The organism is Sneathia sanguinegens (assembly GCF_001517935.1).
Lineage (GTDB): Bacteria > Fusobacteriota > Fusobacteriia > Fusobacteriales > Leptotrichiaceae > Sneathia > Sneathia sanguinegens.
The window spans coordinates 1-57,671 of sequence record NZ_LOQF01000003.1 but is presented as its reverse complement, the minus strand read 5'-3'; the positions used below and the strand labels follow the sequence as shown (position 1 = coordinate 57,671).

Genomic DNA, 57,671 nt, shown 5'->3' with positions numbered 1-57,671 from the left:
TAATCTTGTAGAAGAAGGTATTAAAGATACTTTAAAAGATAAGAATATAGCTATTGATGTTAAAATTGCTAATGGAGAACTTAGTACTGCAAATTTAATTGCAAACACATTCAAATCAGGAAATAAGTCTTTGGTAGTAGGAATAGGAACTATGTCAGCTCAAGCTTTAAAAAGTGTAAATACTAAAACTCCTTTAGTTTTTGCAGCAGTTTCAGATCCTAAGCAAGCTAAATTACTTGCTCCCAATGTTACAGGAACTTCAGATAATTTAACTTGTGTTGATAAACAACTTGATTTATTATTAAAATATTTTCCTAATACGAAAAATATTGCCATATTTTATTGTGGCTCTGAATTAAATTCTATCTCACAGGTTGAAACTATTGAAAATGAAGCAAGCAAAAGAGGACTACACATATTAAAAGGTAGTGCTACATCTTCATCTGAAATACCACAAGTTGTTAGTAATCTTATTAAAAAAGCAGATGCTATCTACATTCCTACAGATAATTTAATGGTTTCTAATATTTCATATTTAATTGATATTGCAAAGAAAGAAAAGAAACCTCTTATTACTTCTGAAAATTCTTCTGTAAAATTAGGTGCTTTATTTGCATACAGTGTAGATTATTATGAATTAGGTAAAAAAACAGGTCTTATGATACTTGAAATTAAAAATGGTAAAAATCCAAAAGATATTCCTATAGAAGAGGCTAACCCTCATTTATATGTAAATAAAGATACCGAAAAATACTTTGGAATTGAAATTAAGGAGGAACATCAATGAATGACTTATTGATTTTTATTAGTGTTATACCCGAATCAATAAAAATAGGTTTAATTTATTCTATTATGGCTATGGGGGTATATATTACTTATAAGATTTTAGATTTCCCAGACTTAACAGTAGACGGCTCTTTTCCCTTAGGTGGTTTTGTCTTTGCATACTTTTCATTAGCTAATGTATCACCTTTTTTAGGCTTAGTCTTTTCTTTAATTGCCGGAGCATTAGCTGGTTTATTAACAAGCATTTTTCATATAAAATGTAAAATTGACAAATTATTAGCTGGTATTTTAACCATGATTACACTTTATAGTATAAATGCTAGAATTGTTGATAAACCTAGTGTTTTTGTTGATGCTGATAAAACTATTTATGGTCTTGTTTCATATGACAAACATTTTATTTTATGTATAATAATTTCAATAGGTCTTTTAATTCTTAAACTTTTATATGATTATAATATCAAAAAAAATATTTATGTTATTAAAAGTTTTGTAATATATCTAATTATTTTCTTTGTTCTAACTTATTATACTTACTATACTGAAGATATTAGCATGTTTATAACTGCAATAATTGTATTTATTATAAAACTTATTATGGACTATATCTTAACATCTAAATTTGGCTTTATACTAAGAGCCTTAGGAGATAATGAAAATATTGTTACTAGCCTTGGTGTAAGTAGTAACAAATTAAAAATTATTGGACTTATGATATCTAATTCATTAGTTGCCTTATCAGGTGCACTATTTACTCAATATATTAGGGTTATAGATCTTTCTTCTTCAGTAGGTACTATGGTAATAGGTTTAGCTTCTATTATATTTGGCTTAGGTCTAATAAAAAAATCAAGAATAATAAATTACATCTCAATAGTTATTGTTGGTTCTATTGTTTATTATATAATAATTAACTTTGCTCTTACATCTGCTGGTCTTACAGAATCAATTTTAACTTTCTTCCATGTTAATGAGCAAATGATAGCTAATTTATCTATTAAACCAACTGATGTAAAAATAATCACTGCCTTATTATTAGCTATTATTCTAGGAATAGATAGTAAGAAAAAGAAGGTGAAATAATGTTAAATTTAAAAAATATAAAAAAGACCTTTATAACTGAATTAGGTACTGAAAAAAAAGTTTTTACTAATTTAAATCTTGAAGCTAAAGAAGGAGATTTTATAACTATTATAGGTAGTAATGGAGCAGGAAAATCGACTTTATTAAATATAATAAATGGTACTATTGCTGTTGATTCTGGAACTATTGAATTAAATGGTATTGATATAACAAATATTAAGTCATATAAAAGAGCAAAATGGATATCACAAGTTTATCAAGATCCAACCTTAGGGACTTCTCCTTCTATGGTAGTCTTGGAAAATTTATCTATGGCTATGAATAAAGGAAAACCTTTTAATCTATCCTTTGGTCTTGATATAAAAAATATACCTTATTTCAATGAACAATTAAAAGATTTGGGTCTAGGTCTTGAAAATCAACTTTATACAAGAGTTGGAGCCTTATCTGGTGGTCAAAGACAATGTCTATCTTTACTTATGGCAACCCTTAAAAAACCTGCAATACTTTTATTAGATGAACATACTGCAGCTCTTGATCCTCAAACTTCTAAAATAATATTAGAAAAAACAAAAAAAATTATAGAAAAAAACAAACTTATTGCTTTTATGATAACACATAATATGCAAGATGCTATAAAATATGGAAATAGATTACTAATGTTTCACAATGGGACTATAATATTTGACATAAAAGGAAAAGAGAAGGAAGCTTTGACAGTTGAAAAACTTTTAGAAATGTTTAAGCAAAAAGAAATTAAATTATCTGATCTATCAGATAAAGATCTTTTCTAAACAATTATATCAATTTGAAAAAGTAAATTTTTATTTTATAATTATTTACTTTTTTTTATATTTTTTTATTACCACCCTATTAATTTGACCTTTTTTTTATTTTGTTCTATAATTTGTTTATAAATAAGGAGGAAATTTAAAATGAAAAAATCATTATTGTTATCAACATTAATTTTATCACTATGTTCATTAGCGAATAAAACAAAGGGTTCAATAGAATTTTACAACAACAATGAACACAGTTTCGAAAAAACAGAAAATTTATTTAATATTAAAAATTTAGGTGTTAAAGCCAGCATTACAAAAAATGAATTTACAATTGGTGCTAATCTTAAATTTAAGGATTTATACCCTGCATACAGTAATAAATTAGATGTAATGTATAATTTTGCAAATAAATCAAAAATATATGCAAAATATGAAAAATCTTTTGGTGATACAACTCCTTCACTAAAAATTAGCTTTAATCCCGATGTACACCCAGACAAAAATGATAAACCAATATTAATTGGTGATATCAGAGTAAAGGGTAAGGTAGAACTTAAAAGAGATGATATAAATGTAGGAATTAGCTCTCAAACTACATTCCCATTTAAAAATTTTGACAAAATTAAAGACTTCCCTCAAGGACAATTAAGCTACAAAGATACTGTGTTATCAAAACATGATCTTTATTTAAATGGTAATACAAAACACATAAAAGATATTAAGGCAAAATTAGAATTATGCAATTCTTATTCAGAACCACCTTATTCTTTAAAGTATCTTTTTGCAACTTTATCTGCAAATTATTCACCTATAAATACTTTAAAATTAGACCTTGCTTCTAATTTCAAATATCAATTTAATGATGGTCTTGACTTTGAAAAGCAATATACTGGTACAAAAAGATTTATAAATAAAATAGATATTTTTTTAAAAAATATTAGTGGACAAGGTATCTATCAACAACAAGCTTCTTATTTTCAATCACACAATTTAGGAATAGAATATACGGGCTTAAATAAGTTTGATTTTAAAATTAATAACTATGTAAATCATTTAAAATACGAAAATGTATTTGTTATTAAAAACGCCCTATCTTATGGTAATGAATTCAACGCAACATATATGCCCATAGATAATTTAACACTTTCTGCTTATACTCATTTAGGTGGTATGTCATTATTATCTAATATTAATAAAATGCATTTTGGTTTATTTGAAATTAATTTAGGTACTAAATATGACTATAAACCTATTAAGCAACTTACTATAAGTCCTGAATTTAATGTTGCATCTTATTTTGGTATAACAAAAGCAAATCCAGTATTTAAGCATTTAATTTGTGCTCCAGCACTAGAACTTACACCTAAGTTAGCATTTAATTATAGTCCTTTAAATAAATTAAATATAAAGGCAAGTGTAGAAACACCAACAACATTTACAATGCTTAATACAAATAGCCCTAATTATTATAAGTTTGGTTTTAACAACACAATTATAAAAAGTGCCTTTAATGTCAAGTATGAATGGTAGAAAAAAAGCTTACAATTGTAAGCTTTTTTTAGTATTTTCACAATAATTTGACCTTTATTTAATTTTGTTCTATAATCCGTTTGTAAATAAGGAGGGAACACAAAATGAAAAGATCATTATTGTTATCAACATTACTTTTATCACTGTATTCATTAGCAAGTATAACAAATGGTTCAATAGAATTTTATAATGATAACGAACACAGTTTTTATTCAAAAAAAAATTCATTAAAAATAACTGATTTAGGACTTAGAACTAATATAACAAAAAATGGACTTACCATTGGTACTAATCTTAAATTTGATGATTTTTATCCTCAAACTAGCGATAAAGACGATACATTTTCTAATTTTATAAATAATTCAAAAATATATGCAAAATATGAAAAATCTTTCGGAGATACAACAACTTCTTTAAAGATAAGCTTTAATCCTAATATGACTAAAAATCAAGAAGATAAAAATGTCTTAATTGGTGACATAAAAGTCAAAGGAAAAGTTGAGCTTACTCACAATGACTTAACTGCCGGTTTCAGTTCTAAGACTGTCTTTCCTTTCAAAAATTGTGGTCAAGACACTTGCCCCAAATATGGTACTAATGTTTTCTCAAAACATGATCTTTATTTAAATGGTGACACAGAATATATTAAAGATATAGATACAAAATTAGAATTATATAATTCTTATTCAGATACTAGCGATTCTTTAAAATATCTTTGCGCAGCTTTTTCTGTCTCTTATTCACCAATAGATAATTTGAAATTAGATATTGCTTCTAATTTTAAATATCAATTTAATGACGACCTTGACTTTGAAGATATTTACACTGGTACAAAAAGATTTACCGACAAAATAGATGACTACTTAACAAATAACACAGATTTTTGTCTATATCAAAAAGATGCTTCTTATTTTCAATCACACAATTTAGGAATTGAATATACTGGCTTAGATAAGTTTAATTTTAAAATTAATAATTATGTAAATCATTTAAAATGCAAAAATGTATATGGCATTAAAAATGCCCTATCATATGGTGATGAATTCAACACAACATATACACCTATAGATAATTTAACACTTACCGCTTATACTCATTTAGGCGGAGTTTCTTTATTGGGTGAATTTCATAAACCCTTAAATATTGGCTTATTTGAAATTAATTTAGGTACTAAATATGACTATTATCCTATTGACGAAATTACTTTAAGTCCTAGTTTAAATGTAGCTACCTATTTTGGTGTTACAAAATCGACTTTTGATTTAGCAAAATTAGCAGCAGCTCCAACTCTAGAGCTTGATCCTAGACTAGAATTTGATTATACTCTTATAAATAAATTAAATATAACTGCTAGTGCAGAAACACCAATAACATTCACAATACTTAAAGATAATAAATTTGGTTTTCATGATGCAAATATAAAGACCTCTTTAGATATTAAATATGAATGGTAAAAAAAGCTTACTCCCGTAAGCTTTTTCAATCAATCAAACTATTTTTTTACCATGAAATTCATCACTATTTATTAATTTTGATAAATTTTCAACATTATCTTTAGTCACTTTTCCAGCAACTACTATTTTCATTTTATTCTTACAAGCTTGTATTAACTCATTCAAAATATCTTTACCTTCAAATGCAGTATTTTTTGTTCCAGATGTTAATATTCTATCGACACCAAGTTCATATAAGGTATCTACAATTTCCAAAGGATTTGACATTTCATCTATAGCCTTATGAAATACTATCTTAAGTGGTTTTGCACTTTCACATAAAAGCTTCATATTTTCAATATCAAGACTTTTATCTTTTTTTAAAACTCCAAATACAACTGCTTCTACTTTTAAGTCCTTACAAATTTTAATATCTTCTATCATAGCTTTTATTTCTTCTTTTGTATAATTAAAATCTCCACCCCGAGGTCTTATCATACAAGCTATTGGTATATCTAATACTTCTTTACAAATTTTAATTGTTCCATATGAAGGTGTTGTACCACCTTCTTCTAAATTATCACAAAGTTCTATTCTATTTGCACCTTTTTTCTTTGCTAAAATTGCTTCTTCTATAGACCCAACACAAGCCTCATATATCATCTTATTTCCCTACTTTCTCTATAAATTCTCTTATAGTTTTTTCATATAACTCAGGACGTTTTTCATCCATTTCAGAATGTTCTACATTTGGAAATAGAACATATTTTTTAATTTTTCCCTTATATGCATCATATATTTTTTTACTATATTTTGGATATACAAAAGTATCAGCTCCACCATGTAAAAATAGTATTGGAATATTTGTGTTATTTATTTTATCACTTACCTTTATACCTTTTATATCAATTTTTAAATGTGCAAAAGCAACCATTCTTGCTAAAGGTAGAATTGGAAAAGCTGGCAAATTAAATCTTTTCTTTAATTCAGTTTTGAAAACTGAATATATATCATCATAAGGTGAATCTACTATTAACATTTTAACATTCTTAGGAAAATCTTCTTCTACTGCAGCTTGTAAAACCGTTGCAGCTCCCATCGACATTCCATATAGGACAATATCCTTATCCTTATATTCTTTTAAAATATCAATTAAAACTCTTTTTTCTTTTTTTCCAAAAGTATAATATTTGCTTTGATTGTCTATCATTAAAATAGAATAATTCATTTTCATAAATAGATCTTTTTCATTTTCCATTCTTTTTGCATCAGATTTATATCCATGTAAAATAACAGCTAATTTTTTATCATCCCTTTTTATATACTCCACATTTATTCCTTTAGCAACCTTATTAACCATAGCATAATTAAAGAAATATTCACCTATTGCAGCTAATATTATTACTATAACTACTGTTGCTATTAAAATTTTCTTTTTCATATATCCCCTTTCAATTATTTTTTAATTTATTATATCAAAATTTTATTAAAATTGTAAATTATATTCACTTTACATTTATTTGAATATGTGCTATCATTATATGAATAATGAATGAAAGGAGTTTCCACAAATGAAAAAAGGTTTACACCCTGAATACAGATTAGTTGTATTTGAAGACACAAGTAATGGATATATGTTTTTAGGAAAATCTACTAAAAATACTAAAGAAACTATTATGTTCGAAGGTGCAGAATATCCAGTTATTAAGGTGGCTATAAGCTCAACTTCACATCCGTTCTACACAGGAAAATCAAAATTTGTTGATGAAACTGGAAGAGTTGATAAGTTTAAGAAAAAATACAATTTATAATTCTCGCAGAGTTGTTGCTCTGCTTTTTTTTGAAATTTTAGGAGGTATATATTATGGCTATTTTTGAATTTAACCACCCACTTATTGCACACAAATTAACTAATTTAAGAAACAAGGAAACTGACACAAAACTTTTCAGAGAAAGCTTATACGAAATTGCAGCACTTATGGTTTATGAAGCTACAAAGGATTTACCATTAAAAGAAATAGAAATTACTACACCAATTATGACTACAACTACAAAAGTATTAGCAAAACCAGTTACAATTGTTCCAATATTAAGAGCTGGTCTTGGCATGGTAGATGCTCTACTTGATTTAATCCCTAATGCAAAAGTTGGACATTTAGGTGTGTATAGAAATGAAGAAACTTTTAAACCTGTTTACTACTATGCAAAAATGCCTACAAATGTTGTGGAAAGTAAGGTTATTATAACAGACCCTATGCTTGCAACAGGTGGTTCTATAATCTACACAATAGATTATTTAAAATCACTTGGTGTTAAAGATATTACAGTAATGTGTATAATAGCTGCTCCAGAAGGACTAAAAGCTGTTACTGAAAAACATCCAGATGTAAATATTTATGTTTCAGCAATAGATAAAGGTTTGAATGAACATGCCTATATTTATCCTGGTTTAGGAGATGCTGGAGATAGAATTTTTGGAACAAAATAAAAAAAATTATGGTATAATACAATAGAGGATAATATGAAAATAGAAAATAAGAAACTTAATTTTGAACAAATAAATGAAATTATTACTCATATTGCTAAATTAATATCAAAAAATAAAGAAAAAAGTATTTGTATAGGTCTTGTAGGAGACTTAGGTACTGGTAAAACTACATTCGCCAAGAAACTGTTAAAGGATCTTGGCGTTTGCCAACCAGTGAAAAGTCCAACTTTTACTTTTTTAATTGAGTATTTCACAAAAGATATTGATATAGCACATTTTGATGTATATAGAATTAATAATGAAGAAAGCCTTTATGACATTGGGTATTTTGACTACATTGATGCTCCAGGTTTAATTTTGATAGAATGGGCAGATTTAATTAAAAATAGTCTACCTGATAATTGTCTTTTCTTTGAAATAAAACATGATAGTTTAAATACAAGATATATTTCTATATACACAATGAAAGATGGTGAAAAAAATTATGTTGACCTTTACAATTACAACTTCGACTAAACTTGCAAGTATGAGCTTATTTAAAGATGACCTTTTATTAGGAAATATAACTATAAATGTAAAAAGAACTCATTCTATAAATATTTTAAGTCAAGTTAAAAGTCTTTTTGATTGGGCAGATGAAAAAATATCTAATGTAACTCACGTAATAATATCAAAAGGTCCTGGTTCTTTTACTGGAATAAGAATTGCTATGGCTCTAATTAAGGGAATTTTTGCCCTAGATAAAGATGTTGAAATTTATAGTGTCTCTGAATTAGATGCAATATATTACAATGTGAAAAACTTGGGAGATATAATAGTTTCTGGTATTGATTCAAGAAAAGGAAAAATTTACTATAATATCCATACAGACCAGGTAAAAACAACTAATGATAGTATTGGAAATATATATGAACTAATTAAAAATTTTGAAAATTCAGGTAAATCACTTGTTTTTGCAGGAGATATAGCATATAACTATAGAGATGAAATAAATAAATTAAATCATTGTAAATTAAGTTATCATAAGCTTCTAGTAGATTCAAAAATTTTTTACGATATGTTCAAAGAAGGTTTGGCTACAAAAGAAGATATTTCTACCTTAGCTCCATACTATCTTGAAAAATCTCAAGCAGAAAAAGAATATAAAGGAGAATAAATATGTCCCTATTAAAACCAAAAAAAGGCTTTTTTTCTAAATTAAAGGAATTTTTCATGGGTCAGAGTATAAGCGATGATCTTTATGATAATTTAGAAGAACTATTAATTCAATCTGATATAGGTATTAAGACTACAACAAATATTATAGAAGAATTATCAAAGTATAAGTATAAAGAATCTAGTGAAATATATAATAAGCTAGAAGAAATACTTATAGAAAAGTTAAATATATTCAATAATAATAGCCTTAATATTGAAAGAAATAAAAAAAATATTCTTTTAATAGTAGGTGTTAATGGAGTTGGAAAGACTACATCTATAGGTAAAATTGCAAATATGTTAAAAAATAAAAATTATTCAGTAGTTATAGGTGCAGCTGATACTTTTCGTGCTGCTGCTATAGAACAACTAGAAGAGTGGGGAGAAAGAACTAATACTCGTGTTATTTCACAAAGAAAGGGAACTGATCCAGCAGCTGTTGTTTTTGATACGATTAACTATCTGAATGCCGAAAATATAGAAGTAGGAATAATTGATACTGCTGGTCGTTTACATAATAAAAAAGGCTTAATGGATGAACTAGCAAAAATTAAAAAAATTATAGAAACTAAAACTACTAATGCAAATATTGAAACTTTATTAGTAATTGATGCAACAACAGGACAAAATGGCTTGGAACAAGCAAGAATCTTTAATGAGATAACAGCAATATCTGGCATTATTCTAACTAAATATGATGGTACTGCTAAAGGAGGAATAATTTTCCCTATAATCGACGAAATTAAAAAACCAGTAAAATTCATCGGTGTAGGTGAAGGCATCAATGATCTTAAGATTTTTGATGCAAAAGAATTTGTAAAAGAAATTTTTAATAAATAAGGGGAGAATAAAATGTCTAAGAATTTAATTGAAGAAATTAAAGAACAAGTAAAATCAGACAAAAAAAATATTGTGTTGCCTGAATCTGAAGATGAAAGAGTTTTAAGAGCTGCCGCAAAAATTTATGAAGAAAATTTTGCCTCAGTTACATTACTTGGCTCTAAGGAGCAAATTGAAAAAGATGCAAAGAAATATAATTTAAATTTAGGAGATACTAAGATAATAGATCCTAAAAATTTTGAAAATATTGATGACTTTGCTACTGAATATGCTGCTTTAAGAGCTAAAAAAGGAATGACTTTCGAACAAGCTCGTGAAATTATGCTAAAAGATCCTAGATTTTTTGGTGCTATGTTAGTTAGAAAAGGTTATGCTGATGGTATGGTTGCTGGTTCAATATCTCCAACTGCATCAGTTTTAAGAGCCGCTATACAAGTAATAGGTACAAAAAAAGGTCTTAAGACTGTTTCAAGTGCTTTTGTTATGTTGTTGAATAATGACACTTATGGAGAAAATGGTACTTTGATATTCTCAGATTGTGCTGTTATTCCTGAACCAACAGCTGAACAAATAGCTGATATAGCTATTTCAGCCGTTGAAACTGCTACAACTGTAGGTAGATTAAAAGACCCTAAAGTTGCCTTATTAACATACTCAACAAAGGGTAGTGCTGAAGGTGAAACTGTTACAAAAATGAGAGATGCAAAGAAATTATTAGAACAAAGAAATGTTTCTTTTGCCTTTGATGGTGAATTACAATTTGATGCTGCCGTTGTTCCTAGTGTTGCAGAATTAAAAGCAAAAGGTTCTAATGTTGCTGGTCATGCAAATATTATGATTTTCCCTAACTTATCAGCTGGAAATATTGGTTATAAGTTAGTACAAAGACTTGCTGGTGCACAAGCTTTAGGTCCATTCATACAAGGTCTTGCAAAACCTGTACACGATTTATCAAGAGGTTGTAGTGTAGAAGATATAGTCAGTGTAGTAGCAGTTGCTGCTAGCCAATCAAAATAAGGGAGAAAACAAATGAAAATCTTAGTTATTAATAGTGGTAGCTCATCACTTAAATTTGAGTTAATTAATACAGATACACAAAAAACTTATGCAAAAGGTATTTGTGAAAGAATAGGTCTTAGCAATCAAATTTTTACTTATAAGAACTTAGTTACAGGTTATAAAGAAATTGAAAAACCAATATCTATGCCAACACATAAGGTTGCCATTGAAGTTGTAATAGAAAAATTACAAGATAAAGAAAATGGTGTTATTAAATCTATGGAAGAAGTTGATGCTATAGGTCATAGAGCTGTTCATGGTGGAGAATATTTCAAAGATTCTGCCCTTGTTACTGATGATGTAATAGAAAAAATAGAAAGCGTTTCAGATTTAGCACCTTTACATAATCCAGCAAATATTATGGGAATAAAAGTTTTAAAGGCTCTTTTACCTAACAAACCTCAAGTTGTAGTATTCGATACAGCATTCCATCAAACTATGCCTGATTATGCATATAGATATCCAGTACCTGCTGAAGACTATAAAGAATTAATGATAAGAAAATATGGTTTCCATGGTACTTCACATAAATTCGTTAGTCAAACAGTTGCTAAATTATTAAATAAAAAAGATTCAAAAATCATTGTTTGTCATTTAGGAAATGGAGCTTCTATTTCTGCCGTTAAAAATGGTAAAGTAATCGATACATCTATGGGTCTAACTCCATTAGCTGGTGTTATGATGGGTACTAGATGTGGTGATATTGATCCAGCTGTTCCTTTGTACTTAATGCAAAAAAGACATATGACAGCTGAAGAAGTTGATAAAAGATTAAATAAACAATCTGGTTTCTTAGGTATTTTTGGAAAGAGTTCAGACTTTAGAGATATACAAGATGCAATGGCTAAAGGTGACGAAGATGCTAGACTTGCCTATGATATGTTCTGCTATAGAGTAAGAAATTATATAGGTGCCTATATTGTAGCTCTTGGTGGTGTAGATGCTATTGCCTTTACTGGTGGTATAGGAGAAAATGCTGCAAAGGCTCGTGAAGGTATTTGTAAGAATTTGGAATTTTTAGGTATAGAACTAGACTATGAAAAGAATAAAGAAAGAATTCCAGGATCTGTAGATTATTCAAAACCTACTTCAAAAGTTAAGATTTATAAGATAGAAACTGCTGAAGAATTAATGATAGCTCAAGATACTGCTAGATTGGTTAAATAATGGGTATATTTAGTAAAGAATATATTTTGGCATTAGGTCTAAGCTTTATTATTACATGTTTTCTTTTATTAATGGGCTTTATAATTAAAAATAGAAAAAAATATTCTAATTTTTTAGCTTTCATTTTAATAATACAGAAAATTGTTGAGCTTACTTTGTTAGTATTAATGGAAAATAGAAATTTATTAACCAATTTTTCTTTAGTTACTTTATTTATATTTATTTGTAGTTTGCTTTATTTATTAACAAATAATAAATTGATTTATAATATTATTTATCATTTTATGTATATAATAATATTAATTTTACTATTCCATGTTGGTTATTATACAAAGCCTTTTTATCTATATGTGAAGACTTTGGGTTATTTCTTAATTTTACTAACAATTATTTCTGGAAATTTCTTTCAAAGACAAAGAATATACTTTAGTGGCTATGTAGCTAGTATTTTATCCTTCTTTGTTCTTGTAATTTTATCTGGAATTTTAAATAAAAGCTTTGGTCTAAATAACCTTTATTTGGTAAGTTATTTATTGCAAGCATTTACAATATTTAATTATCATATTTATGTAATAATATTAATGATATTGAATTTAATAGGAATTACATTCCTATATTTACTAAAAAAATAAATAATACAAAAATACCCCTATTTACTAAATAAGGGTATTTTTTTGTGATTTAAATTTAAGATAGGCATTAATAAATTCATCTATATCTCCATCTAAAACTTTATCTACATTTCCTTCTTCATATTTTGTTCTATGATCTTTTACTAATTTATATGGTTGCATAACATAAGATCTAATTTGGCTTCCCCATTCAATCTTATTTTCTTCTCCTTTTATTTCTTTCATTTCTTGTCTTTTTCTTTCTTGTTCTACTTCAAATAATCTAGCTTTCAATACTTTCATAGCTGATTCTTTATTTTTAATTTGTGATCTTTCATTTTGACAAGTTACAACTATACCTGTAGGTTTATGAGTGATACGAACAGCAGAATCTGTTGTATTTACATGTTGCCCACCTGCACCTGATGATCTATAAGTATCTATTACTAAATCTGCCATATTTAAATTTACATCTAGGTCATTTTCAATTTCAGGAATTACATTTACAGCTGTAAAAGATGTGTGTCTTCGTGCGTTTGAATCAAAAGGTGAAATTCTTACTAATCTATGTACTCCTTTTTCGCAGGCAAGTAAACCATAAGCATAAGCTCCTTTAACATTAAAAGTTATAGATTTTATACCTGCTTCTTCTCCAGCTAACATATCAAGAACTATACATTTGAACCCCTTCTTATTTGCCCATCTTTCATACATTCTAAAGACCATATTTGTCCAATCACAAGCCTCTGTTCCACCTGCTCCTGAGTTAATAGTTACAATTGCATTATATGTATCATATTTATCACTTAATAAAATCTTATTTGAAAATTCAGTAGTTATTTCAACAAATTCTTCGTAAGTTTTTTCTAATTCTTTTTTTGAATTTTCATCACCACTTTCTATAAAATCTATTAAAATTTCTATATTACTATAAACCTCATTAATTTTTTCTATTTGTTCTAAAGTTAATTTTAATATATTTATTTCCTGCAATACTTCTTGATTGTCTTTTCTATCCCAAAAGTCTTCTTGCATCATTTGACTTTCTAATTCTTGTATTTTCTTTTTCTTTTTTTCAACTTCAAAAGTTCCTTTTATATTATCATATATATTGATACTTTCTTTTTTTATTTCAAAAACTTCCATTCAAAATCTCCTTTAATACTATTATTGTTGCAAGAGATAAAAAGGCTGTAAGACCCATACTCTTTTTTTTATATGCTAAAAATGTTACTACACCCATTGCTATTAATACTAAAAATACATCCTGTGTTTTATTTCCAATAGATGTGAATATTTCAGGAAAAGTTAAAACACTTAAAATGGTAATAGGCATAAGTTCAAATACTCTATTTATTCTTTTATTATTAGGTAATTTAATTAAAATAGGCAAAGATTTAAAGAATAAGGTTATCAAAAATACTGCTATAATTATTATATATATTTTATTATTCATTAAATTTCTCCTCCACAAGCATTATAATTAGGGGTGCTATTATAATTGTTAATAACATTGTTATAGACTGACTAAGACCTATAAGGCTCAAAACTATTTTTATAACTATACTTAATATTACAATTGAAATATATGAAAAATTTTGAAATAAACTAATAAGCAATAAATATAGAAAAATTGCATATAGAATAAAATTAAGTGAATTTGTATACTTCAATGGTATTAATGAGCCAAAAATAGAACCTAGCATTGTTGAAATACAAAAGAAAGCATAAGCACAAAAACCAAAACCTATAGTTTCATAGATATTATATAATTTATTTATACTATAATATGAAACACATTCATCTGTTAGAAAAAAAGCATTCAATACTTTTAAAAAATTATTTTCTTTTTTTTGCTTATTTAAAATAGTTATATTAATCAGTGCATACCTTATATTTATTATTGCACTTGCTAAAATTATTTGTAAAGTGCTTGCATTGGCTTGTAATAATTTTATAATTAAAACTTGACTACTTCCTGCATAAATAATTACACTCATAAGTGTAGTGGTTAATAATTGTAATCCTGCTTTACTTGCAATAAAGCCAAAAGTGAAAGCAAAGGGGAAAAAAGCTACACCCATAGTAATACCTTTTTTTGCTCCTATTAATATTTTCTTTCCTTTTATTTTAAATCCCCCCATTTATCAGCTATATTATAGTTTACTTTAAGTTTTACCTTTTTAAATTTTATCGTATTTTCCATTATATTTTTTATTTCTTTTGCTTTTTCATCTGCTTCATCTTCTTTTAATTCAAATATTAATTCATCATGTACTTGTACCAACATTTTGTAGTTTTTCTTTTGTAATTCTAACATAACTAATTTTATAATATTAGCTGCTGTACCTTGTATAACTGTATTTATAGCCATTCTTTTTGCTTGTTCATGTAATAATGAATTTTTAGAATTAATTTCTGGTATATATCTTCTTGTACCAAATAAAGTTTCAACATATAGTTTTTGACTACAATCGGAAACAATTTCCTCTAAGAATCGTGTAACACCAAGATAAGTTTCAAAATATGTATCTATATATTTTTTTGCATCTTTAACTGATATTTTTAACTCTTTTGATAAACCATAAGAAGTTTTACCATAAAGAACACTGAAATTAATAGTTTTACCTATATTTCTTTGTACCTTATCTATTTTTTCTGCAAAAGGAAATAACTTTCTTGCTGTATGTTCGTGAAGATCTATATCTTTTTCATAAGCTTGTAATAAATGACTATCTCCTGATAATTCTGCTAATACTCTTAATTCTATTTGTGAATAATCAAAAGATACTAATTTCATCCCTTTTTCTGCTATAAAACAATTTCTTATCATATTTCCTTCTTTGGTTCTAGTTGGTATATTTTGTAAATTAGGATTTTGTGAAGATAATCTACCTGTAACTGTCCCTGTACCATTGAAGCTAGAGTGTATTCTATCATTTTTATCTGCATATAAAGGTAAGGGCTCAACATATGTAGATATTAGCTTTTTATAATATCTAAAATTCAATAAATGCTTAGCTATTTCTATACCCCTATTAGCTAAAATTTCTAATACCTCAGCATCTGTTGAAAAACCTCTTTTTGTTTTTTTTACTCCTTCAATTTTCATTTTATTAAATAGTACATCTGCTAATTGAGCAGGTGATTCTATATTAAAATCACAACCTGCAAGCTTAATTATTTCTTTTTTTTCTTTATTTACAATATCATCAAAAGTTTTAAATAATTTTTTAAATTGATTTTTATCTATTTTTATTCCATTTTCTTCCATTTGAAATAAAGTAAAAATTAAAGGCTTCTCTATCTTGTTATATGTATCTTTTTCATCAACTTCTTTTAATTTTTTCTTCATTAATTTTTCTATTTGAAATAGATAATAGCATATTTTTATTTGTCTATCTTTTAATTCTTCTAAAGTTATATTTTTCAATATTTTTTTATCTAATTTTATAATAGAAATATCTGCATATTTCAACAATATATTTTCTATTTCAAAATTATCTGCCGTATTAATTACATATGCTGCTATTAATATATCAAAAAAGTTAGAACTTTTAAGCCCCTTATGAAAATATTGCTTTGCATCATATAATATCATTTCAGCCTTTGTATTTATTTCTTCTAAATTTATCTTTTCAGAAAATAGTGTGTTTTCTTCTATATTTTCACAAATATATACTATATTCTCAACACAGCATGAAAAAAAGTTATCAGTATAATATATTGAAGCCTTAGTTGCATTTTTTAAAATACTTCTTATTTTTTGAAAATCACAGTTACTAACCTGTATCTTCACTTCTTTTTTTTCTTTATTCAATGACTTTAAAAAAGTATTAAGTTCTAGATTTGAAAATATTTCTTTCAATTTTTCTATATTTTTTTCTTTAATACCCAAATCTTCTATATCAATATCAAAGTCTATATCTCTTTTAACTTTTGCTAATTCTCTAGATAAAAAAGCCTTTTCTTTATCCATAATTAATTTTTCTTTTATTTTTCCCTTTATTTCTTCTATATTTTCATAGATATTTTCTAAAGTATCATATTTTTCAATTAATTTTGAACCTGTAACATCTCCTATACCTGTAACTCCTGGAATTCCATCAGATTTATCACCCTTTAGTCCAAAAAAATCTGGTATTTGATTTGGATAAACTCCTAATTTTTTCTTTACTCCTTCATAAGTAGAAATAACTTCCCCTTTACCTAGTAAATGTATAAATACATTGTTATTATCTGTTACTAATTGCTGTATATCCTTATCTCCTGTATATATATGCACTTCAAGTCCATTTTTCAAGCCAAAAGTTGTAAGTGTTGCAATAACATCATCTGCTTCATAGCCTTCTTTACAAAATGAATTAATTCCATAATCTTTTATTATTTCTTTAATAATATCAACTTGTTTAAGCAAATCATCAGGCATAGCTACTCTATTCGCCTTATATTCTTCATACATATTCTTTCTATTTAAGTCAGCTTTTTTTACATCATAGGCTGCAACTATATATTCAGGCTTTGTGTCTAAACATATTTCTAGTTGCTTTACAAAGCCAAAAATAGCTCCTGTTGGAAAGCCTTTACTATTCATTAAATTTTGCATTGCATAGTACGATCTATACATTATTGCACTTGTATCTAATATTACTAATTTTTTCATTTTACCCTCACTTTTTCTACTCTCATTATATCAAAAAACACCTTAAAAAAAAAGCAATATAATGCTATAATCAAAATGGTGATATTTATGGAAAAAATAAGAAAATTACAAAAATATATTAAAGAAAATAAACTTTCTGGTTTATTTATAACAAGTCCTAAAAATGTATTCTATTTAACTAAACTTGCCTGTGATCCTCACGAAAGATTACTGGCTCTAATTATTAAACAAGATGAAATTCATTTGTTAGTTCCTGCTATGGAATATGAAAATGCAAAAAGAAGTGTAGATAAAAGTATAAATATTGTAAAATATCTTGATACTGAAGATGGTTATGCCTTATTAGAAAAAAATACAGGTAAACTTTCTAACTTAGGCTTAGAAAAAAAGCATCTTACTATTGATAGATATGAAAGAATAGAAAAAATATTTAATATTCAAAATTTTACTTCAATTGATGAGCTTTTAATAAATTTAAGAAAATATAAAAGTAATGATGAATTGGAAAAAATTAAAAAAGCCTGTTCTTTAGCTGACTTAGCTATAGATATTGCTAAAAAAAATTTAAAAGAAGGTATTAGCGAATTAGAGTTAAAAGCTATAATCGAATTTGAAATGAAAAAATATGCAAAAGCTATGTCTTTTGAAACTATAGTTCTTTTTGGTAAAAATGCCGCTGATCCTCATGGAGAAAGTGGACATACAAAATTAAAAAATGGAGATTTAGCACTTTTTGACTTAGGAGTATATTTTGAAGGCTATGCTTCAGATGAAACAAGAACCATATATTTTGGAACACCTAATGCTGAAGCTCAAAAAATTTATGAAGTTGTTAAATGTGCAAATATGGAAGCAATAAAAGCTTGCAAACCTGGTGTTAGTTTTGCAAGTATAGACAAAATAGCAAGGGATATAATAAAAAAAGCAGGTTATGGTGAATATTTCACACATAGATTGGGGCATGGCTTAGGCTTAGATGTCCATGAATATCCTGATGTATCTGAAAAAACACAAGATTTATTAGAAGAAAATATGGTATTTACAATAGAACCTGGTATATATAAGCCAGGTATTGCAGGCGTTAGAATAGAAGATGATATTGTAATAACAAAAAATGGTTGTGAGGTGTTAACAAAATATGAGAAATAATAATTTTACTATAGAAGAATTCCTTGATTTACAAAAAAGTATAAAGACAAAATTACATTTAAGAGATGCTTGTGGAGGTAATGTTATTGAAATAGAAGATAAAAATGAAGTAAAAAATATACAAGAATATTTTGAAAAAAAAGGTATTAGTGTCAATTTCAGTCCAGATAAAAAATATGTATATAAACTTTTATAATTTTTTTATTCATAGTTAATCTTCAAAGATTTTTTGTCTATTGTAGCAACATAGGTTATAATATATTAAATAAGTTTTTGGAGGTTTTTTTATGAGAGTATATGATGTTTTAAATATTAGAAATATTGCAATATTAGGTCAAACGGGAGCTGGAAAAAGTAATTTTATTGAATCTTTAGAGTTTACTGCTGGTCTTACTAATAAGATTAGCAATCCTAATGATGAAATAAAGATTTCAAAAACAACTATGTTAAATACTATAGAATATCAAAACACAAAATATAATTTTTTAGATGTTCCAGGGTATATTGATTTTTCTGGAGAAATGAAATCTGCCTTAACTGCAGCTAACTGTGCAATAATTGTAGTCGATGCAACAAGTGATTTATCAATAGGTACAGAACTTGCCTTTGAGGCAACAGATGAAAAAAAACTTCCTAAATTTATATTCATCAACAAAATCGATAGCGAAAAAGCTGACTTTGATAAAATTATTCATCAATTAAAAGAAAAATTTGGAAAAAGAATAGCACCTTTTCACATTCCTTGGGGTAAAGGTGAAAGTTTCAAAGGACATATCAATATAGTTGATCTTTATGCAAGAGAATATAATGGTAAAACTTGTGATGATGCTAAATTACCTGAAGGTATTTATTATACCGAAATAAGAGATATGTTACTTGAAGCTGTAGCAGAAACTGATGAAAATTTAATGGATAAATATTTTGCAGGAGAAGAATTTTCAACAGAAGAAATACATAGAGGCTTAAGACAAGGTGTTATAGATGGAACTCTAGTTCCTGTTATTTGTGGTTCAAGTTACAAAAATATAGGTTTACATACAACTTTTGATATGATAAAAGAATATATGCCTTCACCTTTAGATGATGAAAATATAATAAATAATAAAGATTTCATAGCACAAATTTTCAAAACTGTAATTGATCCTTTCTTAGGTGTTCTTTCTTATGCTAAGGTACTTTCTGGAGAAATTAAACAAGAAACTGAAGTATATAATATAAATAAAAATAAAGAAGAAAAAATCGGTAAAATTTATACTTGGTCTCATGAAAATTTAATTGAATTACCTAAGGCAATAGTTGGAGATATAGTTGTATTTTCAAAATTAACACATACCAAAAATTCTGACACTTTAAGCACAAATCCAAAAATATTAGCTTTAGACGAAATTGCTTTCCCTAAAGAACAAATGTTAATTGCAATTGTCCCTGAAAATAAGGCTGACGAAGATAAAATATCTACTGCTTTACACAAATTAAGAGATGAAGATTCAACATTCTATTGGAGAAGAGATACTGAAACAAAACAAACTATTTTAGGTGTACAAGGAGAAATGCACGCTAATAAAATAATTGAAAAATTAAAGAAAAAATATGGCGTAAAAGTTATTGTAACAAAACTTAAAGTACCCTATAAAGAAACTATTTTAGGATCTTCTGATGTACAAGGGAAATATAAAAAACAATCAGGTGGACATGGTCAATATGGTGATGTAAAAATAAAATTTAGTCCTTGCAAAGAACATTTTGAATTTGAAGAAGAAATTGTTGGTGGTGTAGTACCAAAATCATATATCCCTGCTGTAGAAAAAGGATTAATAGAAGCTATGAAAGAAGGAGTTTTAGCTAATTATCCAGTTACTGGTATAAAAGCTGTGCTTTATGATGGTTCTTATCATGAAGTAGATTCATCAGAAATGGCATTCAAAGTTGCTGCTTCACTTGCTTTCAAAAAGGGAATGCTTGAAGCTAAACCTATATTATTAGAACCTATTATGGAATTAAAAATAACTATCCCTGAAGAATATGTTGGTGATATTATGGGTGACATTAGTAAAAAAAGAGGTAGAGTTCTAGGAATGGAAAGTTTGGAAAATAAAAAGCAAATGTTAATTGCCAAAGCTCCTATGTCTGAAACCTTTAAATATATAAATGATTTAAAGGCTATGACTCAAGGTCGTGGAAAATTTGAAATGACTTTCTCAAATTATGAAGAAGTTCCTCAAGAACTTGCAACTAAAATTATTGAAGATAGAAAGTAAAAGAATAGCAGTTGTTCTATTAGAGCAACTGCTATTCCCACATTTTTTTATACATCAAATGATCAAATAGTTTAAAAAAACTTTCTATTTCATCTTTATTTCTACTAGATTTTAATTTTAACATAGTTCCTTCCATTTGATTCAATAAGATTTTTGAATAAATTTCTGGGCATATATGCTTATATCTACTATTTGTATTTGAAATCATTTGTAAAAATACCATTAATCTTATTTCTATTTTACCATAAGAATCTTCTATTTTATTCCTTATTTCTTCATTAATATCTGACATTTCTATAGCTAAATTTCCTAATAAACTTCCACCATGACAGGCATTATTTTCTACACTACTAAAATATCTTGAAAAAAAACTTCGTAATTTTACCATAGATAAATCATCAACTATATCGTCAAAAACTTTTAATAATTCTTCTGTATGCAAATCTATTACTTCCTTTAATAGATCATCCTTATTTTTAAAATAATAATAAAATGAGCCCTTCGGTATTTTACATACAGATAAAATTTCATTTACACCAGTATTAACATAGCCTTGGTAATAAAAAAGTTGCATACTTTTTCTTATTACATCTTTTCTCTTTTTCAAAACATTTTTATCCATACTTATTCATTCACTTTCTTTTTAATAAACTAAAAAATAATAAAAATATTAATACTGGATAGAAGATTGATAAAATTGGTGCAGATAATGCTATAATACTATCTACTTCTAACTGTGAAATTATAAATGCTATCGCTGTAATAACTATAGCTAAAATTTTGTATGAAAATCTACCCGCTAAATAATTGCTAACTGATGAAATTAATCCTATTGCTGTTGTAATACACGCTAACAATACTATTATTGTTAATATATATATTCCATATATTCCTAATAATTTTTTTGTAATTTCTAAAATCAAGGTTGTTCTTGATAAATGTTTTCCACTTTCTACAACTATTCTATTTCCTAGATATATTAAACCTGAATAAACAAAAGCTAAGCATATTGCTGCAATCAAACTAGCCCTTATTGAAATTTTCATAGGATTTTCTTCATTTTTCACCGTATCATAAATCATTTTTGCAAAAATTACTGAAGCTATTGCATCCAAAGTATTATAACCTTCTATAAATGAAAAAATAAAAGGTCTTGCTACTATAACTGTCTCATTATCTCCTTTTACTGATATTATACCCACAAATATTAATATAACAAGGGTTAATATTAATAAGGGAGTTAAATATTCTCCTATTCTTTCAACCACTCTACTTTTATTAATACTCAATATTAAAGCTATTAAAAAAAATAGTGCCGTAACAACTAATCTATTTGCATTAGGAAAAATAGGTAAAATTCCCATTTCATAACTTGTAGAAGCTAATCTTGGCATGGCAAGTATAGGTCCTATTAACATAAATGAAATAAATAAAAATATATTAGCTATTTTTGAACCTAAAGGTGCAAATACTTTCATATATTCGCCCTTATTTTTAATAACTACTAATAAACCAAGTAATGGAAGACCTACTGCCGTTAAAAGAAATCCAATAATAGATATTAATAAATTATTTCCTACCTTAATTCCTATATAACTTGGTAAAAATACATTCCCAGCTCCAAAAAACATTGCAAAAAGAGCAAAACCTAGTATTACAGTTTTTTTTAAATCTTTCATATTACTCCTATTTTATATATGATATAAAGCCTGTTATTATTGCTACATTGAAAAAATCGATAAATAAGGCCCCTACTATAGGAACAGTAAAAAATGCTAATTTTGAATATTTATACTTATCACAAATTGTTTCCATATTTGTTATACCATTAGGTGTTGCACCCATTCCAAATCCACAATGCCCTGCAACAATTACTGCAGCATCATAGTTAGCTCCCATGACATAAAATGTTATATATCTTGTATATAGAGCAGTAATAATTGTTTGAACTATTAATAAAATAGCTATCGGTATCGCTAAATTGATTAATTCCCATAATCTTAAAGACATTAATGCCATAGACAAGAATATATTCAAAGATATATTTTCAACTATCTTTATTTCTTGCATCGGCGAGTTTACGAAAGAATCTACTGCATCTGTTATATTCCTAATAATAGATGCCACAAACATAGGTCCTAAATAATATGGCAGGTGTTTTAATCCACACATTTTGAAAAAATAATTTAAAATGGTCCCTACAGCCATAGCTAATAATATTGCAAAAAATGCTCTTACAAATTTTTCACCATTTAAACTAGTTGCTTTCTCTTGTTCAAAGAAACTTTCATCATGATCTATTTTTTCCTTATCATCTATAGAAATATATTTATCCAGTAAATTGTATTTTTCTATCAAATGTCTTGATATAGGTCCACCTATCATCGATCCTGCAATTAAACCAAAAGTAGCTGCTGCTATTGCTACAGAGGCTGCAATATTACTATTAATTGATTGTGATATTGCTGCTGCTGTTCCATGCCCTCCTGTTAAAGCTGTTGATCCTGCCATAAGAGCTACAGCTTTATTTAATCCTAAATTAGTAGCAAATACTATTGGAACTATATTTTGTACAAAAATAAGTCCTACAGAAACTATTAAAAAAATAAAAACTTGTATACCACCTTTTTTTAAAACTTTCAAGCTAGCATTGAACCCTACACTTGTAAAAAACATAGTCATAAAAAACTTTTGCAAAATATCATCAAACTTAAACTCTAAAATATTTAATTGTCTAAGTATCAGTGTTAAAATTGCAAATAATAATCCTCCAACTACTGGTGATGGAATACAATATTTTTCTAATATTTTAAATCTTTTTCTAAACTTACGACCAATTAAAAGTAAAAGTATCGCAAGTCCTATAGATTGGATCATATCCAAATTAAAAATTAGCATTAATCATCTCCTTCTATAATTGCTATAGCTATTGCATATTCTTTTTCATGAGATAAACTAACCTTTATATTAAAATCTTTATAGTTTATCTTAGGTTTACCTAAAATATCATTTTCTATTTCAATATCTTTAAATCTCAAATTTCTAAAACCAGTACCTAATGCCTTAGCTAATGCTTCTTTTGCTGCAAAACGTGCTGCATAACTTTCATATTTATTTTTTTTCTTTTCACAATATTCTATTTCTTTTAATGTAAATACTTTTTCTTTAAAATTTTCATTTTTTTCTATTGCTTCTTTTATTCTTGATACTTTTACCATATCTATACCTACTTGCATAAATATTTCTCCAAACCATAGGCCCTAATTGCATTTCCCGTTGTAATATCAACAACATCTTCATAAGACATATTTTTTATTCTAGCAATTTCTTGTGCTACATATGTAGTCATTGTAGGCTTGTTTCTTTTCCCTCTAAAAGGTGTAGGTGTTAAATATGGGCTATCTGTTTCTAAAATAATTTTTTCTATATCTAATTTTTCAACCAATTCCTTTGTTTTTCTATTATTTTTAAAGGTTAATGTCCCACCAACATTTACATAATATCTATCTAAAATTGGTAATACAGCTTCATAAGAACCTGGATAACAATGTAATAAACCACCAACATCTTTAAATGAACTTAATATTTCTATAGTATCATTAAGTGCTTCTCTTGTATGTATAACTATTGGTTTTTTTATTCTTCTTATCATTTCAATTTGTTCAATAAAGCCTTTTTTTTGAACTTCTTTTGGATCTTTCATCCAATAATAATCCAAACCTATTTCTCCTATACCTACGATTTTAGGATTTTCCTTGGCTAATTTTTCAATAATATCTAAATTTTCCTTATTCATTGTAGAAATATCTGTTGGATGAAAGCCTACTGTTGCATAAATATTTTCATTATTGTTTGCTAATTCAATAGCCTTCATTGAGCTATCAAAATCCCAACCAGAACAAACAACAAATTCCATTTCATTTTTCACTTCAGCTATTATTTGTTCCAAATCATCCTTATACATTTCATCATTCAAATGACAATGTGCATCCACTAATTTCATAATACCTCATCTTTCACGAGCAGCATGAACTCTAACTCCAAATTTAAAATATTGTTTCCAATATGAATTTTCAAGACTTGAAAGAATTACACCATTTGAAGAAGAAGCATTAATGAATAAAGAGTTCCCTACATAAACAGCTGTATGATTTACACTATTTCTAGGTCTGAAAAACAATATATCTCCTGGCTTTAAATTTTCCTTACTTACTATTTTTCCTCTTTTTATTTGATCAACACTAACTCTAGGTAATTCATAGCCATTAAAAACTGCTCTATAGATTCTTCTTGTAAGAGCTGAACAGTCTATGCCATCTTTTGAATCTCCACCCCATCTATATTTTGTGCCTTTCCAATGCCCAAAAGCATTCATAAGACTTTCAAATAAAATTATATTATCTATTTGTTCATAAGCATTACTCAATTTTTCTTTTAATTCCTTTGTTTTAAGTTGTATAAAAGCTTCGTCATGTACATATTCTTCGTCAAAATTTTCTGGTTCTTCACCCCTATTATGATTTGCTTTTTCAATTAATGCTTCTATATTTCTTTGTCTATTATTTCTTGCAGAATAACCAATTTTACTAAAAAAGCCAAAAATCATAATAAATAATACACATAATTTATGTTTTTTCATAATATTCTCCTAAAGGTCTAGTATTACATTAACTGGGCCATTTGATAACGAATTAATTAACATAGTCGTCCTAAATTCACCTGTAGTAACTTTAGTATATTTATCCCTTAAAATTTTTAAAAATTTATCATATATTTGTTTTGCTTCTTCTTTATTAGCACAATTATCAAAACTAAGAGTTGTTCCCTTTTCTGCTTTTGCATAAAGTGAAAAGTTAGAAATTAAAAGTATTTCTCCATCTACATCTTGAATATTTAATTTTAATTTCCCTTCTTCATTTTCAAAGAATCTAAGTTTTAATAATTTTGAAACTGCTTTTTCAAGTATTTTTTCATCTTCGCCTTTTTTTACTCCCAAATATACAAGTAAACCTTTACCAATTTTTCTTGTTTCATCATTATTAATATTTACAGTTGCATAATCAACTCTTTGTATTATTAATTTCATTTATATACGTTCTCACTTTTTTTATTAAATATCATTTCAATAGGACAACCCTCGAATCCAAAATATTCTCTTAATTTTTTTTCTATATATCTCTTATATGAAAAATGTACTAGTTCTGGATTATTTACAAAAAATACAAATTTTGGAGGAGCTGTAGATATTTGTGTCATATAATTTATCTTAACAGTTCTTCCCTTTCTAGTTGGAACTGGATTTTGTGCTATAATATCTGATAATACTTGATTTAATACTCCTGTTCCAATCTTTTTATTATATTCTTCATTCAAACTTTTAACTAATTTTAAAACTTCCACTGTTCTTTTACCTGTTAAAGCTGACATTGTAATAACTGGAACATAGTTAATAAAGGGCATTTGTATTTTTACCTTTTCAGTAAATTCTTTAACTGTATTATTATCTTTTTCAAGTAAATCCCATTTATTAATAGCTATTATCATAGGTTTTTTTGCTTCAAAAATTAAACCTGCTACTCTTTTATCTTGTTCTGTAATAAATTCTGTAGCATCTAATAATAGTACACAGACATCAGCTCTATCTATAGCTTTTATTGCACGAAGTACACTATAGTACTCTATACTATCCTCAAACTTAGATTTTTTTCTAATACCTGCTGTATCTATTATGGTATATTTCTCACCCATATAATTAAAATCTGTATCTATTGAATCTCTAGTTGTTCCAGCCATATCACTTACTATACTTCTTTCCTTATTAAGCAATTTATTAACAAAAGAAGATTTTCCTGCATTAGGTCTACCTAGCACAGCTAATTTAAGTCTTTTTTCATCTTCATTATTTTCAATTCTTTCAAATTTTTCAACAACTATATCTAATAAATCTCCTAAATTAGTTTTATGTTCTGCTGAAATTCCAACAATAGTTTCAAAGCCTAAAGAATAAAATTCTAATATATTTTCTGAATCTTTTTGATAATTATCTATCTTATTAACTACCACTATAACTTTTTTATCTTTTTTTCTTAATATATTTGCTATTTCTTCATCTAAAGCTGTAACTCCTACTTTACCATCTACTAGAAATAGGACTACATTAGCCTCATCTATTGCGACCCAAGCTTGTTCTTTTATTTTGCTCATAATAAAGTCATTATTACTAGGCTCTAATCCTCCTGTATCTACTAAAACAAATTCCTTGCCTAGCCATTCTATATTTCTATATAATCTATCTCTTGTAACTCCAGGCTCATTATTAACTATTGATACTCTATCTCCAACCAACTTGTTAAATAATGTTGATTTACCAACATTAGGCCTTCCAACTATAGCTACTATATTGCTCATATCTCTCCTTTCTATAAAATTATTTTCTCTACTTCATTTATATCAAAATTTTGTATCTTTGACTTTGCAACTAAAATTTTTGTATTTATTTTATCTAAATAACTTGTATATATATTTTTAGCAGCTGTCTTTTCTATTAAAGAATCTATCAAGGCCTTCCTTGAATAATCATAAATTAACATTAAATATACTTTTTCTTCATATTCTTTAATAGTACAAATATCAACTAATTCTTTTGCAACTCTTGCATAATTTCTTATCAAACCTCCAGCTCCTAATTTTATTCCACCAAAATATCTAACTGCTAAAAGAACAACATTATATATATCTTTTCTAATTATTATATCTGCCATTGGTTTAGCAGCTGTACCTTGAGGTTCGCCATCATCATTATATTTTAAATATTCTTGTTTATTTTCAATAAGTCTATATACTGGAACTATGTGAGTTGCATTAGGATGTAATTCTCTTATTTCTTTTATATATTTTTGTGCTTCTTCAACAGTATTTACATTTTTTATATAACCTATAAATTTTGATTTTCTTTCAATAAATTCTATAGTTTTATTTTCTTCTATTATATTCATATTATTAACCTTAATATAATATTATATAAATAAGTTACAAGCCCTGAATTAATAATTAATATTAAAAGTCCTATTGAAATCAAAGGGTTGTATTCTATTATATCCATATATCTTTGTAAGTTTCTTGGAAGTATTAATCTTAATACCCTACTTCCATCTAGAGGTGGTATAGGAATAATATTAAAAGCTGCCAAAGCAATATTAGTTATTGCACTAAAGATAAGAAATTTGCTTACTATTCCAAAATATTTTAATGGAATTAAGGAAATATATGCTAATAAAAGATTAGCAAATATTCCAGCTATACTTACAAAAAAGAGTGGTAACTTTCTATTTCTAAATTTATAGTAATCAACAGGTACAGGCTTAGCACTTCCTATTATTATTGGAGAATGAAATATAAGTAAAATAAAAGGCAACAATAGACCTTTTAAGTCTATATGTTTTAATGGATTTAAACTCAATCTGCCTGCTCTTTTAGCCGTATCATCGCCAAATAAATAAGCAACAAAACCATGAGAAATTTCATGGAATATCACAGCTATTGCAAAGGCTAATACCTTTAAAATAATTAAATATGCTTGTTCTCTTAAAATTAAACTTAAAAATATTAATAAAAGTATGACATATTTTAAATAAGGATATTTTAAATCGTAATATTCTATTCTATATTTCAAATCTTTAAAAATCATTTACTCTCCTAAACTTAATTTAATTATTAAATCCAACACTTCGCTATAATTCATTCCACAACTTGCAAGACTTTTAGGTAATAGACTATGCGAAGTTAGACCTGGCAAAGTATTTACTTCCATAAAATATGCCTTATCATCTTTTATTAAATAATCAATTCTTGCATAAACTTTACATTTTGTTCCATAATATAACTTTTCTGTAAATTCTTTAAGTTCTTTATCTAAATTTTCAGAAAATTTAGGAATTGTTAATTTTGACCCTCCATCTGCATATTTAGAAGTGAAATCGTAATATTTTCCTTTTAATGCTTCAATTTTAACAACTGGATATGCTTTACCATTTATGATAGGTACAGAAACTTCTTCTCCTTCTATAACTTCTTCCATAATAGCTTCTTCATCTATTTGAAAAATATCTTCCAAGGCCCTGTCTAATTCTTCTTGATTAGTTATAAAATGTACACCTATACTTGAGCCTCCACTATTTGGTTTTATAATTAATCTCTTATATTCTTCAGGATATATTGCTTTTTCATTCTTTCTAAAAGTCCACCATTTTGCAGTTCTTATTCCATAAGTTGTAGCTATTCTTTTTGCAATATCTTTATCCATACAGATTCCACTTGCTAATACTTTTGAACCTGTATATTTTATATCCATAGAATCTAAAATAGCTTGTATTCTTCCATCTTCACCGAATTTACCATGTAGTGCTAAAAAAGCTAAATCTACATTCATATCTTTAATTTTTAAAATATCTTCCTTTTTATCAATTTTCAATTCACAAATTTCATATTTATTCTTATCTAAATTAGCTATTACTTGTTTGGCAGTACTTATTGATATTTCTCTTTCTGTTGAAATACCAGCATAAACAACACAAATTTTCATTTATTCAATCCCTTCTTCATTAATTCTACAACATTTGAAAATATTTTCTTATTTTCCTCATTTAAATTCATTAATATTTCATGCAATTCTAATATATGTTTTTTTAATTCTTCATTACTTATTTTTGTAGCTTCCACTTCTTTTGCGTTTATTTGAATTGTCTTATCTATAATTAAAACGAATTTTAATATTCCTGTCTTTTCTAAATTATCTAAAACACTTTTTGTAGGTCTTACTATACTTAAAAATTCATTATTTTTTTTCTTAAATATCAAGCTATATTTGGCAATTAAACCTAAAAAAGTACTATCAATATAGCTAGTTTCACTTAAATCTAAAATAGGTGTTTTTTTACTTTCAATTAAAAGCTTTTCAACACTAGGACTAATTTGCATAACTGCCTTACCGACTATTTTTATAATATTAACTCCATTAACTTGAGCAACACTTATATTTTCCATTTTAACTCTCCTATATTTCTTCAATATTATCTATTCTATAGGCCGCATTACAAAATCCACACACTGTTTCAACATAGCCATCCTTTTTTATTATATCCCTTATTTCATCTAAGGTATATATTCTTTTTAATAAATTCAAACAGTAATTATATGAACAGTCACATTTGAAAACTAAATCTCTTATTTCTAAATTCTTATATTCTTCTATATTATCAAAAAGTAATTTTGCAATATCTTCCAAACTCATGTCATGAGCTAACAAATCTTGTATTCCATATATTTCTTTTAACTTTTTCTTAAATTTTTCAAAAATTTCCTTTTTACATTCAGGTAAAGCTTGTATAAAAATAGCTCCTGATCTTATTAAATCGCTATTTTTATCATATTTAATACCTGTTTTTATTATGGTATCTACTTGTTCTGATTTTAAATAATATTCTTGTATAGCTTGTTCTATATCTTTATCATCATTTACATCTATAGTTGTATAATATGGTTTTTTCAAACCTAAGTCTGTTTCTATAATTAATTGTCCTTTACCAATTTTATACATTTTTGCAAAATCAGAAAATTCTGTACAAGCATTAAGTTCTTTTAACTTATCAGTTTCTATTTCATTAGTTGCTATTATTCTTCCATCTTTTCTTGCACGAGCTTTTGCTTTCCCTAATATTCCATCTGCTTTTAATAAAAGAGTAATCTTTCCATTTTCACTTTTAATATTACCTGATAAAAGAGCTGCTATATTAAGTAAGGCTAATTCAGAAGTACAAAGTATCTTTGAATTCTTATTTACATTAATAGCTTCTATAGATAAATTCGTTGTATCTGCTATAGCATATCTTACATTAGCACTTGTTCCTATTAATATTCTTGACTTCATTTTTACCTTCCTATATTAGATATATTTGCTATTGATGAGTAATAGCCCCCAAATATATTATCAATATTTTTAGATGTTACTTGTATCTTATATTTTCCTCCACTTTTAACTAATACATATTGATCAACTATCTTATTTTTCTTTAAATTATTATCTGAAAGTATTGCAAGTATTTCCTTTTCAATATTAACATCTGTTTGTCCGTTAAAGGTTTTTTGTAAAGAATTTTGAAAAACTTTTAATAATAGATCCTGTACATCAATATTTTCTATTTCTACATTAACAATTATTGACTTATCTTGTTGCTTTGTAGAATTTAATACTTTGAAATTCAAATTACTATATAAGGCATTAAAAAATAGTCTTTGCATATTATTTTTGAAATCATGTTCTAAATTTTTAACAAAGTCTGGATTTGTAGTTAATTTCATTGCATCATCTACTTTTTTTTCTTTAACATCCGTAAGAAATGTTTCAACAACCTTTTCAGGTCTAACACCACAACTAAATGTAGTTATCAGCATAATTACTAGAAAAATAAATTTCTTCATTTTTTTCCCTATCTCCTTATATATAAGGACTAGCAATGCTAGTCCTTACTCTAAAATGTTTGACCAAAACCAAATGAAAATTTACCTTTTACTTTCTTTCCTTTTTCTCTTGTTGGTGATGGTATTCTATCATGTCCAAATAAAGCCCATGCATAATCAAGTCTTATTACCCCTAAAGGTGTAGTAAGTCTTGCTCCTAAACCTATATCTGCTTTTATATTATCTTTATTAAAGAAACCAGCATATTTTTTGATTCCATTATATTTACCTTTATAATATGAATCTGTTTCTGAATTATACATTCCAAATTCACCAAAAGCAACTAATTGAACATAATCATTAATATATGTTCTATTTTCAGCAGTAGCTGTTAGTAAGGTATTAGACTTCTTATTTTCAAATGCTCTCAATGTTGTACCATCTGAAGTATTAAATAGCATATTTTCTGGTGTTCCTTTACTTGCATACCCAAAAGTTAATCTATATGCCATACTATTTTTATCTTTATATACTTTTTGATATGCTCTTGCATCCAAGTTTAAGATATAGTATGCTCTTCTCTTTAATCTATTTGTTGGATCATTGCCAATTTCTTTTAATGAAGGTATGCTATTTTGAGTCTTGAAATATTCATCAACACTTTTTTTATAACTTGCACTTAAATTTTCATAGGCTTTTTTCTTTTCACTTTTTTGTTCTTTTGTTGCACTATTATATGCATCCTTAGCTCGTTCTACTTCTTCTTCTAATTGTTGTAGAGTCTTTTCTGAGCCATTACTTTGAACTTTATGTTGTTTCATGTTTTGATATGCTTCTTTCAATTTTCCTGTTCTAAATTTAGCTATAGCTTCTTGTGTTAAACTCTTTTCTCTGAAGATATATCCCAATTCTGTTGTTAAATTGATTAAAGAACCACTTTTTGGTATAGCTGCATCATCTCTTGTATCGTAAGTTAAACCTAATGTTGCTGAACCCAAAGTATAGTCAACAAAAACTTGTGGTGTTCCCTTGTCTTTTTTTGATTTAATACCTTCTGCATTAGTTGTCTTTATTCCATATACTCTTGGTTTAATTGTAACAAAGACATCACTATTTATTCCCTTACCAACTGTTAAACTTCCACCATAAACATAAGAACCTTCAGCCCTTACTGTATTGGCTAATTGATATGGTAAATCTACCTTATTACCTTTTGAAAGTTCAAAATTCTTATATGATTCTAATAAATCATTTCTCTTTGTTTTCTCTCTCTTAAAGAATAAGCTAGCTCCAAGTTGTAATCTCTTAGTTCCTTTAAGCCATGGATCAAAGAATGAAGTACTTATATCATAATTCCCCTTAGTACCAAAGTTTGCTGAAATTGATACATCTTGTTGTCTTCCTAAGAAATTCTTATCTGCTAAAGTTAACCCTCCTGTTAAACCTTCTTTGCTTTCATAAGCAACTTGTGCATTTATTGATGTTGTTGGTCTTTCAGTTACAACAAAAGTAACATCTCTTTTTGAAGCATCTTCTGCATTTTTTTCTATTTTTGGTTCTACTGAACTAAATAACCCAGTTCTATAGTATTCTTTAATTGTAGAAGTAATAGCATTTTCTGTAACAAAATCTCCTTCTTTTATATATGTCATTCTATCAAAGATATATGGTTTTGTTTTTAATTTTGCCTTACTTTCTGATAATCTTCCATTTTCTTCTATTTCAACCTTTTTCTTGTATTTTACACTAGCAGCCTTTCCTTCACTTATCACAATATGAACATTTCCATCATCTGTTATCATAGCTGATTCCATTTTTGAAGTTAAAAATCCTTTTTGATGATAAAGTTTCATAATTGGACTCATATCTGGATTTAGACTATATGAATTTAAAATATTTCCTGGTTCCAATTTTGAATATTTTATTAAGTCATTTTTATTAAATGCTGTTACACCATCTATTTGAACTGTTTTTATAATAGGATTTTCAGTAATTTTAAAAGTTATATCTACTGTCTTTGTTTTTGCATCTCTATTAACTACAGGGATTATTTCTTTAAAATATCCTGTATTTAATAAGGTTTGAACTGTGTTATTAACAGTTATAGGAACAAAATATTCTCCCAATTTAACTTCAATTAATTTTTCTATTTCACTAGTTGGTATATTTTTATTTCCTTCAATTTTTACACTATTAACTAATAAATCTGTTCTCTTTGAAGCTTCAAAAGCAGCTATTCTATCTTGTAATTTTTTCATAGCATTATCTACTTCATCAACTTCTACTACTAAGTCTACACCTTTTTCTGTTTTTGTTGGATAAATATTTACATTTGTAATTAAATCTGTTTTTAATAAACTTAAATATATATCATTTAAATCCTTATTTTTATATTCTTCTCCAACTTTAACAGGTAAATTATTTAATATATACTCTTTTGGTAATTCTTTACTATTTTTTATTTCTATACTATTTATTGTTATAGAATACCCTTTAACAGTTAATAAAACTGATGCAAGCATAAGACTTACTTTTAATTTATTATTCATAAATCCCCTTCCTATTTTTTATCTTGATTTAATTTTTCTCTTTTTTCAAATTTAGATTTAACATCATCAATAAAATAATGAAAATCTTGAAACTTTTCTGAATAATTAATACCAGTATAAAAATTAATATTATTTTCTTTGTTATTTTCTGACAAATCAAGCCTATTTATAGATTTAATACCAATAGTTGCCCCAAGACCTTTATCAAATTCATATGATAAATTAATATCATATTTGAATTTATCCTTGTTAGCACTAAAAGGTATAGATCCTTTTACATTCCAATATAACTTTTGTTTTTTTGAAACTTTACCTTGCAAATGGACTTGAACATATGTATTATTTATAAAATTATTAATACCTAATTTATTTTTTTCTTCTATATTAGCACCAACTTCAAATTTTGTTAAGCCAATTTTCTTACCTATCCTATTTGTAAATTTAGATACAAATTGATTAACAGCTGTTTCTGTAGCGTAATTTATAAAAGTACTTCCTACAGCATTAATAGAATTTGAATTAAATGTAATTCCTTTAAATGCTAATAATTTCAATATTTCATCCTTAGTCTTATTAGATTGAGATTTAAAATCAAATTTTAAATTCTTTAATTTTGAATTACTTAATATTTCTATATTTTCACCATTTATTGTAGTAATAGCTTTTAATCTTACATTAGGATTAAAATCTCCATTTACAACATCGTTCATATTAACATCTAATAATTCTACTGTAAATTCATTACCATTTATTATAAACTTACCATTTTCAACATTAAAGCCACCTTTTATTGATGGTATACCATTAGAGTAAGATAAAATTGCTCCTCCTTGTATTTCTCCATATATATCTTTTAAAATTAGATAACCTGGAACATCAATAGTTATTGGAGATTCTATTGTAGTATCTACATTAATAACATAACGCTTTAACATATTATTTAATATAGCTTTAATTTTTTTAGTTATAAAATTATCTGGTTTTTTATTTTTATTTTGTTTTAATAAATCAATAAAACTTAAATTTTCTATTTTACCCCTATTAATTTGTAAGGTACCATCCAAATTTTCTCCTTTTAATTTTAAATTAGATGAGATAACAACTTCATTTCCTTTTATTGGAAGTGTAATATGTGATGCATCTAATTCTAAATTAACCTTACCTAATTTTATCTTATCTAAATCATTTGCATTATCCGGTATTTCTGGCATAGTACATTGACCTTTTAAATTCAATTGTCCATTGTTTACAGTGCCTTTAAAAGTGTTAATATTTATGTCCTTATTATTCATCTGTACATTCACATCAAAATTTTGTATATCAATTCCTTGTACCTTCATTGATAAATCTTTAATATCTATCTTACCTTCTAATGCTCCTTTGCTCGCAACAAAGTTGACATTAGCTATACCCTTAACCTTAGATATATTAGGATAAATATTCAAAAAGTCCATATTAAAGTTTTCTGCTACAACACGGAACATATAATCAAAAGGTTTAAAGAAGGCATAACCTTCAATTAAAACTGGATTTTTTTCATATTCAAAATATCCTTGGTTAATATTCATACCATCTTGATTTATTTGACTATCTATTAATAAATTTGTTATCTTATGTCCATTTAACACTAAGGAATCTGATTCAACAGTTAAATTACCAAAGAATTTATCTAAATTACCCTTGAACATAGAAGAAACTTTCAATTTACCAGAATAATTTTCTCCCAAACTTGCTAAATCAAAAATCTTATTTTTTAATACATAATTTATGTCCAAATTAGCCAAATTCATTACAAAACTTGTATGATAAATACTATCTTGTTTTTTTGCATCTTTTATATTTAGATTAGAAACTGTTAAAACACCAGTCTTTAATATATTACTTATATTTCCATTATTATAGCTTGCATCTAGTGTAATATCTGGTAAATGTATATCTTTATATTTTATATCTACCATTTTACCCTCTATATCCATATGCAATTTATCTAGTGTACCTGTTATATGTAATTTTGTATCAACATCTGAATTAAAGCCTTCTATTTTAACAATATCCTTTAATTTTTGATTTAATAAAGCTCGTAAATCTAATTCTTTACTATTTATATTATATGTACCCTTTATTTCATTATTATTAACCTTAAAATTAAGTTTCAATACACTATTTTCTAATTTTGCTTCTCCATGAAGATGCCCAACATACGAATCCTTAATTTTAAATTCTGAAGGTTCCAAATTAAAATAAGCTTTTAGATTATCTAATCTACCCTTAGAGTATACATACATTTTAGATACATTTACATTTATGTCAGGTATATCATAAGTTGAATAAAGCATAAATTTATCTACCTGTAATTTTGAATAAATTTCTTTTGAATTTATATTATATAATAAATCTCCACTAACAAATTCATTTCTTATGTTAAATATTATTAAAGAATTATCCTCATAACTTAAATCTGCTTCTAATTCATTTAATCTATGATATTTGAACCAAACTTCACCAAGCTTAATTTTAGCTTTTATATCTCTTTTTTTATTATCTAATATATTTTTAGCATATCCATTTATTTCTGCTTTATATCCATCTACTATATATGCAAATTTATTAGATTTTATATTATATTCCAAAGAAATATCCTTATTCTTACCATAAAGATTAGCTACAAAATCGACTGGTATATTCCCCTTATTCTTCTTATCTATATTAAATATTTTCATAAGGGTTAAAGCATCACAACTACCACTAAGCTTATATCTATGTTCCATACTCTTTAATTTTGTACTTCCATCTATATTAACATCTACTATTCCATTAGAAATAGTACCCTTACTTTTTAATATATTTTTATCTAAATATGATACTACTGATATTTTAGCATATTTCCCCATATAATTTCCATCAGCATTTAAAGAAAATTTTGCATTTATATTTTTTGTTTTAAAATCATAGCTTGAATCTAATAATTTAAAATTAAGTTTAGCATTAATATTTCCATTATTATATACTATTTCTTTTTTAGTATTTAATTTAAGCTTCAACTTATTTTTATCAAGGTATAAATTACCTACCATTTGCTTACTTAAAATACTTAAATTTATTTTTTTAAAATCTTTTAAAGATATTTCTCCACTTATATCTTCTAGATTGATACCCTTAGTTTTATTTTTTAATTTATACTTAGCCTTTATATCTTTTGTATCCAAATTATATTCAGCTAAAATTTGTGCATTAGCTAAAATGAAATCTTTTTTTATATCAGTATTTAAATTTATTTCTAATTTTTGATCCTTTTTTTGAACATTCAAATTTAAATTATTAAAATCAAATTGATACATTTTCATAGAATTTGATTTTGCTTGTAAATTAAGTTCCTTTATTTCAACGGTTTTAGGCTTTGAAAAATCTAATTTAAATTTCAATTTAGAACTTAAAAAACCTTTTATATCAAGCTTTAAATTTTTAAACAAACTATATTTTTTTAAATTTTCTACAGATATTTTTTCTGTATCTAAATCAGCATTTAATTGTTTCTTAATCCCATCAAAAAAGATACTCAAATTTAATTTTTCATTATTTTTAAGCCATACTTGACCCTTTGTTTTTACTTTGTCATCATTCAAATCTACATGAAAATTAGCCTTTTTTATTTCATCTGCATAATCTTTATATTTAAATGATTGAGCTATTAAATCTAAAGACCCCTTAATTTGTGGCTTTTTCTTATTTATTTCTATTTTCAATTCACCATTTAACTTAGCTTTTTGTATTTTTAGGAAATCTAATTTGAAAAATTGTGCTAAATTTTCATCTATATCTACATTATTAAATTTAAACTCTTGTAGAATATATTCAGGATTTTCATCTTCTATTTTTCTATTAAATAAGGAAGCTAAAACTGTCTTTTTTGAAGAAACATTAGCAAAATGTAAGCCTATTTCTTCTTTTTGACCTGTTAATTTCCCTATTGCTTCCCCTTTTATTTTCATTTCAAAGTTTTTAGCTATACTTAAATTCCCAGACACATTTAGTAATTCTTTTTTTATATCTTTATCGTACATTTTATTAGTATATGTTATTGAACAATTTTGCAAATAAATATTAGCTACATTATATATCCTACTTACCTTATTTTTTTCTGGTAAAATATTTTCAATATTTAATCTACCATTTTTAAATTGAATCAAATTCAATTTAGCTCCAATTAAATTTATTCTATTTATTCTTGAAGGTAAAAATGGCATTATATATACTCTGGCTTCTTCAACATTCCCAACTTTATTTCCACTTAAATCATTTATTTCTATGCCCTTAATTTTCAAGCACAAACCATCGAACTTAACATCCTCCATCTTTATTTTAGTATTTTCTACATTTTGAATAATGTAGTTAGAAAGTTCTTTCATTCTAAAATATGCTAAGATTATAAATGAAAACACGCAAAAAAAGAAAAGTATTATTGTAATTCTTTTTATTTTTTTCATAACAAACACCTTCTTTTTTTATTTATATTCTACTATACTTAGAGCTTTTTTTCAATTTTAGACTATCTCTATTTTTTGTTCTATAAGTTTCATATTTTTAAATCTTGATGTCATCATAAAATAATCATATTCTTTATTTACAATTTTACTCAAAAGATATCTGTCACTTTCCCAAATATTCAAATTCAAGATGTCTTCTCTTTTTATCCACTTAAGATCTCCCTCATCACATTCTATTAATTTTCCACTAAATTCTGTAGTAGAAAATACATGAATATAATCGACATTTCCATCATAAATGAAGGTTATAAAGCCTCTTGCCCTAACTTTTTTTACTTCTAAGCCTGTTTCTTCTTTTATTTCTCTAACAACACATTCATAAGGACTTTCACCTTCTTCAATATGTCCACCAACACCTAGCCATTTTCCTTTATTTATATCATTTTTTTTCTTATTTCTATATAACATTAAAATTTCATCATCTTTTTCTATATAGCAAACTGTATAATGTGTTATCATATGTTTCCTTTCTTCATTTTCAATAGCTCTTAGTATATTTTGAGCAATTCGATTTATCACAGATACTACCACAGAATTTCCTGCCTGTTTATATAAATGCGAATTTGCTATATTAGGTAAAATAAAACTTTTTGGAAAACCTTGAAAATTAAAACATTCTCTTGGTGTTAATTTTCTTATTCCATATTTTGTTTTTATTAAAGGAACATTATGTCCTCCAGTTCCCATATTGGCAGTCAATGTAGGACAAACATTACTTTTATTTTCTCTAACATATTTTCTTCTCCACTGATAAATAGTATTTTCTTCAGTAATATCATTTATTAAAATATCAAAAAATTTATTTTTTTCTTTTGTATAAAAATAAGTTGAATCTACAATTTTATCTTCAAACATGTCTTTTATACTTTTTGTTAATTTAAGTGGAAAAGGAAATTCAAAATTTTGATAAACTTTTTCATCTCTAAAGCCAATAATATATATTCTTTCTCTATTTTGAGGTATATTTCCATAGTCTTTTGCATTTAAAACTTGATATTTTATTTTATACCCGTTTTTTTCTAAAGAATCCTTTATTATTCTAAATGTTTTACCATCATCATGACTTACAAGGTTTTTCACATTTTCTAGAAAAACTATTTTTGGTTTTTTAGCAACTATAAATCTAAGTGTTTCAAAAAAAAGATCTCCTGTCCTTTCATCTTCGAATCCTTTTCTATATCCTGCTATACTAAAAGAAGTACAAGGAAATCCTGATAATAATATATCTATATCTGGCATTTCGTCATTTTTTACATCTCTTATATCTTTATCATTTATTTCAACATCAAAATTTTTAGAATATGTTAATCTTGCATTTTTATCATTTTCATTAGCCCATACAGTTTTGAATTTTCCTGTCATTTCAAAGCCTATATCTATACCACCAACACCAGCAAATAAGCTTGCCATTTTATACATAAATTACCTCCAAAATTCTATTAATTTATTCTATCACATCTCTTATTTTTTTTTAAGCAGCATGTTGCTTTTTTTAAAATATTTATAATGTGATATAATAAAATGATTGTTCCCCTTTAGAAAGGAAAAAATGTATAAAATTACTAAAGAAAAATTTAATGAAATTCTTCATCTTTATCCACTTTGGAAAGAATTAAATGAAAGAATTAAAGCACTATACCCTCGTGGCATTAATTTTCACGAAGCTTTTTCTGAATTAATCGTTTGTTATGTAAATGATTATTTCCACAGTACAAAAGCAGGTTCAGAAGATGCTCTAACAAATGATATGATTAAAGTTCAAATTAAAGGGACTTCTAATTACGACTCAGATTTAACTAGTTTTGGTCCAAATAGTGAATTTGAAATACTAGAATTCGCACGCTTAAATCAATTCAATGATAAATTGTATTTATATAGAATTCCAATAAATAATTTATATGATATACAAGTAAATAGTCATCAAACATTTAGAGAACAACAACTTGAAAGTAGAAGACCCCGTTTATCAATAATCACAAATTATATAAATAAATTTTCAATAGAACCCTATGCAGTAATTGATATGATAAACGGAGAAATATTATATTTATAGTTAGAAAAAGGGGAACAACTTTATCTCTACTATTTCTTCTTAGTATATCCATACACATAATCAAGATTTACATTTTTCATTGAGCTGAATATTCTTCTTTTTATTCCCGGATTTTTTTCTTCAAGATCCTTTAATAGTCTTTTTATTTCTTTTCTTTTACTATTAACCCTATCTTGTTCTACAGCACAACCACAACTCATAGCTCTAATATTATTTGTTTTTGTAAATTCTATTATATCTGCTTCATGTACATAAACCATTGGTCTTATCAATTTTAAGTTTCCACTCTCAGAATTTATCATAGGAAGCATAGTTTTAACTGTTCCCCCATAAAATATATTAATCAATGTTGTTTCTATAACATCATCAAAATGATGCCCCAAGGCAATCTTATTAAAACCTAATCTTTCTAATTCTTTGTATAAAATCCCTCTTCGCATTTTTGCACACAAAAAACAAGGACTATCCGGTGACATCTTATTACTCACCTGCCATATATTCGTATCTATAATTTCACAGTCTATTTTCATATTAGCCAAATTTTTCTTAAATTGTTCAAGATCTTCTTTTTCAAAACCTGGATTCAAACTTATTGCCTTAAATTCGAAATTTCTTGTTCTATCTTTTTTTAACTCTTGGAATAATTTAGCCATAAGTAAGCTATCCTTACCTCCTGATATTGCTAAGGCTATTTTATCTCCATCTTCTACTAAATTAAATTCAGAAATACCTTTTAAAAATTTAGACCATATTACTTTTCTAAATTTTGTTCTTATACTTTCTTCTATTTCATCTGAGCTTTTAATATTTCCCTTAACATCAACTGATATACTCAGTTTAACCATATTTACCTCCAAAAAAATGATGGATAAAATCCATCATCTCTATATCTTTGTTTTAACATAATCAATTTTTTCTTTTAAATCTTGATCTGTTGGATCTAACCTGTATGCTGCCATATATTCCTTATATGCCTTTTCATGTCTACCCATGTGTTCATATTTTCTTCCAAAATCAACATGAGCTGTTATTATGTCAAAGTCCAAGAATATTGATCTATCATAGTAACTACAAGCTTCCAATATTCTACCCTGTCTTGAACAAATATTTCCTAAAAGAAATAGTACAAAGGGTTCTTTTGAACTCAATGATAAAGCTCTTTCTAAACAAGCTTTTGCTAAATCTAAAATATCATTTTCATAGTATAAATATCCTAAAAATGCCATTATTTCATGATCATTTGGTTTTTCTTCTGATAATTTTTCAAAGATTTCAATAGCTTCATCATTTCTTTTATATGCGTGATAAATACTCGCTAATTGTTTTTGAGATTCTATATCTTTCTTTGATTTTAATTCTTTAATACTCTTATCTATATCCTCATTATATCTAAATTCCCTAAATATTAAAGTTTTAAGCATAACTTTCTCCAATTTCCTTTTTTGATAAGACAATTATATCACAATTAACTCTTTTTTACCAACTAGAACCTCCGCCTCCTGAAAAGCCTCCTCCTGAAAAACCACCGCTTCCAGAAGAGAAACTTCCGCCAGAAAAATTCCCATTTTCATAGTTTATATTACTACTTGATATATTCATATTAATATTATCAAAATTATATAAATATCCATAATACATTCCTGAATATATTATTGTTCTATCCAGATTCTTTTCTAAAATTGTCTCATCTAACTTACTTATAAATTTCTTTCTTATACCTACTGCTATAGCATAAGGAAGCATCTCTTTTGCATAATCTATTATCTCTTGTTCTGTATTAAAACTTTTAAAAATATTCTCTTCTGCTAAATTAAAATACAAAACGAAGCCCTTTATATTTCTAACTATATCTTTACCCACATTTGTTAATTTCATAAATGAAAAATTTAGAAAATAATCAATAAGTGCTATAAAGATTACCACAACAAAAGAAATATTAAATTCATTTGTTGCAAAACAAGCTACTACTGAGATGATTAATAAGATTGATATAAATACAAAACTAATATAATTTATTGTTCCAACATTAGTTGCATATATATTAGACACATAATTTGTAGCCTGTCTATTAGCATCAAATAATATTTTAGGATTACTTAATATATCATCTTTTTTCTTAAATAAATTATTTACTACTTTTTTTTCTTCCGGTGCTAATATATCTTTACTTTCAAGTGCCTCTTCTATTTTTTTTACATCTGTAAAATAGTAAATTCTATCATTTTCATATGACCAATCTTCTATATCCCTATCTCTTTCCTTTAGTTTTTCGCCTTTTTTAAGTACATATTCTTGATCTTCATATCTATCCTTGGATAAAATTAGACCCTTACTTAAAAGACTATAAAAAATTACAGTTAAAATCGTATACCTTGCCTTATATTTTTTTATATTATTTTGGTAAACCATATATGCCAAAGCTGGGCTAATTTTTTTATCCACCTTATACACTGGTTCTATAGGTCTTTTATCAGTCAATCTATTTTTTCTATAAAGTAAATAGAAAAATAGAAGTAAAAGTACAAAAATTATAGCAAGATTAAAGGCTAAAGTTTCTGAACTTTTCAAAAAATTAAATAATTTATCTTTTGTTGTATAAGGATAAATTTTTTTATCTAAATTCATTTTAAAAGTTAAGCCTTCATATGGTTTTAATTCATGCTTAGTTTCGATAATATTAGAATTTATTACAAAATTATTAGTTTGTTCCCTAAAAGCTCCCGTAAAAACAAATAAATCTTTTATATTTGAAAAATCTAATTTTATTTCTGCCTTTTCTATTGGCATATCCCAATATTGACCTATAATATTTAAAAATATTTGTGTAGTATCCGCATCTGTTCTAATAATATTATATATATCATAACTATTTTTTATTAAAATTTCTTTATTTTGCTCAAGATACTTATCCTCATCCCCAAGCCTGTAAATATCATATTTTAATCTTGAGTTTTTACTTACATTTAAATTAGATTTAAAATTTTTAATTCCTAATTTAGAATTTAAGCTAAAGACATTTCCTACATTGTCTTTAACTATTTGTCTTAACAAACCATGTACTAGCTTATCCTCCGGGTTATATAGAATTTGTTCTTCTATATGTACACTTTTATCTTTATTAAGGCTTACCTCGACATAATAGTTCGATATTTTTTCTGAATAACTTAAAAAAGATATGAAAATTATAACTAAACTAAATATCCTTTTCATTTTCTTCTAGCCTTTCTTCAATGAAATTCAAAATTTCTTCTGTTCCCTTTTTAGTTAAAGCTGAATGAAAGAAAACATCCCCATTATCAAAAACTAATTTTTTCTTTATTTCTTTTAATTGTCTAGCTCTTTCATTATTAGAAACTTTATCATTTTTTGTAAAAATAATATAGTATTCTATGTTATAATGCTCCAACCATTCCAACATATTTATGTCTTCTTGAGAAGGAATTCTTCTTATATCTAAAAGCAAGAAAATTATTTTTTTTCTTTCACTTGCTAAATATGTTTCAATAATATTACCCCAATTTTTTTTAACCGCTAATGGTACTTTAGCAAAACCATAACCTGGTAAATCTACGAAAAATATCTTTTTATTAATATCAAAAAAATTAACTAATTGTGTTCTACCCGGTGTTTTACTTGTCCTTGCTAAATTTTTTCTATTAGTTAATGTATTAATAAGTGAAGATTTTCCAACATTTGATTTCCCAATAAAGGCAAATTCTAATTTTCTTTCTTTTGGATATTCTTTTTTATGAACAACAGATTTTAGATATGTAGCCTCAGTTATTTTCATATTTTATCCTTTCCAATATATCTTTTATTTGTCCTTTAATTTTAGATATATCCATATTTTCTATTATATATTTACTTCTTTTTTTCTTTTCTTCTATATCAATTTGCTTAGATAAAATTGCCTCTGCTTGTTCTTTATTTTTATGATCTCTTTTCATTAATCTTTCTATTTGAGTTTGCCTATTAGTATATATTAATATCACTGCAGCAAAATATTTTTCTAAATTCAATTCATATAAAAGGGGAACTTCAAAGAATACAAGTTTATTCTTCTCAACCTTTTTAATTTCTTTAAGCATTTGGGTTATAATTTTTTCATGCATTATTTCATTTAAAATTTTAAGCTTCTTTTTATCTGAAAAAACTATAGCTCCTAATTTTTTTCTATCTATTTTATTATAGCAAAAAACAGTTGTAGAAATTTTCTGCTTTATTTCTTCTTTTACTTCATCTTGTTCCAAAACTTGATGACTTATATCATCAACATTTAAAACCTCATAGTTTAATTCTTTTAAAACATTTAAAACAGTAGTCTTTCCACAACATATTCCGCCAGTTATAGCTATTACCATATTATCACCTAATCAGAACATTCTTCACCATGTTCATGATAAATTTCATCACATTTTATATATTCTTCAATGTAGTGCAATACCATATCCTTTGATGTAACTCCTGTTGTCATCAAAAAGTAATTTGCTTCCCATAAAGCTGTACCATTCAATTTTTCTCTTATTTCTGGATACTTATTTTTTAACTTTCTACTAGTTGAACTTTTAAATGCATTTATAAATTTAGTTAAATTAGTAGTTGGATAAGCTTCAAATTTAAAATGCAAATGATTTTTTTCATAATGTAAATTTGAAAAATTAACTTGATAACTAAAACCTATCGTCTTAAAAATTTCTATACAAATTTGCACAATCTCATCAGTAAATATTTCTATTTTATTTTTTGTAACCAGAACTAATTCATAATGTAGTGAAAATGCTGAATGATTATGTTCTCTTAACATTTATTTCCTTTCTAGTATTTAAGTATTGAATATACTTCATTATTATGTAATTTTTCTCTACCTTTTAAGTCAACTAATTCAATTAAGAAGGCTAATTCATAAACTTTTGCCTCTGCAATTTCGACTAATTTTACCATAGCTTCTGCTGTCCCTCCAGTAGCTAATAAATCGTCTACTATAAGGACCTTAGCTCCCTTAGGAATAGCATCTGTATGCATTTCTATACTATTAATCCCATATTCTAATTCATAATCAACTCTTATTGTATCAGCTGGTAATTTACCAACTTTTCTTGCTGGAACAAAGCCTGCACCTATATTATATGCTATTGCTGCACCAAATATGAATCCTCTTGCATCTGCTCCTAACACATAATCTATGCCCTTATCCTTATATCTATTAGTAAAATCTTCTATTATTAGCTTTAATCCTTCTTTATCTTTTAAAGCTGTTGTTATATCTCTAAAAAGTATTCCCTTTTCTGGAAAATCTTGTATACTTCTAATCATCTTACTTAATTTTTCAACTTCAACTTTACTCATTTTCTTCCCCTTCTACCTTCAACAATATCATTCTCAATTTAATTATTCTTTTATTTTCTACCTTCATGATTTTTATAATATAGTTTTGTTCTTTTAATTGATCATTTTCTTCTGCTACCTTACCTAATTTATATTGAACAAAACCTGAGATAGTTTCATATTCTTCAGATAAAGGTATATTAACTTTTATTTGCTCATCTATTTCATCTACTGTTGTTTCTCCTAAAATGTCATAAATATTTTCTGAAACCTTAACTATATTGTCTGTTTCTATATCATATTCATCTCTTATTTCACCAACAAATTCTTCTAAAATATCTTCTATAGTTACTATACCAGCTGTACAACCGTACTCATCTATAATTATAGCCATATGATTTTGTTTTAATCTAAATTCTTCAAATAACTTAGATATATTCATTGTTTCAGGAACATATATTGCTTTTTTTATATATGCTTCTACTTTTCTATTCAAATTTGCTCCAAGTATATCCTTGGTATATAGAATACCACAAATATCATCTATGGTTTCATTATATATTGGAATTCTTGAAAAGCCTTGTTCAATTATTTCTTTAAGATTTTCTTTAAGTGTAGTTTTCTTATCTATTGCATATATAGATGTTCTTGGTGTCATAATTTCTTTTACTGTAACTGAACTTACATTATTAAATTTATTCTCTTCTTTTACTTTTTGTATTTCTACAATTTCTTCTTTTTTTATTTTCCTATTTTTTAAATATAGAAATATATTTAAAATTATTGAAATGGCTAGTATGAGGCCATATCCCGTTCCCATTTTTATACTCCTTTAAATTTATCAATATTATTTAAATATTTATGCTTACACCAAAAGTTTAATTCTTGTAATTTTGCAGATATATCAACAGATATTATTGGTATATCCGTAGATAGCTCTATTTTATATGCTGTTAAATTCAATATTCCTTTTATTCCACTTTTTACAAGTTTTTCTGCTACTTTTTGTGCTTCTTCTGAATTGACAGCTAATATTGCTTGTTTTATATTTGAATTAGCAACATATTTTTCTATATTTTCTGAATCTTTTATAACTAAATCTATGCCATCTGCTTTTTTACCTATTTTTTCTTTATCTTTATCAAATATTTCAACTATTTTAAAGCCCTTACCTAAGACTTTATTATTTGAAGCAAGCATAGAACCCATCTTACCATAGCCTACCAAGATTAAATCATTTTCAACATCTATTCCTAGTATATGTTCAAGTATTTCTATTAATTTTTTTACAGAATAGCCCTTTCCTCTAACTCCAAATTCTCCAAATGTCGACAAATCTTTTCTAACTTGTGCAGATGTACTATTCATTACAACGGCTAAATCTACAGAATTTATATTTTCTTCATATTTCTTTACTTCTTTCAAAATAGTTAAATATTCAGTTATTCTTGTAACCATCCTGATTGAAATATCCTTAGATGTATAATCAATTTTTTTATCCATTAAACACATCTCCCAACGATACTTTTCTTCCATTAACTAAATCGCTACCTGTTTGAATTTTTTTACCATCTAATTTTATTTTAAGTAATTTAATAGCACCTTTATTGCATTTTATAACAGGTCCTTTTTTTGTTATTTCTACGACTTCTCCATTTTGACCCTTATATTCATTAAAAATCTTTTCAACTTCATAAACTTTCATATGTAAATTTTCTTTTTGTGTATATGCCGTAGGACTAGGATTTAAAGCTCTAACCTTATTATATATTTGTACATTATCTAGGTTCCAATCAAGCTTACAATCTTCTTTTTTTATTAGCCCAACTATTACAGCCTTGCTATCATCTTGCTTAATTCTTTTTTGAGTTCCTTTTATCAAGTTATTAATTACTCTATCTAATAAATTATACGCCAATTTAGAAAGTTTTGTACTTAATGTTTCATAATTATCTTTTTCATCTATTTCAATTTCTTCAACATCTAAGATATCCCCTGTATCAAGTCCTTCATCTATCATCATTATTGTCAATCCAGTTTTTTTATCTCCATTTAAAAGTGCTGCCTGTATAGGAGAAGCCCCTCTATATTTTGGTAATATTGAAGAATGAACATTAATTATTCCATATTTAGGTAGATCTATTATGTTTTTTGGTATTATCTTTCCATAAGCTGCTACAACTATCAAATCTGCATTTACATTCTTTAAAATGTTATATATTTCTTCTTTTCTTAAACTTTTAGGTTGTATATATTCTATATTATGCTCAATAGCAAATTCTTTTACTGGGGAATAAGTTATCTTATTTCCTCTAGCATTAACCTTATCTTCCTTAGTAACGACAAGACACAGATCTGTTTTTTCGTACAAATATCTTAAAGTTTCCATACTAAATTCTGGAGTTCCCATAAATATCGTTCTTATCACTACTATACCCCCTTTTAAAATTCTCTAGGCTTTGAATTTTTCTTTATTTTTTCTAATTTTTTTCTTATTAAATTTTTATTAATTGGAGATAATCTATCTATAAACATCATACCATTTATATGATCTGTTTCATGTTGGAAAGCTTTTGCCCAAAGTCCTTCCATTTCTTCTTCTACACTTTCTCCATTTTCATTTAAATATCTAACTCTTATTTTATTAGGTCTTGCTACTCTTTTAAATATTCCTGGAATAGATAAACACCCTTCTTCCATTTCAACATCTCCCTCAAGAACTTCTAATATTTCAGGATTAATGCATTTTTTTACAATGTCATCTATTTCAAGCACAAAATATCTTCTATCTATTGCTACTTGGTTAGAAGCTAATCCAACCCCATTAGCCAATCTCATAGTTTTAACCATTTCATCCAAAGTATTTCTTAAATCATCATTTATTTCTTCTTTTTCTAAAGGTGTTGAAACAGTTCTTAATATTTTCGCTTCATATACTTGTATATTCAATTTTTTCTTCCTTTCTAAAGCATATTCAAAGGATCTACATCTACTAATATTCTTGTTATCAATTTGTTTCTTGTAGCTAATATATTCCTCAATACACTTTTAACTTCTTTATCATTTTTTCTATCATATATTAAATTTATATTTAATCTATATCTTTTAGATGCCTTATATACTAAGCATTTAGCAATCGGATATATTTTAGCATATAAATTTAGTTTATTCAAAATATATTCATAATATTGTTGTGTTACTTCTTCTAATCTTTTTTCATTGATATCTGTAAAAAGTATTTTAATATGTTTTGAAAATGGAGGATAAAATAATTTTTCCCTTGCTTCCATTTGATTAGTATATATTAAATTGTAGTCAGAAGTTACAATAGCTTTTATTAAAATAGAGTCTTTATTATATGTTTGTATAAAAACTTCTCCCTTTTTATCTCCTCTTCCAGCTCTCCCAGCTGCTTGAGTTATTAATTGATAAGAACGTTCATAAGATCTATAATCTGGAAAATTTAACATTTGATCTGCATTCAACACACCAACTAAGGTAACATCTGGAAAATGAAATCCTTTTGCTAATATTTGTGTCCCTATTAAAATTTTGTATTTCTTATTCAAAAAATCTCTGTATGCTTTATCTATCTTATTTTTTGTAGTCATAGAATCTGCATCCATTCTTAATATTAATTCTTCATCAAATATTTCTTTAAGCTGTTCTTCAACCTTTTCTGTACCTATACCAATTTTTTCCAATTTATTGCTTGAACATTTTTCACATTTTTCAAGCATTTTATATACCATACCACATTGATTGCATTTCAAAGTATTATTTTTATAATATATCAATTTGAAAGTACATTGTTTACACTCAACTATATTTTTACAATCTTTACATTCTATAAATATTGAATATGCCTTTCTATTAAGCAATAATATTACCTGCTCATCTTTTTCTATCCTATCATTTATTGCAAGTAAAAGATCTTTTGAAATATTTCCTCTTTCTTCTGTCATATCTTTAATTACATAGCTAGGTAAACTAGCTCCATTATATCTTTTTTCTAAAATATGTTGGCTAATATATCCTTGTTTTACCTGATACATTGTTTCAAAAGAAGGAGTAGCTGTTCCTAAAACAACCTTAGCATTTTCAATTAAGGCTCTTTTTATTGCTACATTCTTCACATGATATCTTGGTGCTTCATCTTGCTTATATGTAGTTTCATGTTCTTCATCTATTATTATATATTTCAAATTTTGTATATTTGTAAATATGGCTGATCTTGCTCCAAGTACCACTTTTATCTTTCCTTCATTTAAAAGCTTATGATACTTATACTTGTCTTTTTTACTCAATTTACTATGCCATATTGCTACACTTTCACCCAAAAAAGTTTCTAAATTACTTTTTAATTGACTTGTTAAATTTATTTCTGGGACTAATAAAATAGCCCCTCCGCCATTTTTTATAGCATCTTTTATTAATTTTATATATATTTGTGTCTTTCCACTACCAGTTACTCCATTTATTAAATGTACCTTACTATCTGATTCTTTTATATCACAATATACTTTTGCTTGTTCTTCTGTTAATTCAAAATCTTTTATTTTCTTTTTCTTTTCCTTGAATTCCTTTAATTTTTGCTCAGCTGGTTCTTCTATTAAAGGTAGTAAATTACCATAAGGTTCTAAATAGTATGAATGTATCCACTGCATCAAAGAAAAAAGATTTTTATCCAATTTTTTATCCAATATTTCTAATATTTTTTTTATTTCAAATTTAGCACTTACTTGTTCTTTTTTTTGAACAATTATTCCTTCTTCAATTTTATGATTATATTCTACCTTACAATATGTTCCGAGTTCTATATCATCTTCATGATAATATGTAAATAACATATTTCTTTTACCTATTTGAAGATTATAGTACATATTCCACCTACTTCAATTCTATAACTATTTCTGTATTTGCGTCTACTTTTGATCCAGGATTTATACTTTGATTTATTACTCTACCATGACCTACAAATTTTATTTTATTATATTTTGAATAGGCTGGCATACTTATTAATTGTCTTACAGTCAAACCATTTAAATTAGGCATAATACCAGTTTGAAAAATATTATTTATAGCTTGCACATCTATTGGTTTGCTTACATTTTTTTTGACCTCAATTTCTTTTTTTTCAACTTCAGGTATATATGAAGGTTCTATCCCCTTATATTTTATCAATTTTTCTAAGACTTGTCTTACAAGAGGCAAGGCTACTGCAGCTCCATAGTATGCTCCATGTGGTTCATTAACTGTTATTAAAATAGAATACTTTGGTTTATCTGCTGGGAAAAATGCAAAAAATGAAGAAAAGTATTTACCTTTTTCATAACCATGAGGCCCTGCTTTTTGTGCTGTTCCTGTTTTACCACCTAATCTATAACCTGGTATAAATATACCTTTACCAGTACCTGAAGTAACAACATTTTCAAGCATTTCTCTTATTTGTTCTGAAGTATGTTCAGATATAGGCTTATGTTTTACAACTTCCTTATTTTGCAAAAGTATATTTCCATCTTGATCAACTACTTTATCAACTACAAAAGGTTTAAGTAATTTTCCACCATTAATTGTTGTATTAAGTGATGTTAACATTTGCATTTGTGTCATAGATATACCTTGTCCAAATGAAACATTTGATTTTCTAACTTCTGTAAATGATTTCAAAGAAAACAATTTACTTGCAGTTTCAAAAGCAATGTCTATACCAGTTTTTTGAGAAAGACCAAAATTTTTTAAGAAATTATAGAAAGTGGGTGTTTCCATTAATTGAACTATTTTAACCATGGCAACATTTCCTGAATGCATTATTATTTTATTTATTGTTAAATCTCCCTTTGTACTACTGTCATGATCATGTATTGTTCTATCTTTTACTCTAACAAAACCATCCGAATGTATAATAGTGTCTTTATTTACTAATTTTTGTTCTATTGCAGCTGCAACAGTTATTGGCTTAAATATTGACCCTGGCTCAAATAGGTCTGTTATAGATCTATTTTTTATTTCAGTCTTATTTGTAGACTTAGGATAAGAATCCATAGCTAAAATCTTTCCTGTATCTGCTTCCATTAATATTCCCATTACTGATTCTGCTGTAAAATCAGTAAAGGCATTTTTTAATACCTCATCCATCGCATATTGAAGTACACTATCTATAGTCAAATAAACATCTGCTCCCTGTTTAGGTTGTTTAATAATTTGTTCATCTATTAGAGATTGTAAAGTATATGGTCTAACAGCTTCTGTTGCTGCTTTATATACTCTAGCTTTACCCGGTTCTCCCTTTAAATATTTATTATATGAATATTCAACTCCATATACTGGTTTATTTTCACTATTTAAAAAGCCTAATATTGCTTCAAATTCTTGCCCTTCTACTTGGAATCTTTCTGATTTTTGTTGGAAATGCAACCATTTTCCTATTATTTTACCTTTACCATTATTCTTAGCTTCTCTTTTATATTCTTTTAAATCTTTTTCAAAATTTTGCTTAGCATCATAAGTTATTTCAACCTTAAAATCCAAAAATTTTCTTGATTTTTGTCTATATGTTTGTAATAAGGTTAAAATTTCTTCTTTTGATTTTCCAACATATTTTGATAAAATATTGGCTATATCTGGATAAAATTTTTCATCCAAATTCATAGGATCTAAAATTATATTATATTTTTCAACATCAAAGGCTAATTTATGACCATCACTTGAATAAATGCTTCCCCTTTTTGCATAAATATCTTCTAATTCATATCTGTATTTTTCAATATTTTTCCTAGCTTCTCCCGAACAAATAACTTGATAATAGAGTAATTTTAAACATATTATTATAAAGAAAAGCACAATGAACAAAAAATAAAAATGAATTGTTTTAATATTATTTTTTTTATTTTTATTTGCCATATATTTACCTATTTACATTTTTCTAAAATTAAATCTGAAACTTGCTTAGGATTTGCCTTACCCTTTGATAATTTCATAGCTTGTCCCATCAAATATTTCATAGCTCTGTCTTTACCAGCTTTTAAATCAGCAACAGAAGCTTCATTTTCTGCTAAAACTTTATCAACCAATTCTTCTATAGCTTTACTATCTGTTATTTGAGCTAAACCTTCTTTTTTAACTATTTCACTTGCTTTTTGTTCAATTTCTAACATTTTTTCAAATATGTCTTTTGCTATTTTTGAACTTATTGTCTTATTCTTTATCAAATGTATTAAATCTGCTAATCTATCTTCCCTTATATTGAACTCTTCTATACTACAATTTTTTTCTTTTAAAACTCTTAAAACTTCTGTTAATATCCAATTAGCTGCCATTCTAGCATCTTTTACTTCTGTTGCAACCTTTTCAAAATAGTCAGCTAATTCTGGTTCATTAGTTAATATTCTAGCTTCAACTTCTGGTATATTATATTGTGATATAAATCTAGACATTTTTTCATCAGAAAATTCAGGCATATCTTTTTTTACCTTTTCTAATCTTTCATCACTTATTACTACTGGTGGTAAATCTGGTTCTGGGAAATATCTATAATCCATAGCATCTTCCTTTGATCTCATAGTTCTTGTAACACCATTTTCTTCATCCCAAAGTCTAGTTTCTTGAATTACCCTTCCACCATTTTCTATAACATCAATTTGTCTATTAATTTCATATTCTATTGCTTTTACTACAGCTTTAAAAGAATTCAAATTTTTAGTTTCTGTTCTAGTTCCTAATTTTGTTTCTCCCTTTTTTTTAACAGATACATTTGCATCACATCTTAAAGATCCTAATTCCATACTAACATCACTAACTTTTGTATATTTAATTCTTTCCTTCAATGTTGTCAAATATGCATAAGCTTGTTCAGAATTAGATATACAAGGTGTTGTTATTATTTCAAGAAGTGGCATAGAAGCTCTATTAAAATTAAGTAAACTTTCACTTGATAAATGAATACTCTTTGCTGTATCTTCTTCTATTTGTATTCTTTCTATTTTTACAACTGATTCTTTTCCACTATTTGTTACTATTTTTAATTCTCCATTTTCAGCATAGGGCTTGAAAAATTGTGTTATTTGATAATTTTTTGGTGAATCTGGATAAAAGTAATTTTTTCTGTCAAAAAAACTCAATTGATTTATAGAACAACCTAGGGCTAAAGCAGCCTTAATTGCATAATTCAAAACTTCATCATTCAATTTTGGTAAAGCTCCTGGTTCTCCAACACAAGTTGGACTAATACATGTATTTGGTTCTTGTTCATCATAGTTAGCACTTGCACTACACCATATTTTTGATTTTGTTTTTAATTGTATATGTACTTCCAAACCTATTGTAGATTCATAATTCATTTTTTATCCTCATTTCTTAAATTTCTGGGTATTTTATTTTACCTCTAATATTTTCATAAATATTTGCTACATTAAGTATCTTATCTTCTTCAAAGTAATTTCCAATTAATTGCATTCCTACAGGTAAATTATTGTACATACCACTAGGAATTGATATAGCAGGTAATCCCGCCATGCTTACACAAACTGTATATATATCTGATAAATACATAGTTATAGGATCAGAAATTTTTTCTCCTTTTTTAAAGGCTACTACTGGTGAAGTAGGTGTTAAAATTAAATCTACTTCTTTTAATGCTTTTTCAAAATCTTCTTTTATTAATCTTCTTATTTGTGAAGCTCTTTTATAGTACGCATCATAAAAACCAGAACAAAGAACATAATTACCTATCATTATTCTTCTTTTTACTTCTTTTCCAAAACCTTGTGTTCTAGTCTTTACATACATATCTTCTACACTTTCGTCACTTGCTCTAACTCCATATCTAACTCCATCATATCTAGCCAGATTAGAAGCTGCTTCTGCTGAAGATATTACATAATATGTAGATATTGCATATTTTGAATATGGTAAACTTATTTCTTTAAATTTTACACCAATTTTTTTCAATTCTTCTATTGCTTTTTCTATGCTATCTCTTACACCCTTATCCAATTTTTCTGTAAAATATTCTTTTGGTAAACCTATAGTCAAATTAGATATATCTCTGTCTAATAGCTTTGTATATTCTGGAACTTCTTTTTTTGCTGTAGTAGCATCTAATTCATCATAGCCTGCTATTATTTCAAGTAAACTTGCTATATCTTTTGTTTGTCTTGCTATTATCCCTATTTGATCTAGTGATGATCCAAATGCCATAAGTCCATATCTTGATACTCTTCCATAAGTAGGTTTCAAACCAACAGTTCCTGTTAATGAAGCTGGTTGTCTAACACTACCTCCAGTATCAGAACCTAATGCAATAAAAGCTTCTTGTGCAGCAACCATAGCTGCTGATCCTCCACTTGAACCTCCTGGTATTCTTTCAAAATCAAAAGGATTAGAAGTAATCTTTACACTTGAATTTTCTGTTGAAGAACCCATAGCAAATTCGTCCATATTAGCCTTACCAAAAGGTATTATACCTGCTTTTTTCATTCTTTTAACAACAGTTGCATCATATGTTCCTACATAATTTGCTAATATCTTTGAAGCTGCTGTAGTTTTTTCTTTATATGATACTATATTATCTTTTAAAGCTACTGGAACTCCATAAAGTTTAGAATTTGGAACATTTTCATCTACTTTTTTTGCCATTTCTAAAGCTGTTTGTAAATTAATATCTACATAAGCCCCTATTTTATCATCTACTTTTTTTATTCTTTCATTCAATTGCTCTATAACTTCTGTAGCTGTTATTTCCTTTTTTCTAATTTTTTCTGCTATTTCTGTAGCACTATATTCATATATTTTCATTTCAATCTCCTTAAACTATTTTAGGTAATATAACAAACTCTTCATCTTTTTTAGGTGCATTATTCAAAAAGTCTTCCTTTTTTTCTGTATTTTTAACTATATCTTCCCTTGTTCTATCCTTTATTTCTAAAACATTATATAAAGGGTCTACATTGCTAACATCTACTTCATTAATTTGTTTTATATACTCAAAAATTTCATTAAGTGATTTTTCCATATCAATTAATTCTTCATCACTAAGTTTTAATTTAGATAGTTTCGCTATCTTTAATACCTCTTCTTTACTTAACATTTTATTCTCAACTTCTCCCTACAACTTCTTCAAATATTCAACTTCTTCTTTTGTCAATTTTCTATATTTTCCAACTTCAAGATCTCTTAAAGTTAATTCTCCTATTTTTACTCTTTTTAAATTTTTAACTTCATAACCTAAAATTTCAAACATTTTTCTTATTTGTCTATTTCTTCCTTCAAAAATAGCAACACGAATTTCTTTTTCAGATATTTTTTTAACCTTAGCAGGAGCTGTTCTCACTCCATCAATAACTACTCCATGTTTCATTGCTTCTATATGTTCATCTTTTATTGCTTTATCTATATTTGCGAGATAACTTTTATATAATTTCTGTCTTGGATGCATAATATTGTTATATAAATCTCCATCATTGCTTATTATTATCAAGCCTTCTGTCATATAGTCTAATCTTCCATAGGTAAATAATCTTTTATTTGATTTTATAAGAGAAACAGCTGTTCTTCTTCCAAACTTATCATCATTTGAACAAATAACTCTTTTAGGTTTATTAAGCAAATAATATTCATATTGTCCAAGTTTAACATTCACTCTTTCTCCATCTATTCTAACCACATCTGTATCTTCTACATAGGCTCCTTTATCTGCTATTTGCTTATTTATCGTCACTCTTTTATCTTCAATCAACTTATCTGCAGCTCTTCTCGAACAAAATCCAGATAAAGCTATATACTTATTTATCCTCAATTTTTTCCCCCTTATATTCATTTAGCCATCTAGCTTTTTCCATTTTAAATAATTCTTCTTTTGATTCTATTCCAACATAGCCATAAAAATTATCTGTAACCTCATATAACTTTGGATTACCTAAGGCTTTTTTAACACCACTTGAATAAATTAATTTTTTTTCAAGTAAAGTTTGTATAGTCCCATCAACACTAACTCCTTTAATTTCTTCTATTTCACTTTTGGTAATAGGTCCTTTAAAGGCTATAATAGTTAAAGTTTCCATACTTGATTTTGATAATTTTTTTATTTTAACTGTTGGACTGAAAAAATTTGTTACTGCCTTTCCACAAAGTGGATTTGTTATCAATTTTACCATAGCTTGAGATATTAATATATTTATGCCTCTATCTTCATAATCTTCTTTTATTTTTTTTAAAATATCTCTCATTTCATCTAATGATTTATTGAAAAATATAGCTAATTCTTCTATAGGAATTGCCTTATCTGACATAAAAATTATTGCTTCTATCTCCCTATTTATATCTATCATTTTAATACTCCATATATTGAGGAACTATGATATTTGCATATTTATCAAAATCTTCAAATATTTTTGCCATTCCTTTGACTACAACATGAATAGGATCTTCTGCAACTGTTACCTTTAATTTAAATTCTTCTTCTATTCTTTGTTTTAATATTCTAATATTAGCTCCTCCACCTGTTAAATAGATACCTGTTTCATATATATCTGCTGAAAAATTAAAAATAATTGCTACTTCTGCACCTAATGATAAGGAAGAAATTACAATAAAAGGTATGGGTACAGCTAATGGACTTCCTCAAGAATTAGTAATAGTAGGTAGTCAAGTAGATGCAGCTATAAGAAAAAATATAGATAAGATAGTTGAAAAAATAAAAA

59 protein-coding genes (1 of these 59 running past the window's edge) are annotated in these 57,671 nt (G+C 26.4%); 17 read left to right on the top strand and 42 right to left on the bottom strand.

Going from position 1 to position 57,671, the window contains the following annotated elements; genetic code table 11:
- The 5 genes from AWT65_RS02080 to AWT65_RS02060 all read left to right on the top strand — a co-directional run.
- On the top strand, positions 1–787 hold the 3' portion of the coding sequence (locus tag AWT65_RS02080) for an ABC transporter substrate-binding protein (protein WP_066728866.1). It extends 110 nt beyond the left edge of the window; 787 of the gene's 897 nt are visible here — the last part of the coding sequence; its start codon lies off the left edge, out of view; the stop codon is at positions 785–787.
- Complete coding sequence (locus tag AWT65_RS02075) at positions 784–1,869, top strand: ABC transporter permease (protein WP_066728864.1); 1,086 nt, start codon at positions 784–786, stop codon at positions 1,867–1,869. The genes AWT65_RS02080 and AWT65_RS02075 overlap by 4 nt, the downstream gene beginning before the upstream one ends.
- Positions 1,869–2,663: an ABC transporter ATP-binding protein gene (locus AWT65_RS02070; protein ID WP_066728862.1), complete on the top strand. Its 795-nt coding sequence runs from the start codon at positions 1,869–1,871 to the stop codon at positions 2,661–2,663. Before AWT65_RS02075 ends, AWT65_RS02070 begins: the two co-directional genes overlap by 1 nt.
- 141 nt (positions 2,664–2,804) lie before the next feature.
- A complete protein-coding gene (locus AWT65_RS02065; RefSeq protein WP_066728860.1) occupies positions 2,805–4,181 on the top strand; it encodes a hypothetical protein in 1,377 nt (458 codons plus the stop codon).
- A gap of 104 nt (positions 4,182–4,285) precedes the next feature.
- A complete protein-coding gene (locus AWT65_RS02060) occupies positions 4,286–5,635 on the top strand; it encodes a hypothetical protein (protein WP_066728858.1) in 1,350 nt (449 codons plus the stop codon).
- Between the two features lie 33 nt (positions 5,636–5,668).
- On the opposite strand, the gene AWT65_RS02055 is transcribed toward AWT65_RS02060, so the two are convergent.
- Both AWT65_RS02055 and AWT65_RS02050 read right to left on the bottom strand, forming a co-directional pair.
- Complete coding sequence (locus AWT65_RS02055; protein ID WP_066728856.1) at positions 5,669–6,277, bottom strand: copper homeostasis protein CutC; 609 nt, start codon at positions 6,275–6,277, stop codon at positions 5,669–5,671.
- A 1-nt stretch (position 6,278) separates the two neighbouring features.
- Positions 6,279–7,055, bottom strand: a complete 777-nt coding sequence (locus AWT65_RS02050) for an alpha/beta hydrolase (protein ID WP_066728855.1) — start codon at positions 7,053–7,055, stop codon at positions 6,279–6,281.
- A 130-nt stretch (positions 7,056–7,185) separates the two neighbouring features.
- Between AWT65_RS02050 and AWT65_RS02045 the strand changes: the two genes are divergently transcribed.
- From AWT65_RS02045 to AWT65_RS02010, 8 genes are read left to right on the top strand one after another with little or no spacing between them, the layout of a single operon-like run.
- Positions 7,186–7,425 carry a type B 50S ribosomal protein L31 gene (locus tag AWT65_RS02045; protein ID WP_066728854.1) on the top strand — a complete coding sequence of 80 codons (240 nt, stop codon included), beginning with the start codon at positions 7,186–7,188 and terminating at the stop codon, positions 7,423–7,425.
- A gap of 53 nt (positions 7,426–7,478) precedes the next feature.
- The gene (upp, locus tag AWT65_RS02040; RefSeq protein ID WP_066728853.1) at positions 7,479–8,102 is read left to right on the top strand and encodes a uracil phosphoribosyltransferase; all 624 of its coding nucleotides are present in this window, start codon (positions 7,479–7,481) and stop codon (positions 8,100–8,102) included.
- Positions 8,103–8,135: 33 nt separating this feature from the next.
- The gene (gene tsaE / locus AWT65_RS02035; RefSeq protein WP_066728852.1) at positions 8,136–8,618 is read left to right on the top strand and encodes a tRNA (adenosine(37)-N6)-threonylcarbamoyltransferase complex ATPase subunit type 1 TsaE; all 483 of its coding nucleotides are present in this window, start codon (positions 8,136–8,138) and stop codon (positions 8,616–8,618) included.
- Positions 8,587–9,258: a tRNA (adenosine(37)-N6)-threonylcarbamoyltransferase complex dimerization subunit type 1 TsaB gene (gene tsaB, locus AWT65_RS02030; RefSeq protein WP_066728851.1), complete on the top strand. Its 672-nt coding sequence runs from the start codon at positions 8,587–8,589 to the stop codon at positions 9,256–9,258. Before tsaE ends, tsaB begins: the two co-directional genes overlap by 32 nt.
- A gap of 2 nt (positions 9,259–9,260) precedes the next feature.
- The gene (gene ftsY, locus AWT65_RS02025) at positions 9,261–10,139 is read left to right on the top strand and encodes a signal recognition particle-docking protein FtsY (protein WP_066728849.1); all 879 of its coding nucleotides are present in this window, start codon (positions 9,261–9,263) and stop codon (positions 10,137–10,139) included.
- Between the two features lie 12 nt (positions 10,140–10,151).
- A complete protein-coding gene (gene pta, locus AWT65_RS02020) occupies positions 10,152–11,156 on the top strand; it encodes a phosphate acetyltransferase (RefSeq protein ID WP_066728848.1) in 1,005 nt (334 codons plus the stop codon).
- 12 nt (positions 11,157–11,168) lie between these two features.
- Entirely contained in the window at positions 11,169–12,365 is a 1,197-nt protein-coding gene (locus tag AWT65_RS02015) for an acetate/propionate family kinase (protein ID WP_066728843.1), read from the top strand.
- On the top strand, positions 12,365–12,997 hold the full coding sequence (locus tag AWT65_RS02010; protein WP_066728842.1) for a hypothetical protein: 633 nt from the start codon (positions 12,365–12,367) through the stop codon (positions 12,995–12,997). The genes AWT65_RS02015 and AWT65_RS02010 overlap by 1 nt, the downstream gene beginning before the upstream one ends.
- A 24-nt stretch (positions 12,998–13,021) precedes the next feature.
- Here AWT65_RS02010 and prfB read toward each other — a convergent pair whose 3' ends face one another.
- Genes prfB through polA form a run of 4 tightly spaced genes read right to left on the bottom strand, consistent with a single transcriptional unit; the run spans position 13,022 to position 17,639 of the window.
- Positions 13,022–14,122, bottom strand: a complete 1,101-nt coding sequence (gene prfB, locus AWT65_RS02005; protein WP_066728840.1) for a peptide chain release factor 2 — start codon at positions 14,120–14,122, stop codon at positions 13,022–13,024.
- Complete coding sequence (locus AWT65_RS02000; protein ID WP_066728838.1) at positions 14,109–14,432, bottom strand: AzlD domain-containing protein; 324 nt, start codon at positions 14,430–14,432, stop codon at positions 14,109–14,111. The genes prfB and AWT65_RS02000 overlap by 14 nt, the downstream gene beginning before the upstream one ends.
- A complete protein-coding gene (locus tag AWT65_RS01995) occupies positions 14,425–15,120 on the bottom strand; it encodes an AzlC family ABC transporter permease (RefSeq protein ID WP_066728837.1) in 696 nt (231 codons plus the stop codon). Before AWT65_RS01995 ends, AWT65_RS02000 begins: the two co-directional genes overlap by 8 nt.
- Entirely contained in the window at positions 15,102–17,639 is a 2,538-nt protein-coding gene (gene polA / locus AWT65_RS01990) for a DNA polymerase I (RefSeq protein WP_066728836.1), read from the bottom strand. The genes AWT65_RS01995 and polA overlap by 19 nt, the downstream gene beginning before the upstream one ends.
- An 87-nt stretch (positions 17,640–17,726) precedes the next feature.
- Here polA and AWT65_RS01985 point away from each other — a divergent pair, with 87 nt between their 5' ends.
- The 3 genes from AWT65_RS01985 to AWT65_RS01975 all read left to right on the top strand — a co-directional run bounded on the left by AWT65_RS01985 (position 17,727) and on the right by AWT65_RS01975 (position 21,046).
- The gene (locus tag AWT65_RS01985) at positions 17,727–18,788 is read left to right on the top strand and encodes a M24 family metallopeptidase (RefSeq protein ID WP_066728835.1); all 1,062 of its coding nucleotides are present in this window, start codon (positions 17,727–17,729) and stop codon (positions 18,786–18,788) included.
- Positions 18,778–18,984, top strand: coding sequence for an RDAC family protein (locus AWT65_RS01980; protein WP_066728834.1), 207 nt, complete (start codon positions 18,778–18,780; stop codon positions 18,982–18,984). The genes AWT65_RS01985 and AWT65_RS01980 overlap by 11 nt, the downstream gene beginning before the upstream one ends.
- A 91-nt stretch (positions 18,985–19,075) precedes the next feature.
- Entirely contained in the window at positions 19,076–21,046 is a 1,971-nt protein-coding gene (locus AWT65_RS01975) for an elongation factor G (protein WP_066728832.1), read from the top strand.
- A 31-nt stretch (positions 21,047–21,077) separates the two neighbouring features.
- On the opposite strand, the gene AWT65_RS01970 is transcribed toward AWT65_RS01975, so the two are convergent.
- Genes AWT65_RS01970 through dcm form a run of 17 tightly spaced genes read right to left on the bottom strand, consistent with a single transcriptional unit; the run spans position 21,078 to position 40,013 of the window.
- Complete coding sequence (locus AWT65_RS01970) at positions 21,078–21,668, bottom strand: TetR/AcrR family transcriptional regulator (protein ID WP_066728830.1); 591 nt, start codon at positions 21,666–21,668, stop codon at positions 21,078–21,080.
- Between the two features lie 10 nt (positions 21,669–21,678).
- Complete coding sequence (gene brnQ / locus AWT65_RS01965) at positions 21,679–22,725, bottom strand: branched-chain amino acid transport system II carrier protein (RefSeq protein WP_066728826.1); 1,047 nt, start codon at positions 22,723–22,725, stop codon at positions 21,679–21,681.
- Positions 22,726–22,732: 7 nt separating this feature from the next.
- Entirely contained in the window at positions 22,733–23,944 is a 1,212-nt protein-coding gene (gene gltS / locus AWT65_RS01960; RefSeq protein ID WP_066728825.1) for a sodium/glutamate symporter, read from the bottom strand.
- The gene (acpS, locus tag AWT65_RS01955) at positions 23,944–24,282 is read right to left on the bottom strand and encodes a holo-ACP synthase (RefSeq protein ID WP_066728824.1); all 339 of its coding nucleotides are present in this window, start codon (positions 24,280–24,282) and stop codon (positions 23,944–23,946) included. Before acpS ends, gltS begins: the two co-directional genes overlap by 1 nt.
- Positions 24,273–25,049 (bottom strand): TatD family hydrolase, encoded by a 777-nt coding sequence (locus tag AWT65_RS01950; protein WP_066728822.1) that lies wholly within the window; start codon positions 25,047–25,049, stop codon positions 24,273–24,275. The genes acpS and AWT65_RS01950 overlap by 10 nt, the downstream gene beginning before the upstream one ends.
- Positions 25,050–25,055: 6 nt before the next feature.
- Positions 25,056–25,685: a C40 family peptidase gene (locus tag AWT65_RS01945; protein ID WP_066728821.1), complete on the bottom strand. Its 630-nt coding sequence runs from the start codon at positions 25,683–25,685 to the stop codon at positions 25,056–25,058.
- Between the two features lie 9 nt (positions 25,686–25,694).
- Positions 25,695–26,132 carry a D-aminoacyl-tRNA deacylase gene (dtd, locus tag AWT65_RS01940; RefSeq protein ID WP_066728820.1) on the bottom strand — a complete coding sequence of 146 codons (438 nt, stop codon included), beginning with the start codon at positions 26,130–26,132 and terminating at the stop codon, positions 25,695–25,697.
- Positions 26,129–27,454, bottom strand: coding sequence for a ribosome biogenesis GTPase Der (gene der / locus AWT65_RS01935; protein WP_066728819.1), 1,326 nt, complete (start codon positions 27,452–27,454; stop codon positions 26,129–26,131). The genes dtd and der overlap by 4 nt, the downstream gene beginning before the upstream one ends.
- 11 nt (positions 27,455–27,465) lie before the next feature.
- Complete coding sequence (locus AWT65_RS01930) at positions 27,466–28,041, bottom strand: IMPACT family protein (protein ID WP_066728818.1); 576 nt, start codon at positions 28,039–28,041, stop codon at positions 27,466–27,468.
- Positions 28,038–28,733, bottom strand: coding sequence for a site-2 protease family protein (locus AWT65_RS01925; RefSeq protein WP_066728817.1), 696 nt, complete (start codon positions 28,731–28,733; stop codon positions 28,038–28,040). Before AWT65_RS01925 ends, AWT65_RS01930 begins: the two co-directional genes overlap by 4 nt.
- On the bottom strand, positions 28,734–29,627 hold the full coding sequence (locus tag AWT65_RS01920) for a D-alanine--D-alanine ligase (RefSeq protein ID WP_066728816.1): 894 nt from the start codon (positions 29,625–29,627) through the stop codon (positions 28,734–28,736).
- Positions 29,624–30,088 (bottom strand): STAS domain-containing protein, encoded by a 465-nt coding sequence (locus AWT65_RS06575; protein ID WP_066728815.1) that lies wholly within the window; start codon positions 30,086–30,088, stop codon positions 29,624–29,626. The genes AWT65_RS01920 and AWT65_RS06575 overlap by 4 nt, the downstream gene beginning before the upstream one ends.
- 10 nt (positions 30,089–30,098) lie before the next feature.
- Positions 30,099–30,971, bottom strand: a complete 873-nt coding sequence (locus tag AWT65_RS01910) for an Hsp33 family molecular chaperone HslO (RefSeq protein WP_066728813.1) — start codon at positions 30,969–30,971, stop codon at positions 30,099–30,101.
- A gap of 2 nt (positions 30,972–30,973) precedes the next feature.
- Positions 30,974–31,522: a hypothetical protein gene (locus AWT65_RS01905; protein WP_066728811.1), complete on the bottom strand. Its 549-nt coding sequence runs from the start codon at positions 31,520–31,522 to the stop codon at positions 30,974–30,976.
- A 50-nt stretch (positions 31,523–31,572) separates the two neighbouring features.
- Positions 31,573–34,050: a BamA/OMP85 family outer membrane protein gene (locus AWT65_RS01900; RefSeq protein ID WP_066728810.1), complete on the bottom strand. Its 2,478-nt coding sequence runs from the start codon at positions 34,048–34,050 to the stop codon at positions 31,573–31,575.
- An 11-nt stretch (positions 34,051–34,061) separates the two neighbouring features.
- Complete coding sequence (locus AWT65_RS01895; protein ID WP_066728808.1) at positions 34,062–38,534, bottom strand: translocation/assembly module TamB domain-containing protein; 4,473 nt, start codon at positions 38,532–38,534, stop codon at positions 34,062–34,064.
- 57 nt (positions 38,535–38,591) lie between these two features.
- On the bottom strand, positions 38,592–40,013 hold the full coding sequence (gene dcm, locus AWT65_RS06720) for a DNA (cytosine-5-)-methyltransferase (protein WP_083497791.1): 1,422 nt from the start codon (positions 40,011–40,013) through the stop codon (positions 38,592–38,594).
- A gap of 130 nt (positions 40,014–40,143) precedes the next feature.
- Between dcm and AWT65_RS01885 the strand changes: the two genes are divergently transcribed.
- Positions 40,144–40,647, top strand: coding sequence for a Bsp6I family type II restriction endonuclease (locus tag AWT65_RS01885; RefSeq protein WP_066728807.1), 504 nt, complete (start codon positions 40,144–40,146; stop codon positions 40,645–40,647).
- A 29-nt stretch (positions 40,648–40,676) separates the two neighbouring features.
- On the opposite strand, the gene AWT65_RS01880 is transcribed toward AWT65_RS01885, so the two are convergent.
- Genes AWT65_RS01880 through AWT65_RS06715 form a run of 19 tightly spaced genes read right to left on the bottom strand, consistent with a single transcriptional unit; the run spans position 40,677 to position 57,498 of the window.
- The gene (locus tag AWT65_RS01880) at positions 40,677–41,492 is read right to left on the bottom strand and encodes a tRNA lysidine(34) synthetase (RefSeq protein WP_066728805.1); all 816 of its coding nucleotides are present in this window, start codon (positions 41,490–41,492) and stop codon (positions 40,677–40,679) included.
- A 39-nt stretch (positions 41,493–41,531) separates the two neighbouring features.
- Complete coding sequence (locus AWT65_RS01875) at positions 41,532–42,068, bottom strand: tetratricopeptide repeat protein (protein WP_066728803.1); 537 nt, start codon at positions 42,066–42,068, stop codon at positions 41,532–41,534.
- 55 nt (positions 42,069–42,123) lie between these two features.
- Complete coding sequence (locus AWT65_RS01870; protein WP_066728801.1) at positions 42,124–43,857, bottom strand: DUF2207 domain-containing protein; 1,734 nt, start codon at positions 43,855–43,857, stop codon at positions 42,124–42,126.
- Positions 43,841–44,437 (bottom strand): ribosome biogenesis GTP-binding protein YihA/YsxC, encoded by a 597-nt coding sequence (gene yihA / locus AWT65_RS01865; RefSeq protein WP_066728799.1) that lies wholly within the window; start codon positions 44,435–44,437, stop codon positions 43,841–43,843. Before yihA ends, AWT65_RS01870 begins: the two co-directional genes overlap by 17 nt.
- A complete protein-coding gene (coaE, locus tag AWT65_RS01860; RefSeq protein WP_066728797.1) occupies positions 44,424–45,008 on the bottom strand; it encodes a dephospho-CoA kinase in 585 nt (194 codons plus the stop codon). Before coaE ends, yihA begins: the two co-directional genes overlap by 14 nt.
- Before the next feature lie 8 nt (positions 45,009–45,016).
- Entirely contained in the window at positions 45,017–45,451 is a 435-nt protein-coding gene (gene tnpA, locus AWT65_RS01855; RefSeq protein ID WP_066728796.1) for an IS200/IS605 family transposase, read from the bottom strand.
- Between the two features lie 11 nt (positions 45,452–45,462).
- Positions 45,463–45,993 (bottom strand): adenine phosphoribosyltransferase, encoded by a 531-nt coding sequence (locus AWT65_RS01850; protein ID WP_066728794.1) that lies wholly within the window; start codon positions 45,991–45,993, stop codon positions 45,463–45,465.
- Positions 45,986–46,792: a hemolysin family protein gene (locus AWT65_RS01845; protein ID WP_066728792.1), complete on the bottom strand. Its 807-nt coding sequence runs from the start codon at positions 46,790–46,792 to the stop codon at positions 45,986–45,988. Before AWT65_RS01845 ends, AWT65_RS01850 begins: the two co-directional genes overlap by 8 nt.
- Positions 46,793–46,794: 2 nt before the next feature.
- The gene (locus tag AWT65_RS01840; protein ID WP_066728791.1) at positions 46,795–47,475 is read right to left on the bottom strand and encodes a redox-sensing transcriptional repressor Rex; all 681 of its coding nucleotides are present in this window, start codon (positions 47,473–47,475) and stop codon (positions 46,795–46,797) included.
- The gene (gene fmt / locus AWT65_RS01835; RefSeq protein ID WP_332307246.1) at positions 47,468–48,400 is read right to left on the bottom strand and encodes a methionyl-tRNA formyltransferase; all 933 of its coding nucleotides are present in this window, start codon (positions 48,398–48,400) and stop codon (positions 47,468–47,470) included. Before fmt ends, AWT65_RS01840 begins: the two co-directional genes overlap by 8 nt.
- A gap of 14 nt (positions 48,401–48,414) precedes the next feature.
- Positions 48,415–48,921 carry a peptide deformylase gene (gene def / locus AWT65_RS01830; protein ID WP_066728790.1) on the bottom strand — a complete coding sequence of 169 codons (507 nt, stop codon included), beginning with the start codon at positions 48,919–48,921 and terminating at the stop codon, positions 48,415–48,417.
- 14 nt (positions 48,922–48,935) lie between these two features.
- On the bottom strand, positions 48,936–50,855 hold the full coding sequence (gene priA / locus AWT65_RS01825; protein WP_066728788.1) for a replication restart helicase PriA: 1,920 nt from the start codon (positions 50,853–50,855) through the stop codon (positions 48,936–48,938).
- Positions 50,856–50,862: 7 nt separating this feature from the next.
- Entirely contained in the window at positions 50,863–52,875 is a 2,013-nt protein-coding gene (locus AWT65_RS01820; RefSeq protein ID WP_066728786.1) for a penicillin-binding protein, read from the bottom strand.
- An 8-nt stretch (positions 52,876–52,883) separates the two neighbouring features.
- Complete coding sequence (gene gatB, locus AWT65_RS01815; protein WP_066728784.1) at positions 52,884–54,311, bottom strand: Asp-tRNA(Asn)/Glu-tRNA(Gln) amidotransferase subunit GatB; 1,428 nt, start codon at positions 54,309–54,311, stop codon at positions 52,884–52,886.
- A gap of 16 nt (positions 54,312–54,327) precedes the next feature.
- Positions 54,328–55,767 (bottom strand): Asp-tRNA(Asn)/Glu-tRNA(Gln) amidotransferase subunit GatA, encoded by a 1,440-nt coding sequence (gene gatA / locus AWT65_RS01810; protein WP_066728782.1) that lies wholly within the window; start codon positions 55,765–55,767, stop codon positions 54,328–54,330.
- A gap of 10 nt (positions 55,768–55,777) precedes the next feature.
- Positions 55,778–56,059: an Asp-tRNA(Asn)/Glu-tRNA(Gln) amidotransferase subunit GatC gene (gatC, locus tag AWT65_RS01805; protein ID WP_066728780.1), complete on the bottom strand. Its 282-nt coding sequence runs from the start codon at positions 56,057–56,059 to the stop codon at positions 55,778–55,780.
- A gap of 18 nt (positions 56,060–56,077) precedes the next feature.
- Complete coding sequence (locus AWT65_RS01800; protein WP_066728778.1) at positions 56,078–56,767, bottom strand: pseudouridine synthase; 690 nt, start codon at positions 56,765–56,767, stop codon at positions 56,078–56,080.
- On the bottom strand, positions 56,754–57,299 hold the full coding sequence (gene scpB, locus AWT65_RS01795) for an SMC-Scp complex subunit ScpB (protein ID WP_066728776.1): 546 nt from the start codon (positions 57,297–57,299) through the stop codon (positions 56,754–56,756). The genes AWT65_RS01800 and scpB overlap by 14 nt, the downstream gene beginning before the upstream one ends.
- A gap of 1 nt (position 57,300) precedes the next feature.
- Positions 57,301–57,498, bottom strand: coding sequence for a rod shape-determining protein (locus tag AWT65_RS06715; RefSeq protein ID WP_269744832.1), 198 nt, complete (start codon positions 57,496–57,498; stop codon positions 57,301–57,303).
- Between the last annotated feature and the right edge of the window lie 173 nt (positions 57,499–57,671).

Bases quoted from the DNA above. Each gene is read 5' to 3' on its own strand.
- AWT65_RS02075 (WP_066728864.1), top strand. From the start codon at position 784: ATGAATGACTTATTGATTTTTATTAGTGTTATACCCGAATCAATAAAA.
- AWT65_RS02070 (WP_066728862.1), top strand. From the start codon at position 1,869: ATGTTAAATTTAAAAAATATAAAAAAGACCTTTATAACTGAATTAGGT.
- AWT65_RS02065 (WP_066728860.1), top strand. From the start codon at position 2,805: ATGAAAAAATCATTATTGTTATCAACATTAATTTTATCACTATGTTCA.
- AWT65_RS02060 (WP_066728858.1), top strand. From the start codon at position 4,286: ATGAAAAGATCATTATTGTTATCAACATTACTTTTATCACTGTATTCA.
- AWT65_RS02055 (WP_066728856.1), bottom strand. From the start codon at position 6,277: ATGATATATGAGGCTTGTGTTGGGTCTATAGAAGAAGCAATTTTAGCA.
- AWT65_RS02050 (WP_066728855.1), bottom strand. From the start codon at position 7,055: ATGAAAAAGAAAATTTTAATAGCAACAGTAGTTATAGTAATAATATTA.
- AWT65_RS02045 (WP_066728854.1), top strand. From the start codon at position 7,186: ATGAAAAAAGGTTTACACCCTGAATACAGATTAGTTGTATTTGAAGAC.
- upp (WP_066728853.1), top strand. From the start codon at position 7,479: ATGGCTATTTTTGAATTTAACCACCCACTTATTGCACACAAATTAACT.
- tsaE (WP_066728852.1), top strand. From the start codon at position 8,136: ATGAAAATAGAAAATAAGAAACTTAATTTTGAACAAATAAATGAAATT.
- tsaB (WP_066728851.1), top strand. From the start codon at position 8,587: ATGTTGACCTTTACAATTACAACTTCGACTAAACTTGCAAGTATGAGC.
- ftsY (WP_066728849.1), top strand. From the start codon at position 9,261: ATGTCCCTATTAAAACCAAAAAAAGGCTTTTTTTCTAAATTAAAGGAA.
- pta (WP_066728848.1), top strand. From the start codon at position 10,152: ATGTCTAAGAATTTAATTGAAGAAATTAAAGAACAAGTAAAATCAGAC.
- AWT65_RS02015 (WP_066728843.1), top strand. From the start codon at position 11,169: ATGAAAATCTTAGTTATTAATAGTGGTAGCTCATCACTTAAATTTGAG.
- AWT65_RS02010 (WP_066728842.1), top strand. From the start codon at position 12,365: ATGGGTATATTTAGTAAAGAATATATTTTGGCATTAGGTCTAAGCTTT.
- prfB (WP_066728840.1), bottom strand. From the start codon at position 14,122: ATGGAAGTTTTTGAAATAAAAAAAGAAAGTATCAATATATATGATAAT.
- AWT65_RS02000 (WP_066728838.1), bottom strand. From the start codon at position 14,432: ATGAATAATAAAATATATATAATAATTATAGCAGTATTTTTGATAACC.
- AWT65_RS01995 (WP_066728837.1), bottom strand. From the start codon at position 15,120: ATGGGGGGATTTAAAATAAAAGGAAAGAAAATATTAATAGGAGCAAAA.
- polA (WP_066728836.1), bottom strand. From the start codon at position 17,639: ATGAAAAAATTAGTAATATTAGATACAAGTGCAATAATGTATAGATCG.
- AWT65_RS01985 (WP_066728835.1), top strand. From the start codon at position 17,727: ATGGAAAAAATAAGAAAATTACAAAAATATATTAAAGAAAATAAACTT.
- AWT65_RS01980 (WP_066728834.1), top strand. From the start codon at position 18,778: ATGAGAAATAATAATTTTACTATAGAAGAATTCCTTGATTTACAAAAA.
- AWT65_RS01975 (WP_066728832.1), top strand. From the start codon at position 19,076: ATGAGAGTATATGATGTTTTAAATATTAGAAATATTGCAATATTAGGT.
- AWT65_RS01970 (WP_066728830.1), bottom strand. From the start codon at position 21,668: ATGGATAAAAATGTTTTGAAAAAGAGAAAAGATGTAATAAGAAAAAGT.
- brnQ (WP_066728826.1), bottom strand. From the start codon at position 22,725: ATGAAAGATTTAAAAAAAACTGTAATACTAGGTTTTGCTCTTTTTGCA.
- gltS (WP_066728825.1), bottom strand. From the start codon at position 23,944: ATGCTAATTTTTAATTTGGATATGATCCAATCTATAGGACTTGCGATA.
- acpS (WP_066728824.1), bottom strand. From the start codon at position 24,282: ATGCAAGTAGGTATAGATATGGTAAAAGTATCAAGAATAAAAGAAGCA.
- AWT65_RS01950 (WP_066728822.1), bottom strand. From the start codon at position 25,049: ATGAAATTAGTGGATGCACATTGTCATTTGAATGATGAAATGTATAAG.
- AWT65_RS01945 (WP_066728821.1), bottom strand. From the start codon at position 25,685: ATGAAAAAACATAAATTATGTGTATTATTTATTATGATTTTTGGCTTT.
- dtd (WP_066728820.1), bottom strand. From the start codon at position 26,132: ATGAAATTAATAATACAAAGAGTTGATTATGCAACTGTAAATATTAAT.
- der (WP_066728819.1), bottom strand. From the start codon at position 27,454: ATGAGCAATATAGTAGCTATAGTTGGAAGGCCTAATGTTGGTAAATCA.
- AWT65_RS01930 (WP_066728818.1), bottom strand. From the start codon at position 28,041: ATGAATATAATAGAAGAAAATAAAACTATAGAATTTATTGAAAGAAAA.
- AWT65_RS01925 (WP_066728817.1), bottom strand. From the start codon at position 28,733: ATGATTTTTAAAGATTTGAAATATAGAATAGAATATTACGATTTAAAA.
- AWT65_RS01920 (WP_066728816.1), bottom strand. From the start codon at position 29,627: ATGAAAATTTGTGTTGTTTATGCTGGTATTTCAACAGAAAGAGAAATA.
- AWT65_RS06575 (WP_066728815.1), bottom strand. From the start codon at position 30,088: ATGGAAAATATAAGTGTTGCTCAAGTTAATGGAGTTAATATTATAAAA.
- AWT65_RS01910 (WP_066728813.1), bottom strand. From the start codon at position 30,971: ATGAAGTCAAGAATATTAATAGGAACAAGTGCTAATGTAAGATATGCT.
- AWT65_RS01905 (WP_066728811.1), bottom strand. From the start codon at position 31,522: ATGAAGAAATTTATTTTTCTAGTAATTATGCTGATAACTACATTTAGT.
- AWT65_RS01900 (WP_066728810.1), bottom strand. From the start codon at position 34,050: ATGAATAATAAATTAAAAGTAAGTCTTATGCTTGCATCAGTTTTATTA.
- AWT65_RS01895 (WP_066728808.1), bottom strand. From the start codon at position 38,534: ATGAAAAAAATAAAAAGAATTACAATAATACTTTTCTTTTTTTGCGTG.
- dcm (WP_083497791.1), bottom strand. From the start codon at position 40,013: ATGTATAAAATGGCAAGCTTATTTGCTGGTGTTGGTGGTATAGATATA.
- AWT65_RS01885 (WP_066728807.1), top strand. From the start codon at position 40,144: ATGTATAAAATTACTAAAGAAAAATTTAATGAAATTCTTCATCTTTAT.
- AWT65_RS01880 (WP_066728805.1), bottom strand. From the start codon at position 41,492: ATGGTTAAACTGAGTATATCAGTTGATGTTAAGGGAAATATTAAAAGC.
- AWT65_RS01875 (WP_066728803.1), bottom strand. From the start codon at position 42,068: ATGCTTAAAACTTTAATATTTAGGGAATTTAGATATAATGAGGATATA.
- AWT65_RS01870 (WP_066728801.1), bottom strand. From the start codon at position 43,857: ATGAAAAGGATATTTAGTTTAGTTATAATTTTCATATCTTTTTTAAGT.
- yihA (WP_066728799.1), bottom strand. From the start codon at position 44,437: ATGAAAATAACTGAGGCTACATATCTAAAATCTGTTGTTCATAAAAAA.
- coaE (WP_066728797.1), bottom strand. From the start codon at position 45,008: ATGGTAATAGCTATAACTGGCGGAATATGTTGTGGAAAGACTACTGTT.
- tnpA (WP_066728796.1), bottom strand. From the start codon at position 45,451: ATGTTAAGAGAACATAATCATTCAGCATTTTCACTACATTATGAATTA.
- AWT65_RS01850 (WP_066728794.1), bottom strand. From the start codon at position 45,993: ATGAGTAAAGTTGAAGTTGAAAAATTAAGTAAGATGATTAGAAGTATA.
- AWT65_RS01845 (WP_066728792.1), bottom strand. From the start codon at position 46,792: ATGGGAACGGGATATGGCCTCATACTAGCCATTTCAATAATTTTAAAT.
- AWT65_RS01840 (WP_066728791.1), bottom strand. From the start codon at position 47,475: ATGGATAAAAAAATTGATTATACATCTAAGGATATTTCAATCAGGATG.
- priA (WP_066728788.1), bottom strand. From the start codon at position 50,855: ATGTACTATAATCTTCAAATAGGTAAAAGAAATATGTTATTTACATAT.
- AWT65_RS01820 (WP_066728786.1), bottom strand. From the start codon at position 52,875: ATGGCAAATAAAAATAAAAAAAATAATATTAAAACAATTCATTTTTAT.
- gatB (WP_066728784.1), bottom strand. From the start codon at position 54,311: ATGAATTATGAATCTACAATAGGTTTGGAAGTACATATACAATTAAAA.
- gatA (WP_066728782.1), bottom strand. From the start codon at position 55,767: ATGAAAATATATGAATATAGTGCTACAGAAATAGCAGAAAAAATTAGA.
- gatC (WP_066728780.1), bottom strand. From the start codon at position 56,059: ATGTTAAGTAAAGAAGAGGTATTAAAGATAGCGAAACTATCTAAATTA.
- scpB (WP_066728776.1), bottom strand. From the start codon at position 57,299: ATGATAGATATAAATAGGGAGATAGAAGCAATAATTTTTATGTCAGAT.